Consider the following 57,671-nt stretch of genomic DNA (forward strand, 5'->3'; position numbering starts at 1 on the left):
GTGGAATACTCTGTGGTGCACTCACGATCCATCAGACTGGAAAGATCTTCCGGCGCCTGATACGAAGTTCTCGCACAGAATTCCAGCCAGCCTTCCCTGGAATCCGGGACACAGGGCGTCTCCGGATTGAAAAGATTCATCAGAACCTGTGTAGGCTGTGTGAAAGGATAAAGCACGCCTCTGTACACCCGTCCCATAGGCGCGATAACCGTTCCATGGAAGGTATGGAGCGCCAGCATCCGCAGAATCCGGTCCGCGGTCCGGGACGCCTTAGCAGCCAGTTCCCCGTCCCCAAAATCAACAATATTTAGAAGGTTCGCAAAGGTCACGCACATATAGCCCGAGCTTAAGAATTCCTCGAAACCGGACTGTTCCACGCAGTCAAACCACTGCTCCAGCTTCTCTCTTCCGCAGGCGGCAAGTTCCTCCCCCGTTCGGCCGGCGGCGGAAAAATATTCCTTTGGATACCGCTTTCCAGCCAGCAGCATACAGCTGTAAAAAGCCAGGGCATGGTTCTCACTCCAGAAGCACATACCATCTGATCCGTCCTGATCCATCCAGTACCTATAGGAAAGCAGCGTATCCTTTATTTCATTTTCCAGCGCCTCACTGACAGGGAAATACTCCAGATACCGGAGGAGCGCACTTACGATAAAGTCGGAACAGTCAAAATGATCTCTCACAGGTATCAGGCTCTTTCTGATATTCTCCTCATCCTCCGGCCATTCCATGGAAAGCAGTTTTCTCGCCAGGATGTTGGACATGGTAAACAGTCCCCCATTGCGAACTGCGCCTTTCTGTCCGGCGATATTTTCATAAATCAGCCGTCGGTTCTCTTCTGAACTGATTCCCTTTCGGTAAACCGGCCGGATCTGTTCCATAGCCTCAAAGTGGCGTTTTAATGCGTCGCCGCCGACCACACAGGAAATCATGCAGTGAGGGAGTCCGGAGGACAGCTCTGTCTCCTGAATGCCGCAGAGTTCCCGCTCTTTTACATCGCCGTCATTTCCTTCAAACAACTGTTCCTGCTCCATAAACCGTATGGACGTCCCCTCTGGAGCCGGAGCCGGAAATACCAGCTTTTGCCCTTCCTTTCGGATGCCGGACAGCCATCGGTCCGCATATTCGTACCGCTTTGCCGCCTCATTTCCAGGAAGCACAATTTCCACTTCTTCCAAATCCTCCAGCAGCTGAATTCCAAAGATGGTCCGGGTGTCCCGTACGCCTAAGTTCTGCAGCTTTACGTAAAGAAGATTTTCTCCTCTGTGAAGCGTCAAATCCATCTCCGTTCTCTGGATTGGCTTATAAACCGGAGTCTCAATTTTTCCTGATATTTCCCCATTGCACCATACGGTGACGGCCGCATAGGACCAAAGTGCAGCCCTCACCCTTCGTTCTTCCTTTACTTTTAAGCAGACAGCAGCGGACAGCTCTACCCTGGTGAGTGTGGAATAAAAGGTGCTGTAATCCACAAACCAGTCTCCATAGGAAAAATAGTATCTCCAGTCCAGCCCCTCTGGCCCCTGCCCGCCCAGGCAGATATTTAAGCAGGCCGGATCCGGCTCCCTCCGCGGCAGGATACTCCTCAAATACGCCTCGTACCTAAGCTGATTATCATCATGCATTCCCGTTGAATCGGTAAATTCTGTCTCTTTAGGGCCGCATACCAGATAATTCGTGATGAAACCGTCCCTGTTTGGCAATAATACGGTCTTCATAATATTTTCTCCTTTCCAGTACTATCCTTTCACAGCTCCCGCGGTCAGTCCCGCAATAAACTGACGGTTGGCAAACAAATACACAATCAGAATCGGAAGCAGGGCAATGGAGGCCCCGGCCGCCATAATATGCCACTCCGCCGCCGCGTTTGCGGAATAACGGAGGGACGCCACGGCTACACTCAGCGTCTTCAGATTCGGATTGGACATGGAAAACACCTGCACTGAGACGAATTCATTCCATGCGTGGCGGAAAGAAAACAGCGCCACGACTCCCAGTATCGGTTTGATGGCTGGTACGATAATCTGCCAGAATATCCGAAAGGTTCCCGCCCCGTCTATGGTGGCCGCCTCGTCCAGTTCCCGGGGCACACTCCTCACAAAGCCGGTGATCAGGAAGATATTAGCCGCCTGACCTCCTGTAAGCAGCAGGGCAAGCCCGACCATACTGCTGTTTAAGCCCACCGCCGAGAGCAGCTTATAGAGAGGGTACAGCGACACCGAACCGATTGACACAAACATGGAACAGAGATAGCACACATTAAGCACCTGTTTTCCCGGAAATGTCCTTCTCGCCATGACGTATGCCGCCATAGAAGCCGTTCCCACACTGAACAGGACGGTCAGAAGGGCCAGAGTCACGCTGTTGGCAATATACCTTCCAAAATCCAGCTTCTGAAACGCATACACATAGTTCTGAAACTGCCACTCGGCAGGAAGGAAACTGCCTCCCAGGGTGAGTTCCGCGTTTGTTTTAAAGGATCCGATCACCGCGTAAATAACCGGGTAAAGAGTAAAGATACACATTGTTCCCACAAACAGCCACTTTACCACAAAACCCGCCGTCCTGATCAGCCGGCTCATAAAAATATCGTGATTCATCTCATTCCCTCCTATTCCATGACCTTATCCAGCTTCCGGCCAAGGAAGAGATAAAGTCCCGTAAACAATCCAACGATACAGGCGGATACCAGACTGACCGCGGCGCCGTAGCCAAACTCCTGCGGCACGCTAGAGCCTACCGTAATCGGGAAAAATAACTGATAGAGATACAGGAACATGACATTCGTCCGCCCCATGGGCCCGCCTTCCGTCAATACCATAATACTCTGCATATCCATGAAGGAGACCACCAGCGCCAGCATCAGCACCATCTTGATGATGGGTGTCATCATGGGAAGCGTAATCCGGAACAGAATCTGTACGCTGCCCGCGCCGTCGATTTTCGCGCTCTCATACACGTCCTGGGGCACTCCTGTCAGCCCTGCGATAAAGTAAACCATGTAGTTTCCGATTCCGCCCCAGACCGCTATGATAACGACTGTTCCCATGGCCAGCTTCACGCCCAGCCAGTTGACATTTGTGTGGATAATTCCCAGACTCATGAGGAAGCGGTTGATATCACCGTTGTACGTGTTGAACAGCAAATAGAAAATAAGCGCCATGACCGCGCTGCTCATGATGGTCGGTGTAAATACGATGGACTGCGCCACAGTATTGGCTTTCGTCTGTTTGCTTAAAAGTACGGCCAGCAAAAATGCGATAGGCAGCGTCAGGAACAACTTTCCCGCCACATAGACGATGGTATTGACTACGGAATTCCAGAATTCCTTATCTCTTGTAAAAACACGGACGAAATTGTCCAGACCGGTAAATACTGCCTCGCCGTAGCCCTTATAATCAAAGCACATGTAGCGCAGCACCCAGCAGAGCGGGTAAATGGTAAATACCGCAAATAAAATGATGTTTGGAAGCAGCATCAGATACGATGTCTTCTCCCGTTTCAGGACCTTTTTCAGATTTGCATTCTTCTCTTTCATGGCATTCCCCTCCTTTAATCGTTACCTCTATTATAAGGAGGGGAACGCCGCTGCCGTGAGAAAGAATCGATCGATATGACGTTTAAAAAATTACGATTTCGCTTTTTCGAGCAGATCGCTGGGGGAAATCTGATACAGCTTTTTAAAACAGGAGGAAAAATACCGAGGCTCCCGGTATCCCACCTGCTCTGCCACGTCGGCCACGCGGACCTCACCTGTGTCCAGGAGCATTTTGGCCTGCTTCATCCTGGTGCGGGTCAAGTACTCCACAAATGTCATTCCCGTCTCCTGTTTAAAGAGCTGACGCAGATAGTTGGGACTGATGAAGAGAAGCCCAGCCACATCATCCAGGCTGAATTCCGGGTTGCTTATATTCTCCTGAATGATCCTGTCCACCTTCTGTGCTACGGACTGTTCCTGCCTCACACATCCAGCCTTCTTCTCCCCCATAAAACGCAGGAAATGCAGAAATTCCCTTTTCAGTTCCTCCAGGCTCTCGGCCTTCATAACGCTCTGCCGGAATTTTTCCGCCTCCAGATATGTAATGGCCGCCGTATTCGTCTCATATCCCAGAATGCGGTGGCTGGCCGCAAGTACGTTGCTTCGGATAAATGCGGCGTTTCCATTCTGCTCCTTCTGGAACCAGGTAAACAGGCGATCGGCGGCGGCCTCCAGCGACTGGCTGTTCCCGTAGCACGCCTCCATCACCAGCTTTTTGAGCAGTTCTTCTGGTGGACAGCTGCACGCGGCAAGCTGATTCGCCACCCCATCCTCATAATTAAACACCGGAGGCATATCACCGAAAAGACCGTAATCCGCGGCTGTCCTGGCCTGCATCCAGGAGCAGGCCAGACGGTTTAAGCCTTCCACCTCTCCCCCAAGAAAGAAACGGACGTCGCCTAAATCTTCCTGCTTCATATGGTTAACTACAGCGGTCAGTCCCAGGTTCATCTTGATAAACGCCTGAGCACTCTCCTCTTTCCTGTACTGAAAGACAACGGCATTTTTCTCCTCGGCCGTGGATATGCAGGTGACCTTCACAACTCCCTTGAACCGGTTTCGCAGCGCCGTCCGAAGCGCTTCCAGAGGGACATTCCCCTTCCATAAAGCCACTCGGCGCATGCTGAAATCATTCTCCTGGTGCTCCGTCTCTTCCATGGCCTGGTGAATCTTTTCTGCGAGAAGCGCCTGCTCCTTCTGGCTGTCCCGACTTCCTTCACCTTCGGATCCGTTCTCTTCCGAGTCACCTGCATATCCGCGTTCTCCCGCTGCTGTCCCTTCACCGGTGCCTCTGCCAGCACCAGCCTCTCCACCTTCTACCAGGTCTGCGCTTTCCTTCCGGTTCCACGCCGCCATCTCGGCATCCAGTTCTGTTTTGAATTCATCCAGAACTGCCAGCAGTTTTTTCGTATCGAGAGGCTTAACGAGATACTCCTTTACTCCCAGCCGCATGGCCTGCCTGGCATATTCAAAATTATCATAGCCGCTGAGTATGATGATCTTTGTATCCGGAAGTGTATGACGGATCTGTTCCAGAAAATCGAGTCCGTTCATCCTCGGCATGGCAATATCCGTAATAATCACCTCCGGCAGCAGTTCCTGCGCTTTTTTAAGCGCATCCGCCCCATTCTCCGCCGTAGCTGCCACCTCATACGTACTGCAGTGTTTTCTCAAATAACGCGCCACTCCCTCCCGGATGCTGGCCTCATCGTCTGCGATCAGAATACGGTACATAGCTTTCTACCTCCCACTCTTCTATCAACGGCAGCGTCACCACCGCCCTCGTCCATTCCCCGTTCCGGCTTTCCAGCCTAAGGCCAAAGGCCTCGCCAAAATACAGCCGGATTCTTTCATTTACATTGAATATTCCGTACCCCTCTTTGCTGACGGAAAGATTTCTCTTAAGGTCCTGATTCAGCCGCTCTAACTGTTCCACCGGAATTCCCATTCCGTTATCTTCTACCGTAAAGACCATCTGTGACAGTTCCCTTCTTCCGGTGATACGGATCATCCCCTGCTCCCCCTTTTCCTTGATTCCGTGATAGATGGAATTCTCCACCAGGGGCTGAAGGATCAGTTTTACGGTGTAGTATTCCATGAGCGCCTGATCCACATCAATCTCATACTTCAGGAGTGTCCCATAGCGCAGGCACTGGATTTCCAGATAACTGCCCACGTGCTCCAGCTCTTCCTCGACTGTGATCAGCTCCCTTCCCCTCGACAGGCCGATGCGGAACACCGTCGCCAGAGCCTGCGTCATCTGGCTGATGTCCTCCGCCTCGATGTCCTCGGCCTTCCAGCGGATTGAATCCAGGGTATTATAGAGAAAATGGGGATTGATCTGAGCCTGCAGCGCCTTTAACTCGGCTCTCCGCTTTAAGAGCTGCTCGATCCTCACCTTCTCCTTTTCCTCCTTCAGCTGCTCAATAGACTGATTCAGCTGCTCAAACAGCTCTCTCGTATAGCGTACCATATGGTTGAAGCTCACCGCCAGCATGCCGATCTCATCATTTTTCCGGTATGGAAAATCGATTTCGTACTTTTCCTCACCAGCCTTCTGCATCAGATCCGACAATTCCATCAATGGCATGGTCAGCCTCTTCACAATCGCCATGACCACAAGGAAGATGACGGCCAGGACCAGAAAACTCAGCGCCACGTAGCCGGCCGTCAGGGAGCCCAGCTTCTGGAAAACGCTTTTCTCCGAACGGACATAGATGAGATTCCAGGAAGCAAAATCCAGCCTTCCATTATTAATCCAGTACTTTTCCCTGTCATAACGAAGTGTATGAAACGCTTCCTCATCGAGGGCCATAGCCTTCAAATCTTCCGCCTTTAACTCCTCTTTAAAAAGTCCCTGATGTTCTTTTTTTATGCTGCTTGCAATCCGGTTCCCTTCGTCGTCATACAGAACCACACTTACGTCCTCAGACAGCAGTATTTTTTTGAGATATTCGTACAGGGCGTTCTGATCCAGATTGGCTAAAAGAGCCGCCTCTCCTCCATATCCTTCTACGGTGAACTTATAGATCACAGGAACTACATTTTTTCTCGTGATAAAGATCTCGTCCCTGCATGGGCTTCCGATAATGATGGGGCCTTTCTTTTCCATATACGGATAGAGCCCGGAGGTCTTAAAGTCAAAATCCCGGTTGATCAGTACGGTGTTGTCCGTATAGCTGGCAGCAGGCGTGTAAAGGTAGAGGGACGATATGAGCGGTTCCGTGATTTTATACAGCGCCAGCGTACTGGAAATGTCCCCCATCACTACGCTGTCAGCCGCCCCCTTATCGTCAAAGAGCACCTTTTTTACCGCATTATAAAAGGTCTGGTTGATTCCGATATAGTAAAGACGCTCGATGACGTTTTTCATTTTCATCTCCATATACGTCTCGATCTGCGCCACATTCGCCATCGCCTGCTCCTGTTCCTGCCTTCGCGTCTGCTGCTTCGTCAGCTCATACTGGGCGAACTGGCCGGTCAGCAGAATCAGGCTGACTGCTGCCAGCAGAAACAGGGACATTTTCCTCCGGAAACTCATATGGTCGATCGATTCATGCCACCTTCTGACTGCCATACACCTAATACCTCCCATGCCGAAAAGGGTATCCCGCATGGCAGGATGCCCTTTCGATTTTCTATTTCGATGTGTCTAAATTCTCTGTGGTAAAGTTGGGATATACGATTCGCGCCGTACCGGCTTCTACCATTTTGTCATACGCCTCGTTATACCGTTTGTTCAAATCTGCGATAGCCTTGTCCGCGTCTGTCATACCGAAAATCACTTCCACAAATACACTTGCGTAGTCCTTTCCTTCCACCTTTAAACCATTGGGAAGCGCTGGAAAATTTCTGTCGTTGTCTGTCAGCTCCAGAGCCGGTATCTTCTTTACGGATTCCGGCGTCTCCGCTTTTTCCACTGCCGTCGGAATCATAACGGTACCCAGACCTGCGGTATAATAACCGCTCATTACCTCATCGCTATGAAGGAATTCCATCACCTTCCAGGATTCCTCCGGATGAGCCGTGTTGACATTTACAGCGAAGCTGTAACCGCCTGTCCAGAGCTGCTGTTTTCCCTTGATGACGCCGCCTGCCGCCGGAATATAAGCACAGCTCCAGTTAATATCCGTCGGAAACTGGGAAGCGTATACTCCCGGTTCCGCGTGACTTAGGGACATGTACATGCCAATCTTTCCTGCCGCAAACTGTGTTCTCAGCGGATCGATATCCAGCGCTTCAGAACCCGGGAACGCGTATCCGCCCTCGTACATCTCGCGGAATGCCTCAAGAATTGGCTTGTAGCTGGTAAAATCATATTTTCCATTCTTATAATCGAACCCGCCTCTCGTTCCGCCGCTGACCATTACTACAGGATCAACGGTACGAAGAATGGCTGCGCTGCTCTTATAATTACCTGCGATACCATAGATGCCCTCGCCGGATAACTGCTCAGTAATCAGCTTTGCGTCTGCGACCAGTTCTTCTAAGGAAGCCGGCGGCGCCTCGATTCCCACCCGGTCGAAGATGTCCTGATTGTAGAAAAGCCTTACTGCAGAAGCGGTATAGGGCAGGGAATAAATCTTGCCGTCTATCATGTTGATGCCTTCTACAAAGGCGCCTTCCCCAAAGCGCTCCTTGTACTCGTCTGTCATAAACGGGGTGACGTCCAGGGCGTATCCCTTTTCCACGATCGTGGCCAGCCCGTCGTTGGATATCTGGAATACATCGGGAGCAGAATCTGTACTGAAGGACAGATCCAGCATCTGAGCGTAATTTTCTGCGTAAATCTGGTAGTCGATGTAAATGTTGTCCGTATTGGTGTTGTTGAACTCTTCAATCAGCGGCGCCATATACTCCTGATCGTGACGGTTGGTGTTCCAGTAGGTGATCGTAATCTTGTCCTCCTGGCCGGCTGCCGCCTTTTCCGTACTTTCCGCTGCGGTAGAACTCGCCTCCGTCTGTGTTTTCTGCTCCGTATCTGTGACAGCTGCAGTCCCTGCGTTATTTCCCCCGCCGCAGGCTGTAAGACCAGCCGCCATGGCCGCTGTCAAAAGAATCGCTGTCAAGTGTCCCCTTCTCTTCATGTCTTGTTCCTCCTTTTCTAACCTGTTTCTTATGAAACAATCATATCCCCATTTCCCTGTCTCCGAAAGGAAGAAAATACAGATTCCATGTAGAAAAAATACCGATGTATTCTGTCTATCGTGTAAAACGGTCCGGAATATCTGAAGCCAGTGCCGGACGGCACTGGTCCAATGCTGTGGGAGATTAGTCACTGAATCTGACATCCCTGATTGTTCCAGCCATTTCCAATGGTTCAAACCGGACATCCTGTCCATATTCTTCAAAATTCCACGCGGTCCTGCCGGTCTCTCTCACCTTCACCCCAAGAACACGTTTCAGCAGAATCAGCGTCAGTTCCTGTCTGATTCCGGCATATTCAGGATCATCGTAGAGATTGTGCAGTTCCCTGGGATCACTGTCAATCCGGTATAGTTCGCCCTGATCGTCATGGTAAATACTCAGTTTATAATTACCTTTCCGCACCATCGCTCCGGGACCAAACGAGGTCGGCGCATGAGGCGCCAAAAGCTTCAGCCCCTTCACCGGCTGTTTATACGTGGGCGCTCCGCCGCCTGCCTCACAGAGGATCGTCTCCCGCCATTCCTCATATTTCCCCTCTTTCAGTCTGCTGTAAAACGATTGACCGCACATGGTATCCGGTATATTCACCGACAGCAGCTCCAAAAGTGTCGGAACTAAGTCAATTTCCTCCACAAGCCCCTGGAACCGTACGCCCTTCTGGCATCCCGGATACTTGAGAATCACCGGAATACGGGTCAGGCAGTCGTAAAACACTGGTATTTTATGCATCATGTGATGGCTTCCCAGCAGTTCCCCGTGATCGGAAAAGAAAAGTACAACCGTAGTTTCCTCCAGACCGCGCTCCTTTAAATAAGTCAGAAGACGTTCCACACAGTCATCTACATAGGTGATCTGTCCCATATAGCGGGCGGCCGCATTCCGATAGTCTTCGTTTGTGCACAAATCCATTTCAGAGTGCGTTCTCCATACTTTACTGCGCACTGGCTCTCCTGTTCCGTCTTTACTCTCATCACAAAAATACCAGTCCTCCCCAGGCACAATATTATCCGGATCATACATGGTATCATACGGAGGCGGGCACGTAAATGCGGGATGGGGATCCTGATAATTGATCCAGGTAAAAAATGGTTTCTCCCTGTTTTCCTCGATAAAGGATATGGCTTCGTTGGTGAGGCGCCCTGTAATATTGAACCGGTGGTCCGGCTCCAGCCGAAAGGAAGACCAGGAGTGCGTATATTCCTCATGGCCGTCGTAATTACCCAGGCAGATTTCGTCCAGCCCATCCCAGATCCGTTCCAGGTCATCATAGAGGAAGAGATGATTTTTTCCGTACATTCCAGTCCGGTACCCCTTCTTTTTCAGCTGCGTGACGAGATTTAGAACGTCAGCGCTTATGGCAGACCAGTAATTTCTGTGGTTATGCTCTGAAAAATACGTGCTGGTGGCAAAACTGATACGGCTCGGCGCACAGAGCGGGGCGGCGCAGTAACAGTTTTCAAAGGTAATTCCCTCCGAGGAAAGCCCATCGATTCCGGGAGTCCTGATTTCCTTATTCCCGTAGCAGCCTAAGTAATCCCGGCGCATCTGGTCCGGTGTTACAATAATCAAATTATACATGGTATTCACTCCTTCTGCAATTCTGGCACAATGGATTCCGTGCTTGTATGAGTTTTATTTTATCCCATGAACAGAAGAATGCGTGAGAACGAAACTATCGGCTTGGGTTAAATATTTTCCGATTCTGCTTTTGGGCGGCCTTCGGATCCGTGGCGGCCGGATTCGATTGGTGTCGTGGCCATAAAAGCAGATGTGGAGAAAGCCGGACGGAAACAAGTAATCGTTTCCGGTCCGGCTTTCTTAATATCTGCTTTTTCTTGCCTTTTTCTTTATTCTTTTCCTTTTCTTTCCTTTTTTCCTTTTGATCCTGCAATTCAATAATCCTAAAATGTATTAATCCTTTTGCTCTATAACCCTATAATCCTATCACCCAAATCTCCAATATAACCGTTTAACATGAAATTGCGCATTGCAGTACCAGGCTGTATCCGAGAATTCCTCTCCGCGCCTACGTCGTCGTTGTCACCCGGTCCCAGTCTGCGATTCCATCGGCCTGCACCAGCCAGTTGAGCGCATAATGCCACTCGAAAACAATATCACTGCTCAGCATCGGAACCTCCTTGTGGTGGACTCTCGCATCGACGCAGGCCCAGTCATACCGCAGCACCAGATCCTGCATGTCGAGAATCTCCTCCCTGCTGCGAAGCACCGCAGCTTCCATCAGGCTGTCAAAGGTATGGTTCCAGATGACAGCCCCGAGCTCAGAGGCATTACAAATTTCTGTCGGTTCCTTCAACTCCATCATGGACAGTGCCCACAAAAGTACAGAGCAGCACTCATACCGCCAGCCAAACCGGTTATGGAGCGCCGGATCCTTGTCCGGATTTTCGAGATAGTCCCGCTCTTCCGGTGACAGCCAATCCGAAATCTGATAGCGTTCCTCCATCTGCGCGATCTCTTCCGCCGCCATTTCCTGGCAGTTTTCAAACTGGCCGCTGGTATAAATCTCAGACTGGACACAAGCGGTAAAAATACAGGCAAGGCGATGAATGATCACTTCCTTGTCCGGAATTTTACACTCTGATTCGAACACCGACGCCTTCAAATGCTCAAGAAAGGGAATCCCCTTCTCCTTTAAAATGGCGATGGAACGCATTTTCCGTTCTCTGTCTGCCTCTTCCTCATTTACCTCACGATCCAGAATCGTGGTGCTGGCCTGCGGATAAAACTCTTCAAAATCACTCTTTCCGTCAATCGACAGCAGCAGGCGGCCATCCCAGTGATACAGATACATATTGGGATACAGCACAAAAGCGCTGAGCTCTTTTGCCATGCCATAAATGGAGTGTATGATACAATTAGTCCTGTCGCTGTCCTCATCGATTTCGAACCGGATTCCTATGATACAATTAAACAGACGCATCTGGCAGAGGGCCGCTTCCTTCACCTCCTCATTTTCAAGAGGGGCCTGGGAAAAGAAATTGGCCATTCCATTGGACTGCACCTTCGTCTCCTCGGCGTCCGTTACCAGGTGGAAAACCGCTGCGGTGCCATCCTTAAAACGAATCTGAAATTCATCTTCGTCCATATAAAAGATCTTGTCCATCACTTCATCAAACAGGCGGCATGCAGTATCCGGCACGGCCTTCCCGTCTTTTCTGCAGGCATACAGTGTCAGGACTGCTTCCTGCATCTTTGGTTCTTCCTTTTTAGGCTGAGCCTTCTTTCCAAACAGTTTCATGGTATTATCCTTTTTCTTTTGGTTTCATTGGCAGTGCGTAAACGTATAATCCAGAGGGGAAATCATCGAAATGAAGGATCTCCTGTATCTGAAATCCGCATTTCTCCATCACCTTTCGTGAACCGTAATTCTCTTCCACCACATAGGCTTTCAGACCTCTGATTCCCTGCTCCCGTGCAAATGTCTTCAGCAGTTCCACCGCGGCGGTATTGTATCCCTTATTCCAGAATCTCTGAAAACTGAACAGAGACACCGAATACTCTCCCCAGTTCTCCTCATCCTGTTTCAGGGCGGCGACTCCTACCGGTTCTCCGCTGTCTGCAATTCGTATGAGAAAGCCGTAATTTCCTCCTTCCGTATAATGCCGGATGAGTTCTTCTGCCTCCTCCGGCTTCTCATGGGTATCAAAACGCATATATTTTACAATTTCCGGGTCGGAAGTCATGGAAAATACCGTATCCCTGTCTTCTGCCCTTAATTTGTCCAGCCAAATTTTCTTTTCCAAAGTCTTTCAAACCTCCAATTTCCATTCTCTATGGCTATTTTACCATAAAAAGTGAGAATTGGAATCCTATATCATTCAATTATTACTTCAGTTCTCCGCTGCCGTCAGCGCCGCGTTTCCCACGCATGCCGCCTCCCTGCTGAGGATTATCTGTTATGCCGTTTTCTCCGCCTTCCTCTGGAGTATTATCACCGGATCCATGATTCCGAGGGCCGTTGTTCTTAAAGTCGTCCATTCCGCCCCCCATTCCGGACCGTGTGCCGGACTGGGTAATGATTCCCGAGACAGTGATTTCCATAGATTCTTCTCCCGCAGCCACCTGATACGTCTCCCCGTCCTTTAATTCCGGGGAACCTATAATCAGAGAAGAATACTCCTTATCCGGATTCCCTGACAGAATTACCATTTCATCACCGCTCGTAAGCGTCCACTCCGTGCCGGCTGTTTTCGTACCAGCAAAATACACGACAATCACATTTTGAGTGGAGTCACTGGAAAATGACTGCAGCATCCCAAAACTGCCAGTTCCCATAAATGTTCCTCCGCTGATCGTTCCGGTTCCATCGTAATCCAGCGTCCCGTTTCCATTGTCTGTCGGGCCCTCTACGATCACGTTGCCGCCTTCCATATAGAAATCACCGTTCGAGTCAATGCCGTCTCCAGAGGCGCTGACCTTTAACTCACCCCCGGTAATTTTGATATAGGCGCCTTCCGTTGAACCAAAAGCGCCTCCTGGGCCTCCCGGCCTTCCTTCCATGCCGGACTCCAGATTACCGGAGCCGTTATTTCCAGAACCGTCATTTCCGGAACCGTCATTTCCGCCGGCCGCGTTTAAACCGTCGTCTTCCGAGGTAACGTCGATCACGCCGCCATTGATATCAATCGTCAGCCCTTCTATCCCCTCATAACTCTCTATAATAGTAATGGTTCCATCGTCGATCACCACCTGATTATCCGCGTGGATTCCATCGTCTCCGGTGGCAATCGTAAAAGTTCCTCCGGTAATGTTCACGTCACCGTTGCAGTGGACTGCGTCATCCTCCGAATCAATATCAATGGTACCTCCTGATACCTCCAGGAGCGTCTCCGCCTTAATTCCTTTGGCGGCCGCCGTAATGGAAAACGTACCATCGGAAATCTTCACATATCCCTTGTCCTCTTCTTCGTCATTGCTGGCCTGAATGCCGTCTTCTCCAGCGTTTAAGTTGAATGTACCTCCTTCTATTTCTACTGAATCTTTTCCCTTCATAGCGTCCTGAACCGCATCAATCACGTACGTTCCCGACTTCACTGTCAGATCGTCCTTGCTTCGGATCCCACAACCGTAATTTCCTGTAACCGTCAGCGTCCCGCTGCCCTCCAGAATGATATCGTCCTTGCTGAATACGGCTGCATCCGGTTCATCGGCGTCTTCTTCCTCATACTGGTACCCGGTTCCATCGGAAATATAATTATCTGTTCCCTCTTCCGTGGTAATTGTGATACTGCCGCTTTTTATTCCATAGACAGCGGACGAGCTGGTATTGGATATTGTAAAGCCATCCAGAATCAGGCGGATCTCGTCCTCCTTGCCTGCATTTACTGCAATCTGGCCATCTGTAATCTCTCCGCTGAGCCGGTACGTTCCCGCCGCCGTAATCGTCACGACACGCTGATCCACCGCGGCTCCCGTTCCGGTCACTGAGACAGAATCTCCCTTTCCGGTTATCACGGTTTCCGTTCCTACGGCGCTTCCATTGCCTTCTGCCTCAGTATCTTCGAAGGCCTGATCTCCGTTTTTGCTCTGGCAGCCGGTCATCATAATCGCTCCAGCCATAACGAGAAACAGACCGCGCCTCAATAATTGATTCATCCCATCTCTCCTTTCACTCTTGTAATATCAGTCCCTGTAAAAAATGGATCCTCCAATGTAAATTTCTCATTTACAACTCCTCTCTGTTCTCTGCTATCCGGCCGCACACAATCGTCAGATTTCCATTTCTGCACCGAATATCGTCGAGCATCGCCTTCTCCTCTTCTTCCTTTTTCAGTTCGATCCGGTAGCAGAGCTCATAGAGACTTCCCATATTTGTTGTTCGTACCTTCATGAGCACCGCACGCTTCGTATACTTTTCGAATAAATCATCGAATATTCCGGCATAATCCAGATTTTCCGGTATGGTGACTTTTAGTTCTTTCTGCGCTAATGACTGGCTGCCAAAAGGAACCGCCGCCAAAACAAGAATTGCCGCTCCGATTATGATAAGCAGGAGAACAGCAATTCCCAGATACCCCATTCCTGTCGCCAGGCCGATGGCCATGGCAAGAAACACGCTTCCAATTTCTCTGGCATTTCCCGGCGCAGACCGGAAACGCACCAGCCCGAACGCGCCCATTACCGCGACACCTGTTCCCAGATTTCCGTTGACCAGCATAATCACCGCCTGTACCACAGCCGGGAGAATCGCTAACGTCATCACAAAATTTCTTGAACTTGTATTTCTATATGTATGAAGGAATGCCAGAGCAAGTCCAAGTCCCAGTGAAGTCAAGGTACATATGACCAACTGTGGCATTGTAATCCCGGAGCTGACTGTTTCCGTCAAAATACTGTTAAGCACAGACACGCCCTCCTTTTACAGTGTTTTGTTTGTATTCGGGTTCCGCCCCTTCCTCTCTCAGCAGATACTCCCTGTAGTAACGCCCATACTTCGAGAATGACACAGGATAGATGGAAAGCTCCGAAAATGCCCGGCTCATCCAGACCGGCATTGCTCCCGGTATCTTTACTTCCATCAGGACACAGCCTGCATCAAGCAGGGAAGTCCCATATGCCGCGGCCCGCAGATCTAACGCTTCGTTTCTGCATCGTATATCCCAGTCAAAAGTAACCCGCAGTTCTTCATCGGTTTTACAGTAACACGCCACGCGGTCATAAGCCACGTATGCCGCCGGTTTCAGATGATACCTCTGTTTCATGTACTGTATTTCCCGGAAAATCTGGTTTTCCGACTCTGGAAGAATCCCGTTATTTAAATACAAAACGGCAGACACAAGTTCCATTGGTACACGTCTTTTATATACCACACCGCTGTATTTCTTCTTCATTTCCAGAAATACCGTACTCTTTTCATTCACCGCCCCATAAGCCCGCAGACGAAGTTTTTCTTTGTATACAGGCCCATCCAGGGACGTTCTGATCAGTTCAAAATCCTTTGTGTCAAAATAAATATTGGAAATGGTATGTACTCCATATGCATCGGCTGTCATCCTGTCCTCAAACACCCGTTTCAGACCGAGATACTGTACTTCTGTCAGCAGATATTTCTTTTCATAACGTTCAAAAATTTCCTGTGCCATATCGGTCCTGCCTCCTTTTCTCTGTGTAATTACCTGCTCTTTGTTTTTTAAGGTGTTTTTATCCTAGCATGAAAAGCTGAAAGAAAGCTGAAAGGACGGATGGGATTTGGTGATTTTTCTGTGAAAGAATGTCGGAGGTATACTTTTCCAGGATATTCAAAGACGCGCTTGGCCTCCCTTTTACGAAATATTTAAACACATACCGGGTCAGAATCGCCTCACGCCTCCTCCGGCAGTCCAATGATTCCCTTAAAAAGATAGCGGAAGAGTCCGGATTTCAGAGTTATAATTATTTTTTGACTGTTTTCAAGACATATATGGGGGTTACGCCGGTGCAGTATCGGGAAAAACCACCGGATACTTCCACTGATTGATACTTATGAAGCCACTGAACGGACGCTAATCAGGCAAACTGTTTAACGTCCGTTCTGCAGTACAGTATCCTTCTGATATAGGGCAGGTTCATGCCCTCTTCACAAAAAAGATGACAGCCGTCCCCATTAGAGTTATAATATCTCCTTAAAGGAGATGACTTCACCCATGAAAAACAAAACAAAATCAGTATTGGCAGCTTTCCACTCCAAATTCGCGGCAGCCCTGCCAATTATTCTTTTTTTCCTTTTTTTATTTTACTCTACGATCCTATTATTCGGCATTTCCTATTCAATCCTCGTATCGGTGGTTACAATCCTGTTCAAGGTCAATTATCGGAAATATCTAACAGTCCGGCAGCTGATCGTTCTTGTGGGGACGCAGTTTTTGATGGCTCTTCTCAGCTTTTTTGCCTCCCTCAACGTTGCGCTCTGCATTCTTCTCAATCTGACCGTTCCCTTTCTGCTGGTTTTTCTCCAGACCTCGCAGTTTAATCCGCTGGGATATTTTGCAAATGCCATGTGCTTTGTCTTTCTTCAGCTGCGGCCGGTCGGGTGGGAGGGACTGGCCATGCAGATGGGGGCGCTGGCCTACGGTCTGGCAGTTCTGACCATCATACTGTTCTTCTGTTCGTTTCAGAATAGAAAAAATGACCATTTTGCTGCTGCCAAAAAGGGGCTCCTGCTCCTGGCGGCCGCGCTGCACGCTCAGATTGAGCAGATGTCCCCCACCGCAGAACAAACAGCCCCCTCCGGCAGTCAGGCTTCCGGACAGATGGATACCATCTTTCCAATCCTCCAGGAACTTTACGGAGAAGCCTACAAAAGCAGGGGCCTCACCTATGTGGTAAGCCCCCAGGGGAAAATTCAGTATATGTTTGCGCTGCTGTTTCAGCGTGCCGTGTATTTTCTGACAAATCCGTACCAGGCAGCCACGCTCTCTGACCAGACCTGCCATGACTTGTTGGAACGCCTGGCCCGATATATGGAGGCCGCGGGAAACGGCGGTTTTGAACGGAAGGAACTGGTCAACACAGGAAATAAGCTTCTGGCCGAAGCGGAGGAACGCGATGAAATCCCCTGCATTTTTGTTCAGAATTTTCTCCGTCTCTTCCTGCTGATCCTGGAAAACATTCGACAGACAGATGAAAAAAAGAGTCCTCCCTGTTGGAGACTTCCCAGCTACCGCCGCCCCTTAAGGAAACTGTTTGGCCAAATAAAATCGGATGCATTTGAGACGCGTTTTGCGCTTCGTCTCAGCGTAGTTTTGACAGTTGGCTTTACTTACAGCATGGTCAGCCAGGCAAATCATGGTTACTGGCTCGTGCTGAACGCCTTCCTGCTGCTCCGCCCCATGTATGAGGAAAGCGCCACGCGCATCAAGACTCGCTTTATCGGCACACTGGCGGGCTGTCTTATCCTGCAGTTTCTTCTCCCGCTGTTCCATGGAACCGGCTGGCATTTTGTACTGGCGACCGTTATGGCGACAGGGCTTTATATGGAAACAGCCGGAACCTGGAAGCAGGCTCTGTTCTCCACCTGCTTTGCCCTGACCCTTACCACGCTGGCACTCCCACAGATGCTGGCTGCTGAGCTCCGTATCCTATATGTCGTCGCTGCGATGGTGCTGGTACTTCTCGTAAACCGTTTTGTATTTCCAACACACCAGAAGGGACAGTACCGCTACAACCTGTATCAGCTGTTCCACACACACCACGTTTACCTTCGCCTGCTGGAGCACAGCCTGACCGCGCCTCTGGATTATGGAGTCATCTGCGATGTCCAGATCCATTACCATCTGATTCACGACCAGATTATCCAGTATTTGAAAAAGGCGGGAAATGAGGATTCGGCCTTTATCAAAAAACTTCTATGGATTTCCTGGCACATGATATCCGAGGCGGAACAGATGCTTTTCTTAATCAACAACCGAAAAGCCAGTGCGGTTAATTCCGTACAAATGGAAGACTATCTGGCCTTTACCGCCTGTATTTTAAGCGAAATCCAGGAGATGCTTCATATGAAAGCTGACAGGAATCGCACCGTATCCCCGGAGATCATCTATAAACGGACGATGGAAGGGGAACCCCGTTTATCTGTGTTGATGGAACAGTATTCCAAACAATTGTCTGAGATGTATCGTTGTGTCTGCAGTCATAACGGGTGAGGCGATGAGGGGCGGTGATGATGCCTGCAGTGATGGTCTCGACAGCATGATATCGGCAGCGATGGAGTCTATCACCAAGCTAAAAATAATATCTCCGCCCCGAACGTCACCGTACGTCTATCTCCTCTGCGATCTGTTTAACCGCTTTATTTTATATCCTTTTAGAACTTCAGCCTGCACTCTACCCCATCGTAACGGTGTTTTCCTTCGTTGGCCTCATAGGGAATCTCTCTGCTGTACCGGAAACCCAGCTTTTCCATTACACGGCCCGACGCCGGATTCTCCTTTGCATACCTGCCCACCAGTTCCTTTACCTTCAGGACATTCTTTGCAAAATCCACAGTTACTTCCATAGTTTCTGTCGCATATCCATAGCCCCAGTATTCTTTGCCGAAATTATAACCTATTTCAAATAAATGGTATTCCTCTTCGTAATAAACAAGTCCGGTTCCGATCAGTTCCCCAGTCGCTTTAAGCACCACGGCCCAGCGGTACCACTGATCCGATGGTATCTGAGAGACTTCGAAGGCAGCCCACTGCCTGGTCTTCTCAACGTCATTATGACTGCTCCAGAACATATACCGCGCCACCTCCGAATCGCTTTCCCAGCAATCGAAGACCCGCTGTGCATCTGCTTCGCAAAATGGCCGCAAAAGCAGCCTTTCCGCCTCTAATACAGGTGTTTTCATCTTATTTTCCTTCCCTGGGCTTCCATATAAGGCCCTTTCATCGTTTCGCTCATTTTAACACACGCAGGCCCTTTTTACTATCTGTATCAGCGTATTGATTAGTCACCAGGTCTTTTAGCGATCATTTACGAGCTGCAGTAACGTTTCCACCGCATGCTCCATCGCTATTTTCTCTGAAAAGCTCTTATCCCTGGAAGCCACCTCCAGAATATTCTGTTTCAGATTCCTCGGGCTGACAATGACTCGCAGCGGAACTCCCAGCAGATCCGCATCGGAAAACATGATGCCGGCGCTTACCTGGCGGTCGTCATAGATCACCTCCACGCCCCTGCTCTGCAATTCCTCATACAGGCGGTCCGCATACTCTCTGACTTCTTCATGGTCCGGCCGGACAGCACATAAATGAATCTGCCACGGTGCAATTTCCTTTGGCCAAATCGGTCCAAATTCATCATGGTGCGCCTCACATACAGCGGCAGCAAGCCGGCCCACACCGATCCCGTAGCATCCCATCACCGGATACTGCATACTTCCGTCCTTTGCCACATACGTCATATCCATAGCTTTTGTATACTTTGTACCTAACTGGAAAATATTTCCGACCTCAATACCGCGTGAAATCTTAATTGCTGCCTTCCCGCAGTGAGGACAAATTCCTCCTTCGGTGATCTTCGCAAAGTCATGGTATTCTGCGCTGCCCGCATCCCGTTTCATATCCAGCCCGGTATAGTGGTATTCACAGATATTGGCGCCGCAGGATAAATTATTTGCCCCTTCCAGCGAACGGTCAAACAGAACCGTAAAATCCCCCTTTAAGTTGTACGGACCAATATATCCAGCCGTCAGGCCGCTTTCCTCAGTGATGACTGCCGGGTGAATCTCGTATCCCAGATAATTGGTCAGTTTTGTTTCATTTACTTCCAGATCGCCCCGAATAAACAGGACAATATACCTGTCGTCAGAATTTCGCTGGTAAACCACTGCCTTACAGGAGCGTTCCTTCCCGGTTTCAAGGAAATGACAGATATCCTCAATCGTGTGTATATCCGGCGTATGAACCAGCGACAGTTCATCCGAAATTTCATCCCTGGCACTGCGCACAATGGTTTCCGCCGCTTCCATATTGGCCCGGTATCCGCACTCCCCGCAGATCGCGATGGAGTCCTCTCCTATGGGTGTCAAAAGCATAAATTCATGGGAAATGCTGCCTCCCATCATGCCGGAATCCGATGCCACGGATATGACATCAGGAACTCCCACCCTCTTATAAATCCGCTCATAGGCCTTATAACACCTGTCATAATACGCTTCTAAATCCTCCTGGCTTGTGTGGAACGAGTAGGCGTCCTTCATTGTAAACTCGCGGACCCGGATCAGTCCCGCCCTCGTACGCGCCTCATCACGAAATTTTGTCTGAATCTGATAGATCATAAAAGGATATTTCAAATAGCTCTGTCCATATTCCCTCACAAGCTGAACCGCCGCCTCCTCGTGGGTCATACCGAGAACCAGAGGGCTGCCTCCCCGGTCGGCAAACCGGAGCAGTTCTTTTCCAATGCTCTCATACCGGCCAGACTCCTGCCATAAGGAGGCCGGCATCACAACAGGAAACTGTACCTCCTGCCCATCGATTGCATCCATTTCCTCCCGCATAATCACTTCAATCTTACGAGTAATCCTCTTTAAAGGCGTATACGACGAATAAATACCATTTGCCACATACTTCATATAACCGCCGCGGACCATCAGCGCATGGCTGTTCACGACACAGTCCGCGGGACGTTCTTTAAAACGATCCCCTACAAGTTTTTCCAGTTTCATATGATTTCCTCCCTTTTTCATTTTCCACAAACTAAAAAACGCCCCAAGCTGACACTCATCAGCTTAGGGCGAACTGTATAAAAGTCCGTGGTACCACCTAAATTCGGAATAAATCCGCGCTCGCGAGTACGGGGCAAACTGCCAGATACTCTTTCTCTGTGACGGGAGAACCCGGCGAAACCTACTGGGAAATCTACGTTCCGTTCAGCCCACAGCTCAAAGACCGGTTCGCTACTCCTTCAATGAAAGCTCGCACCAACCGCTTTCTCTCTGTAAAGTCCGGAATACCTACTATTTCTTATCATCGCTTTTTGTATTTGATTACATGCACAATAGCACAAATGAAGGGAGGTGTCAAGACCTGATGGTATTTTATGTTTTGTACGAAATGAAAGTATGCCGAATTGTTATTCAGAATATGTCATTGCTATCTAGAATCGTATGATTACTATTTTGAAAGCGGCACACTGTTAATTACTTCTTAAGTTTATAACAAATTCTCATTGACAAAGCGACACATATGTCGCATAATACAAAAAGAGACATGCGTGTCGCAAAGGAGAATACTGAAAATGGGAATTAAGGGAGATCAAACCAAGCAGCTCATCTGTATGGAGGCATTTAAACTTTTTACTGAAAAAGGCTACAAAGATGTGACTATGAAAGATATTTGCGAAAATACAGGACTTAGCCGCGGGGGACTGTATCGCCATTATGAAAGTACCGAACAAATTTTTCTCGAAATTGTAAATTTTCTTATGGGAAATCAGCAAAATGAATTTTCTGAAAAAATGCAGAAAGGTACACCAGCAGCAGAAATTCTTTGTGATGTTTTAATGAGATACGAAAAAGAAATGTTAGACCAATGTTCCTCTTTAAGCATTGCCATCTATGAATTCTTCAGCAATCCGAATATATCCAAAAGCGATAATTCCATTACTCAGCAATATCTCGATTCGAAAAATATGTGGGTTGACTTTATCCAGTACGGTATGAAACGAAAGGAATTTAAGACGGTAAACCCGGAGGCAATCTTTGATTTGATTGTATTTTCCTATCAGGGAGTAAGAATGTATGGTGTCATGATGGATATTGATACAAATATTCCAAAAAGAATTATTGAGCAAATAAAGCTTTTATTATTACCAGAAAGTGAGGAGATACCATATGAAAACAGTATTTTATAGTAATCGTACAATGGATCGTGCTATTTTAAATCCGACTGATACGGTAAAGCCGGTCGAAAATTTCCCGGAAGTCTGTATATCTACATTTTCAAAGCGAATTATAGATAAAGTTTCTACTCAGAGCAATGCTGAAGTAATTACCAATTTAATTACTGCAAATGGAGAAAATCCAGTCTATAAAATTACGTATGGAGGAAAAGAGTTTGCATTCTACCTTTCATTAGTCGGTGCCCCTGCCAGTGTGAGCTGTTTTGAAGAAGTAATTGCTTCCGGGGCAAAAAAATTTGTTTTCTTCGGCTGCTGCGGTGTATTGGATGACGATACCGTCCAGCACAATTTAATCGTCCCTACCGGGGCAGTACGAGATGAAGGAACGAGTTACCATTATTTAGCGCCGAGCGAAGAAATAGCCCCGGACCAGGAAATAACAAAACATTTAACAGAAAGTCTGAAGAGGTGTGGCTGTCCTTATACTACAGGAAAAATATGGACAACAGATGGTATCTACCGAGAAACCTTGAACACAATTACGGAGCGCAAAGAAGCTGGCTGTATCGCCGTTGATATGGAATACTCGGCTTTATTGGCCGCTGCGAAATACAGGCATATTCCGTTTGTTCAGTTTTTTTATAGTGCAGACAGCCTGGATCATGGGGAATGGGAACAAAGAGATTTGACCGACTATGGAGTAGATAATGCTGAGAAATATTTTATGCTGGCTTTAGAGTGCGGATTGGCTCTTTATCGGGATTGCGATATGGTAAAATGATGGTGTGAGGTTTAGGACATAGAAAATTTATTTTTATAATTTTTTATTTATCTGAAATGGGAAATAAGGTTGTGCCGATTCCGGTTAATCTTTGATATAGGGGAAGTTTATGATTTACTGATCTGGTGTCTGGATTATGCTGATGTCTGGATTATGCTGGCATATGGATCGCGTCGACATATTGAGACTTTAATGCCGGTATGCTATTTTCATAAACTCAGATTTATGAAGTTGTACGGTACAAAATAGTGATACACGTTTAAAAATATATTAGTTTTCAAATAATTAGAGCCAAAGCAGAGCCAGGCGATATAAATGGCCTCCGTAAATAGTCATTCTATTAACGTTTTCAGGAGCGCTCCACAAACTTAGATAGAGGCTGATGGGGGTAATGCGCGGCTGGGCATATTATATCGTCTTTTTTCTACTCTGCCTGACTTCTTTAAGACAGTATTAGTTTCCGGAATAATGCGTACCGTTTTCGTACCGGATGGGCAAAAAAATCTAGGGAACCCTTGATTTTACTGGGTTCCCGGGAATATGTCTACTATTCAAACTCGGCAAGTCCATAGGTGATTCTAAACACTTTTGTTTAGATTTTGTGATTTTTATGCCTACTTTTTACTTCATTTATACATATTATTTTGACTTGCTGATTTTTTGTTGCCAAAATGTTGCCATTCCTTTTACCAGATAGAAAGCAAAACTTCTACTCACCATTAGTTAAAGCAATAAGCGAATTTCCATATATTAAATATTCTTCCCCACTTTTAGTTTGACCTGCGCTATAATTCAAATTTAAAGATTCTTTTCTGTAATCCGAAAACAAATTATCTATAAAATCGCATTTATCATAGGTAACTATCCAATTATAATCCAATGTTTTAATTATATTTGATAGCTGTGCATGATCCTCATATTTGAACGCGTTTTCGTATAGTGAGGAACCCTTTTTTACATATGGAGGATCGATATTTAAAAAGATTTCATTTTTAGGATATTGGCAGACTATGTTTAGCAAAAAATCTGTTGCATCTAAATTAAAAAATTCAATATTATTTTTGTACTGACCAATTTTCTTTATTTTAACAATCAAATCTTTTTTATTATATCTTGCATCAAGACCGTAGTTACCAATCTGTTCTTTTCCTCCAATAGGTCCACCTTTAATAATACCAGATACATTACATCTATTTAAAAAAAATGTAGCAAATCCAATTTCTAAATCTGAATATAGATTTTTAGAATTATAAATATTCTTCTGTATATTCCAATTATCTATATCAACATTTGTTTGTTCAACCATGCTGCAAATCTCATCTGTTTTAGTCAAACATGAATTCCAAAAACAATACACTCCATAGTCAATGTCGTTGAGGACTAGGTAATCTACATCTCCTCTAAATAGTAACCTAAGCGCAAGACCTGATCCACCTGCAAATGGCTCAACATAAATACACCTGTCAGGGTTTCTATTCTTTTGAATTATTTCATTTATAACTTTATATAATTTCGTTTTCCCACCTGGGTATCTTAGCGGTGAATCTGTTATTGGCATTTTCTTACCCTCATTTCTAAGAAATCAAATAATTTATAACGGCTAATAGCCCTTTACGTGGCAATTCAATTAACTCTTTTGCTGGTAAAAGATATTCATCTGGTCTATGTACCACCCAATTTAATGGATTCACGCTTTTATCATAATCTCTAAATAAATCATTATAATATTCTCTAATATTACTATCTTGAATATAATTTGGCAAATTTATTGAGTAATTTTTTATAATTGCATTTAATTTATTTGCAACTCCATTCTTAGATATATTTTCCCAAATCAACTTATTTTGACCCTGTATTTTAGTTTTTTTAGAGTAGTAAATAAACGAATGCTCAATTACCGTTCTCATCAGAAATGTTGCTGCAATTGGAAATGTCTCAACCAATCTCCTATTAGAAAACAACTGAATTTCTTTGCATACTCTACTAATTCCGTGAGAATCTGCATCATTTGGATTTAACTTACTATAATCTATTCCTTGAAAAAAGTATGGCAGATTATTTGTTCCACCGGTACTGCTTGTTCCGCCCTTTGCACCTTTCCCTTTTCCAGTACCTCCTACTTGTTCACCATCTCCAGCTCCACCTTGTGTTCCAGTTCCAGTTTCAGTACTCGTTTCTCCTTGGTTTCCTTCTCCAGTTTTGGTACCTGAATTTCCCTGATCCCCCTTCCCAGTTTCAGTACCTGTCTCTTCTTGAGGCTCCTTTCCAGTTTCTGTGTTCGTTTCTCCTTGAGGGTTATCTGTGTTTTCTCCTTGAGTATCCTTTGGATCATTGGAATCCTTATCCGAAGAAGTTTCTTTTTTTACCTTATATGATTCTACTATGCTAACAATCTCATCGGCTATATCCATATACTTTGTTCTTGTATTTATAGAGTTTTCAATAAATGCTTTGTTTGTTAAAATATGTATAATTTTGTCTATACCTTCATCAGATATAAAAGATGATTTTAAATCATAATTATCATCAAAATAAAAGCCTAAATTCTGAGTTGTTTCAGACAAATGGAATAATCGTATTAATTTATCAGGTTTAATATCTAGTGGACTAAGAATAATACGTTCCTCATCAGTCCAATTCTCATGTTTTAAACCTCTAAGTAAGATTTTATAGTCGCAAATGTTTGACTTGATTTTGGTAACCGGCAAAGCTAAAATACTTGAAATTTCTTTAACAGGAACATTATCAATATAATATTCATATGATATACGCCATTTGGAAACTGATGACCATGTTTTTATACCTTCGATATGCCTTGCTGCAAGATAGGCCATTGCTTCTTTCCGAGTTTGTACTACATCAACTGATATGTTTTCAATTTCTTTCAAAAATCTTTCACTCGGTTTTGGAAAACTCCTAAGATATTTATTAGGTATAAGCTCTCTATTTAAAAATAGCTGATATGCACATGTTCTTCTATTACCCTCAAGTACAACATTTCTATTATTATCATCAAAAATTATTATTCGTTCCCCTGGTAAAACTGTATCCATTTCTACCATTTTAGTAGCCAGACGCAATACATCTTCATGTGATATCATATAATCTCTAATATCTTCTTGAGATGGATTCACATTAATTCTAAATCTAGGATTATCCTCGTCTAAATGTAATTCTAAAGGTGATATATGTCTTGTTGTATACAAAGTAACCTTCCTCCTAAGTTAATTTATTTAAATCCATTATATAGTTTTCCCACTATCCCTCAAAGTAAATATCCCATCATAATCACAATCCAACGCCTCCGCAATATCCCTCAATTCTTTCTCCGAAAAATTATCACGTGACAGCTTATTACTCAAATTATTTCCATTCGTTCCGATTTTCTCCGCCAGTTCCTTTATTGTCATATCTCTTTCTAAGAGTATCGTTCTGATTTTTTTAGCCATTCCCATTGTGTAATCCTCCATTCATATACCTCAAATTATACACTGAAACATATGAATTTACAACGAAAAATGATGTTTCCTACATTATAGTGACGAACCCTATTGACATTATCTACTCAAAGATGTATTATCATACTTATAAATGTTTTATACTATATTTAAGTGGATTTATAGGAGGTCACAATATGGAACAAGATTTAAACAAGTACATAGTCAACGAGTTTTGCAAGCTGCAAACCGATACAGAGCAAAGAAGTTTCATTGAAAACTTTCGTTTTCTTATGATGTCAAATGACTTAGATTTTGAGAATTACTATTCAAACAAGGCACTTAGAAGAACTGATTTTTATTCTATTGCAGATATGTTATATCAGCTCAACAATTTTTGGATGCTATCCACCTTCATTCATCAAAACAGACACTTTCTTTTTAACGAGGTCAACGACATTACAAGTGGAAGCAGAATGCCGGATTTTTCTGTTCCTTGTAAGCTCGGACAGGATACCATGCTTTCAAGAGTATTCAAAGTAATGAATAACCATTCTCTAAATGAGAATATCCTTTCTGAAAATTCTCCTGATTACCAAATCAACACCCACAAATTAAGAATCTATTCCACTACCCTCCGAAGCAATCAGCCTGTACCACAAATAATTATACAAGGTAAATGGGTAGAAAAGTGGGGCTTCTCCATTGGCTGTAGTGTCCGTATTGAATGCTATCAAAGCAAACTTGTAATCCTGTTAGACGAATGATACTAACGAATCCATTAATCTCTGGAAAACAAAAAATCTGGAAGCAGCTTTACGCTCTCCCAGATTTTTTTCTCTATTTAACTGTCATATCTGTAAAATTCTCTAATTAACGCTTCTGCTGTTGCCTCATTGTATCCTAAGTCCAGATATTGTTGCAATAACATATCGTGAGAGCTTTTAACCATATCATCTTCTATATCGCAATACTTCTGCATTTCCCCCGACAACGCCATAGAAACGTACTCTATTGGATTTTCATCAAGCAACTTCCATATCTTACTTTGAGAATGTTCCGTCAGCCGGAGCCGAGACTCCACTTCTTCACATTTTAACTTTAACATATTACCATCTTTAAAATATACTTCCACATAACCGTTATCCATATTGTACTCGCATTTTAAAATATTATCTTTCATTCCTGTGCTTCTCCTTTTTCTGTGTTGGCAAATATAACACCGCCAAATTTTTCTCCTTCGCTTCCTGCTCATATCGCCTTAACTTATCTCTGATACTTTCTGGTTTTGGCTGCTTTAATCCGTTATTCTCTTTCCATTCCTCTAATTCTTTTTGATACTGCTGTACTTCCTTTTCACACTGTCCATACACCTTTATAAAAGACTGTATATTTTTATATCCATATCGGGTGACTGCCTTGGCCAGATAAGATTTCAGATCGGACACTCTATTCTGTGCTATCTCAATCTGCCTTTCCACTTCCTTTCGTTCCTTAGATTTGAATATTCCTTTTAAATTTCCAGACTGCTGTAACAAGTCCGGCAGCTCCTTCTCTTCAATGTGCCTGATAATCCGCACCTGTTTATCCAAGTCTTGTTTAATCCCTTGCATTTTACGAAACTCTGTAATGTCAACAGTAATCTTCGGTTGAGGTGGCAGCTTCTGTTTAGAAAGCAAATTCATTAATATCACTTTGGCCCGCATAATAATCTGCAAAAACAATCCGGGATTTCTTCCATTCACAGCTATGGACTGCCCTACTTTTTTTGATATTTCCACCTTCTTTATTTCTTTAATGTCTGCTTCCGGCACGCCCTCCACCAGAGCCACATCTACCGCTTGGTTCCATTCTTTTCTGGCCTGGTTATCCGCTATTATATCAGCCGCTTTTGGATTGTTCTTTCCAATCTTTTTCATCGGAAGATAAACGCCAGATTTATCAAAAACCTTTAACTGCTCTAATGGATTCTTTATGTAAAGATTAATTAAATCTGTATACCTTTTCTTCTCATTTTCTAAAAATACATCACTTTTAAAATGAGATATTTTATTAGAAAACAATCTCTTTTCATAAACCTCTCCTTTGGCAATTATAGTACAACCACTTCTCATATTCCCTTGCTCATCTAATAACTCTTTCTTTGTCCTTACATGCTTTCCATGCTCATCATAAAACATATTTCGGCTTGCAATTTTTATATCAGGTTCCTCCAGCATTGTCCTTTCACTGAAAATCAAATGAATATGATAATTTGTTTTCTTTTTATTATGATGGAGAGCAGCCACACACTCAACTCCATGTGTTTCCTTGAAGCTGTCTGTAAAAGTTTTTAATACCCAATCCGGTTCAAAGTTTACATAGGATTCTGGAAGCGCAATAATTAATTCTCTAGCCTCTATGCACTTCCCTTCTGTACCGCTTTTCAGAAATTCCCGCTGACTTTCCTTTGCAAGCATATTCCAAAATTTCAGCGGAGCCGTATCATAAACTGCATACAAATTTTCCTGTCTGGCATGGCTTGATATATAGTCAATCCTACCTTTTACGTTCGTAATCTTTTGTATCTGCACAAAAGAATGTCTTGGCATATACCGCTTCCTTTCTCCTTGCAAATATGAATATACAATCTATGTTTTTTACTATGTCCGTTACCGGACTATATGGGCAGCTTTGCTGCCTGAAGCTCGATGCAATCGCGAAATTCCCGTTGCATAAACCGTAGGTTTGTGCAATGGGTGTATTTCGCTCTCAAACGCCGAGGGCTTAGGAGAGATACTTTGCCTTTGTCATTGCTCTGCTTTTTCTTTTTCATTATGGGCATATCCGCCCACTCCATACGCCCGTTTCCGGGCTGCCTTTTCAATTACAGATAAAATATGGTCTACGGTGCTTTCTTCCCACCCGGCAAGCCATATAAAGGTCTGTTCCTCTCCTTTCGTCAGTTCAATATTTCCAATGACTTTATTCATCTTTGCAATTCGCTTTCTTTCACTTTCGTAAAAATAATCATTCACATTCCGGCTTCCATATGCTGGCTGTTTTATCATTAACTTAGCCCTCCAATTCAGATTTTTCGTTGTCTGCTTATCACAGGAGCGTGCCACGCTCCTGTCTTAAATATTTAAAGAAAACTTACCATCGAAAACTATCCGGCACACCTCGCTTATCCAGATATTCCTTTCTTGCCTTCTCTTTTTCTTCCTCCGTTGGTGCGGTCTTATATTGGGAATACAATAATCGCATTGATATAGAATCCAACTTATCCATCAATCCCTTTTTTATTTCCGGCTGCACTTCTTCTATCTCCAACAAATGATATTTCATCAGTGCAATAAATAAATCTTCTGATATCTGTACATTCTTCATTTTGTATTCCTTTCTGCGTGTCGGTTGTGTCGATAGTGACGATATTATCTATACCACTTAGGTATGTAAAATACCGTCACCACCGTCACATATCGTCACGCCTTTGTTTGAATCAGTGATAACTTTATTTTTCTGCCGCTATGTTCCCGAACACTTTCATACTTAATGTTGTAATCTATCAGTAACCGTTCCAGACTGACATTCAACTTACGTGTGAAAGCATTTGGCTGCATATCTATTTCCGGCAAAAGCTGTAATAATTCTGATGCGGAACCGCTCCATTCCGGCGCTTCATTTGTCACTACTGTAGCAAGTGATTCCAGCACAGAATCTACAGGCTCCTTCCATAGCTCTGTTTCTGATTTGGTAAGTTCCCATACACATTGTTCTCGATTAAAATTAAGAAATAGTCTCTGGTCTTGCTGATCACGTCCGGCAACTTCCAATACCGCTTTATTCTCTGTCCGCTTTTCTTTCTGCATAATAAATGCTCCATCAGCGGCGCCCAACAAACCGTTGGTTCCTGAAATCATATCAAAGCTGTCGGAAGATTCCATTTTTCTTGTATGATGAACGACCAGCAGACAGATACCATACTGATCGCTGAACCTTTTCAGCTTAGTTACGATTTCATAATCATTTCCGTAGCTTAGTTTGTCGCCACTCGCTTCACGCACCTTTTGAAGCGTATCTATTATAATAAGTCTGGCATCCTCATGCTCCTTTACAAACTTATGTAACTGTTCCTCTAATCCCTTATTTAAGGCCTTAGATTGTGTTGCAAAGTGAAGATTGCTGCTCCCCTCCATGCCAAACATTTTTGATAACCGTCTTTGTAATCTGGCATAATCATCTTCCAACGCCAGATATAAAACAGTACCTTTTGTCACAGAAAATCCCCATAAAGGGATTCCCATGCTGACATGATAACCAAGCTGCGCCATGAAGAACGATTTACCTACCTTCGGTGCTCCGACGAAGAGATAAGTTCCATTAAAAATTAATCCCTCTACAATCGGAACCCGTGGCGGATAAGCTGTGTCGTACAATTCTGTCATAGAGATAGTTCGTAAGTCATTTTCTCCGGCTGTCGTCATGTTTACCGTTAAGTTATTTATGGCTTGTTGATTGAATTGCTCTTTTGAATCTGTTATAATTTCATTGTCTTTATAAGGAAGCGGCTGTTCCACATCTACGCCAATAGATAAATCTGGAACGGCTGCTTTTTTAATTACTGTCATTCCTCTTCCCCCTTTAATCCATTTAAGGTTTCTGCCACTACTTGCAGTGTATAAAGAAGTTCATCGCCAACCTCGCTGTATTGTTTCAATCTCATTAATTCCTCATAAATCTCTGCCATCTGATTTCTAAGAGCCTTATACACCCTCGGATTCCCTTGTACCACTACTTCCCGGTTCAGCAACTTCCGTATGATGTAATCCTGTTTCGTAAGTCCTGAAAGCCTCACACAATCATCAAGCAGCTTCCCTTCTTCCTTCGATACCCGAAAGGCTACCGTCTTGCTTCTCCAACGCCCCTGATAATCTAAATTTTTATCCATTTTATTTTTCTTCCTTTCCCATTCTTTCAATATCCAATCTGTCTGCCATCTCCGTCTGCTTCGTTGGAAACAAGTGTGCATATCGGTAAGTAATATCTATACTCTCGTGTCCTACCCTCTGTGCGATTGCAAGTGCCGAAAATCCCATCTCTATTAAAAGGGAAATATGTGAATGACGTAAATCATGCACTCTGATCCGTTTTACTCCGCTCTGCTTGGAACCTCTGTCCATCTCATGATGAAGATAAGATTTAGTGATCGGAAACAGCCTTTCGTTTTCTCCGATACTATAAAGCATATCAATATATTCCTGTATCTCTTCACAGAGAAACTTCGACATTTTAATAGTACGGTTACTCTTTGGTGTTTTGGGAGAAGTAATGACATCTCTCCCTTTTAACCGCTGATATGATTTGTTAATAGTTAAAGTACACTTTCCAAAATCAAAATCTTTGGGTGTTAGTGCCAGAAGCTCCCCCATACGGATACCACACCAATACAGTATTTCAAACGCATAATAAGATTGTGGTTTGTCCATCATGGCATCTGCAAATTTCAGATATTCTTCTTTTGTCCAGAACAACATTTCCTTATGTTCCTCTGAACCCATTGCTCCGGCTTTCTGCGCCGGATTTGAGGGTAAGTGATAAAATCTTACTGCGTGATTAAAAATAGCGCTTAATTGACTATGTATCGTTTTCAAATAAGTTGCGGAATAGGGCTGGCCGGATTCATCTTTATAAGATAACAACTCATTCTGCCACGCAATAATATCCTTTGGCTCTATTTCTTCCATCTTACGTGATTCAAAATAAGGAAGTATCTTTGTGCGTATCACATGGCTCTTGGATTCCCATGTATTTTCCTTTACCCGTTTTCTTTTGTCGGTTTCATAGATTTCAAAGAAACTACCAAAGGTCATATCAAGTTTTGCTTCCTGTTTCAGCATAGTTTCCCGCTCCCAGTTCAGAGCTTCCCGCTTGGTCGCAAAACCTCTCTTTTGTGTCTGCTTCCGTTCCCCCTTCCAATCAGTAAAGCGAAATACGGCGCGCCATTTTCCTGTGTTTCCATCTTTATAAACTGCCATCTTATGGCTCCTTTCTGCGGCACTTTAAACGTGCCGCTCGTTGTAACATATTTTTTTATGGAAATACTGGGCATTTACCCGGCCTGCTACTGTAAGATAACCCTGTTGCTTTAATTCTTCATTGAGCTGTTTGACAACTCTGTACGCATAGGATTTTGATACTCCTAATTCTTCTGCAACTTCCTGAACGCTGATGAAAGTTTTACTTTGCAAGTTTCCTTCTCCTTTCTTAAACATATTTATTTAAGTTTTGTAACATTATATTACTAAACATTTACCGTTAAGTCAAGTGGTTTGCAGAAAAATATTAACTTTTTTTGTTTAGTTTCTTATTGCTATTCATTTTCGCCTGTGTTATACTCTACACAAACATATATGTTTAGTTTCTCATCAATCAAAATTTGAATAGGAGCGAAATAAAATGGAAAATAAAGCCGATGTCTCCATATCGGAAACAAATATAGATAAGCTATATCTAAATACTGTGGATTTGATTCAGTATGCCCGTAGCCTTGCAGTAAAACAAGTGAATTTCATACAGTTAATGACCTATTATTCTATTGGAAGATGGATTGTAGAAGAACAGCAGGAAGGCAGCACCCGGGCAAAATATGGGCAACAGGTTATCAAGAATTTATCAGAAAAATTATTGAATGAATTTGGCCGGGGATTTTCTGGTGACACACTGAAAAATGCCAGAAAATTTTATCTGATTTACAAGGAGCGAATAAGTGAAACAGTGTTTAGCCTTTTTGCAATCGAAAAAAGCGAAACGGTGTTTAGCCTTTTGAATGAAGATATGCCATTCCAATTATCTTGGTCGCATTATTTACAATTAATGCGAATTGAGAATGCTGAAGAGCGTAATTTCTACGAAATTGAGGCAGCGAAATCAAATTGGAGTGTAAGAACACTACAACGGCAATATAATTCAAGTTTGTATGAGCGATTGGCATTAAGTAAAGATAGATCAGATATTTTGCGTCTTTCAACAGAAGGAAATGTAATTGCAAAACCACAGGATATAATAAAGCAACCGACAGTTCTGGAATTTCTCGGAATAGAAGAGAAGGCAAAATATGTGGAATCTGACTTAGAATCGGCAATTATTGATAAATTACAAAAATTTCTTTTGGAGATGGGGAAAGGCTATCTGTTTGAAGCAAGACAGAAGCGATTCACATTTAATGAAGATAATTTTTACGTCGATCTTGTTACTTATAATCGTTTGTTACACTGTTATGTTTTGATTGATTTAAAAGTTGACAAATTAACTCACCAGGATATTGGACAGATGCAAATGTATGTAAATTATTATGACAGATATGAAAAGTTAGATACAGAAAATCCAACGATAGGTATTTTGTTATGCAAAGAGAAAAATGATGCATTGGTCGAAATCACTCTGCCAAAAGATGCTAATATCTATGCTTCTGAATATAAACTGTACTTGCCAGATAAAAAAGTATTACAGGATAAGTTGAAGCAATGGATTGACGAAGAATACGACAATTAACGAAGGAGACTATTATTATGGCAATCGGACAACGTATCAAATTTTTCCGCAATAGAAAAGGAATGACACAAAAGCAGCTTGGGGAAATTCTCGGCTTTCTCGGTAAAACCTCTGATGTCCGTATGGCTCAGTATGAATCAGAAGCCAGAGTGCCTAAGATAGACCTTGTAAAAGAAATGGCTGGTATCTTTGATGTCAGCATTCATGCGCTCACTGTGCCCAACATAGACACCTACATCGGTCTTATGCACACCCTCTTTACATTGGAAGATGTGTACGGACTTAAAATAAGTGAAATAGACGGGGAACTCTGTCTGCGTCTGGACAAATCCAATCGTGACAACTATACTTCACTGTTCAACATGTTTCAGGCATGGCAACAGATGTCTGCCAAATTGGAACAAGGCGAGATCACCAAAGAGGAATACGACCAATGGCGCTACAAATATCCAGAACTTGACAACTCTCATCATTGGGCAAAAGCTCCCTCTCAAGCACTTAGTGATTTTCTGGTCAGCGAATTAAAAAAAGAAAAATAAGCACAAAAAAACCTTACCGACTTCCTTATCCATTCCTGGAACTGAAAATCAGTAAGGTTTTTCTATGCTATTTGAAGTAAAGTAACTTCGTTGTCGCGACATTCGCCAACTGAATATGCAAGCATATTCGCTTGGCTCATTGTACGCACACATTATATCAGTAGGTATCAAATGTTGCCAAATCGTTGCCACTCACTAAACAAATTTATTTGAATGCCTCATAAACTCTAGGTTTTTACATCCCACAAACTCACTCAAACTCAATCGTAGCCGGCGGCTTCCCCGTACAATCATACAGTACCCGGTTCACGCCCTTCACTTCATTGACAATTCTCCTGGTCACAGTTCCCAGGACCTCCCACGGAAGTTCTGCCGACTCCGCAGTCATAAAATCAGATGTAAGCACGGCTCTCAGTGCAACGGCATAATCGTACGTTCTCTCATCACCCATGCAGCCAACCGACCGCATATTCGTCAGCGCCGCGAAATACTGGCCGAGTCCCTTATCGACTCCGGCTTTTGCAATCTCCTCGCGGTAGATTGCATCGGCTTCCTGAACAATTTTTACCTTGTCCGGTGTGATCTCGCCGATGATGCGCACGCCCAGGCCCGGGCCCGGGAACGGCTGGCGGTAAACCAAATATTCCGGAATTCCAAGTTCCAGACCGGCCTTTCTTACCTCATCCTTAAACAGAAGGCGCAGCGGCTCGATGATCTCCTTAAAATCCACATGCTCCGGAAGTCCGCCCACGTTGTGGTGAGACTTGATCACGGCTGACTTTCCAAGTCCTGACTCAATCACGTCCGGATAAATGGTTCCCTGCACGAAATAATCCACCGTGCCGATCTTCTTTGCTTCATCTTCAAATACACGGATAAATTCTTCTCCGATGATCTTTCTCTTCTGCTCCGGCTCCTCCGCCCCTTTCAGTTTCTCATAGAAACGTTCCTGGGCGTTGACGCGGATAAAATTCAAATCATAAGGACCATTGGGGCCAAAGACAGCCTCCACCTCGTCGCCTTCATCCTTGCGCAGAAGACCATGGTCTACAAATACGCAGGTCAGCTGTTTTCCAACTGCTTTCGCCAGCATAACGGCTGCTACGGAAGAATCCACTCCGCCGGACAGAGCACAGAGCACCTTGCCGCTGCCGACTTTTTCGCGGATAGACTGTATGGAAGATTCAACGAAGGAATCCATCTTCCAGTCCCCGGAACATTTACAGACGTTGTATACGAAATTGGACAGCATCTTCATGCCTTCCTGTGTGTGCATAACCTCCGGATGGAACTGAACCGCATAGAGGCCGCGCTCCTCACATTCCATGCCTGCCACCGGGCACACTGGTGTGTGAGCGGTAACCTTGAAGCCTTCCGGGGCTTTTTCTATATAATCTGTATGGCTCATCCAGCAGACCGTCTTCGGACTCACGGAATCGAGGATCCTGCTGTCCGCCTCTGCATCCACTTCCGTCTTGCCATATTCGCTGACTGGAGCCGTCGCAACGCTTCCGCCCAGCATATGAGCCATCAACTGGGAACCATAACAGATTCCAAGGATCGGAATTCCCATCTCAAAGATTTCTTTTTCGCAATGTGGGGACTCCTCCTTGTATACACTATTAGGGCCTCCGGTGAAAATGATTCCCTTCGGATTCATTTCCCTGATCTTATCCAATCCCAGTGTGTATGGATGAACCTCACAGTAAACATTGCATTCTCTGACTCGTCTGGCAATCAGCTGGTTGTACTGACCACCGAAATCCAGAACAATAATCATTTCTCTTTCCACGGGTATTCCTCCTATAATAATCATGTACGGTATCACGAACGCCGGAAATGAAAAAAACCGGACATAAGCCGCTTTATCTTTAGCATTCCCGCATTCCTGCAATAAAAAACAAAAATTGTAAATGAAGATGAAAGGCTGTTGCATGCATCTTAACCGATTTCTGCAACAGCTCTTTCCATGATATTATATTCTATCGGAAAAGCCTTGACAAGTATTTTCTCGCATCCTCAGAAAAAGCTGTGAAAAATAAACGACTCCCACTCCTCAAAATCCCGTTTCTTTGACACAAAATCCAATCGTTTGACACGCTTTTCTCCGCCCATGGCGTACATTTTCCCGATTAGGTACGCATATGGCACCATACTATCAAATCACGTCCTGTCTGAAAATCCGCTTCATATTTTCTGCATTCAGGCCGCGGATCACTTCCACTGCCATGGATACGGCCGCCTCAATATCTGATTTCGCACAGAAATTATAATGGCTGTGCACGTATCGGGAAGGAATTCCCAGCACCAGAACCGGAACCGCCTGACCGGTCAGACTGATCTTCCCTGCGTTTGTGCTGCCGCCTCTCCGAACAGCATCCTGACAGGGAATTCCTAATTTCTCTCCGATCTCATGCGCGTACCGGATAAACGCCGGATTCGATACGTAGCTGTTATCCAGATGGCGGATCTGTACGCCGCCTCTCATCACTCCCTGCGCGATTCCCGCCTGGAAATAGGGATCATCAGCAGGTGAGCCCTCAAACACGATCGCCAGATCAGGCCTCACCTGCTGAGCAGTCACCACAGCCCCCCTGGTTCCCACCTCTTCCTGGGCCGCAAACGCACCCACGACTCTGGCCGCCAGGCGGTCTTCCTCCTCCATCAGAGCCTTCATAGTTTCTATGATACAGAAGCATCCCAGGCGGTTGTCAAATGCCTTTCCAAAGCAGATGCCGTTTTCCTCATGATATTCATACGCCACATCCGGAACAACGGGGTCGCCCGGACGGATTCCGTACACAGCAAGCACCTCTTCCCGACTGCACGCGCCCACATCAATCAGGATATCCTCGATCCTCAGGCTGTTGTCCGCCTTCTGCTCCGGTGTCAGAAAATGAACCGGTTTCGACGTAGTAATACCTCTGTGCATTTTCCCCTCTGCCGTTCTCACAATAACTGAGTGGGCCGGAAGGCTGGTAAGGTGAAAACCGCCGAGTGTTACGATGCTCATAAGACCATTTTCCATAATAGACTGAATCATGAATCCGCATTCATCGAGATGGGCATCCAGCATCAGCACCGGACGTCTGTCAGTTGAAAATGCAGGCTTCTCATGAATCTCATTGCTGTCCCCAGTCCCGGCCGTAAGAGCCGTTGGCTTCAGTTCTGTGTATACATTGTGCATTGCATCATTTCGAAAGGCCATTCCACTGCAATATTTTTTTATCACTTTGACCACGTCTTCCTCAAAACCGCTGGGACCGAACGCATTGGACAGTTCTTCCAGAATCTTTAAATCAATCATGCTGTTTCTCCTCTTTCCTCTATTACTCTATCTTTTTATTTCTCTATCTTTCTATTTTTCTATCTTTCCATCTGATTGGATCACTGCTACAGAACGCCCAGTTTCTTAAGCTCACCCATAAATTGCTCCATCTTCAGTTCCCGCAGGACAAGACTGGTATCCTGCGGCACCTTCATGCCAGGCTGAAGACCAGCAAAATGCTTCCTGCCCTGGTAGCAAAATTGTTCGATATTTTCCAGAATTGATACGGCCATGCCCCTCGCCTCCAACGCTAACCCCTTCAGATTAATGGGTGTTGCGTCGGTCTGGAATTCCAATCCCCAGTAAATAAGGCCTGTATAAACGCTCCCGATACGATTTGCGGTATTTACCAGCTTTGTTTCATCGCCAGGCTGTCCGGGCGGCCCCATTGCCTCCGGTAATTCAACCTTAAAAATGCGGTGGAGCGGATCTGTATACTCCTGAAGCTTCTCCATCTTGCCAATGATCCACTTCACATACCGCAGGATCTCCTCTTTTGCGGCCTCATCGGTAAGGAACAGAGGACGGAACATTTCCTGTTTGAGGCTGCCGGCCTTCTGCAGGCCAGAGTCCAGAACTGCATAAAGCAGTTTGTATTCCCATGCATATGGCTTCACTTCCATAATATAGCTGACTTCCCTGTCCAGATTCGTCCGTTTTTCGCCCGCGTCTTCCCTGTCTTTTATGATAGAACCACAGTATTCACAAATTCCGTACCCAAGCCCGTCGTCGTAAAACACCGGTGCACCGCAGTGTCCGCAGATAATCGTCTCCATAAAATTCCCTCTCTCCACAAAAAATCCGTCTGTATCTATGGAAAATTATAACATGAAACAAATAATTTTCCTATCTTGTGCGTAAAGTTGGATAGCGTCACTTTACTTTCGGAAACAAAGGATAGAATTCACCCATATGGCAGAATTAAGATTTGTTCCTTCTAGGTTATCATATTTTGTCCGTTTTTTCTACCGCCTCTTTTCTGCTTTCAGATTTTACGTTCAGCAAACACACAACTCAAGGGTTCCCTTCGGCTTTTTGCCCTTGACTTGTGTGTCCGCTTCACTGTTTAGTTGTTGTCAAGCAAAAAAAGCCGCTTTCTAGGCGCCCAGCTCCTGGTTGATCCATACGCGCATCCATTTCAGGCTATGCTGCTCAAGCCCTGGCACCCGGCCCTGCAGACGCTCCTGGTATCTCCAGCCGGCCTGTTTTTCACATACTTTCTTTTTTACCTCCAGTTCTTCCTCTGACAGCTGATTCTCTTTCCTACGCTCCTTTTGATATGCCAGGAGATCTATGATTTTACCACCATTCTTCGTATAAGCCCGCAGCCCCGACATCCGGTCACACCCCTGCTCGCTCCAGCCCATCGGACGGCTGCTCAGCCTCGCACTCAGCACATGACTCACCTGGCCTTCCGCACAGCATTCCCAGTTAGCCCCTGCCTCCTCTGTCCGGATCTGTATCCCGTCCCATTGGTTCAGAAAATAGCCAAGTGCCCCCTCTGCCTCCGTATACTTCCTGCCTTCCTCAGTTACCTTCAGGATTTCAGCGTAGACCTCCTGCAGCCGTTTTTTGTGTCGGCCATTCAGGCATTCCCAAATCTCGCCCTTTACTTCTTCCGCGCTGTCCAGTAGATGGGATACGGAGACATTCACATATTTCATCATATGGAACTTATCCAGCACAAACCTCCCCTTCCCCAGCACTTCACAGCCGGCGCGGATCCAGCCAGCACCATCTCCTGCTATGTAAACGCATTTCAGGTATTCGGTATCATAATGGGTATCTATATAGTCCCTTACCTCCTCCCATAGCCTTCTGTTTGCTTCCTGTCCCTTGTAGGTACCGCAGAAGTAGTGTTTCCCGGTTAGTTTGTGCCTCGGGCTCTTTGAGGTTTCCCCCGCCTCATCTATCACATCCTCATACAGGCAGATGAGTTTCGGCATGATGGTGTTGATCTTATTCCCGCGGCTATCCTTCCCCAGATCACCCTTTTGGCTCCAGAACTGGGCTGCCACATGGTCCTCGTCCGCTACGATATGCAGGTATTCCAGCCGCTTCTTTTCTGACGGTGGTGCGACAGGCAGCTGGGCCTCTGTGTCATGGACCAGACGTTTTACAGTCTGTTTGCTGACCTGCCCCATAAGGGATAGGGGCCGGCCTCCCTTAGCGTAGCTGGTCTGTACCGCCTCTTCCAGAATGCATGCGGCCGCCCCAAGCGTGATCCTCTGATGTCCTTCAATCCCAAGGATTTTATCCAGGAGGTAAACGAATTTCCCAGTTTCCTTATCCCTGTAGCCAGTCCTGCAGAACCGGATAGGCCCCAGGATATCCAGCAGTTCCTTCGGTTCATTGCGCTGTTCAATGTTCCATTTTTTCTTTCGTATCAGGCTTTCCCTGATCTCATCATCTATTTTTTCATACAGTTCAGCAATCAGCCTGGCCCCGAGCCCCAGCATCCGGTCATGGATATCCTGTGACAGGTCATGGGGCTCTTTTTCCCCTTTCAGCATGGCTGCTACGAGATTTTCAATTTCCTTGATGTCATTTTCGATAAAATGTAGTATACTATTAAGCATAGAGAGCACCTTCCTTTGTTGTGATCGTTTTTCGCAAATTCAATCATACCACAAAGCGGTGCTTTCTTTTTTTGTTTTTATTAGTTTACATAATTTACCATTAACTAATTACCCGAAAGTAATGTTACGCTAATGTAAAGTTGCTGCTCCGTATATGTAAATACAGAACAAATGCCACCCCAGACAGAGACGAACTCCTCCAAAGGCAGCATTTGAAATAACATTTATTCCATTTTAACATTCACCTGATCTATCTTCTGTCTAAATACTCCTTAATTGCATTTCCGATAAATTTTGAGGCGCCCACCCCGTATTTCCGGTCGTTCACCTCGATATATATGGGATTGGATTGATAGGATTCCGCCGTAAAAGGCCAGTAATTCTCTCCCATATCGATTCCTTTATTGGTTTCTTCGCAAAACTCAATTAAATTGCTTACCGCCTCCTGTACTTCCGGAGATGCGGTATCTCTGCTTAAGTCGGCCGTAAGGCGTTTCGTCAACAGCTCCGTTTGCTCCATAATTCCATTCACCTCTATCTCTGTGACAGCCGGTCCTTCAGACAAATATTTCTGAAAACCTTCCTTCATTGCCTTTGTATAATTCTCAATGCTGCCATACTGCCTGACTGCCTGGCTGGCAATCTCATCTTCATGCGACTGCAGCGCGCTTAGCATTTCGTCAAACTGCTCCATACTTCCAAGCTGTTTTATAATCTCATCCGTATGTGTTGCTTTAAACTCACTTAAAGCCTGAAAATATTCGCTCATATCAAACTCTTTAAAGTCCATACACATTTCTCCATGAATTAATTTATCGAGTAACTCCAGCATACCATTCAATCTGTCGCGTTTCAGCTGAATCAGCTCCCTCTGCTTTTTGAATGCGGCTGCTTTATTAAATTGCGGGTTTTCCATAATCGCTTTGATTTCCTTCAGCGTAAAGTCCAGTTCCTTAAAAAACAGGATCTGCTGCAGTACTTCCAATGCATGTTCATCATACAGCCTGTATCCGGCTTCCGTCATTTCCGTCGGCTGAAACAGGCCGATCTCGTCATAAAACTGGAGTGTCCGAACACTGACACCCGTCAATGTGGAAACTTGTTTAACAGTCATCATGGTTCTCACCTTCCTTTACCGCCCGGTTCGGTTCTCCTGCCCCTCCTGCCGGCGTTGGAAGGAACCGGGGACCTCATCTCTGACTCTCACTTTACACTATCACCATGCGTGATAGTCAATACTTTTTTCAAATTTTCTTATAAAATTGACGATACTCCCCTCTGTTTTATGCAAAAAAGATACAAACTTCATAATTCGTTAGAAACCCTTAATAAATTTCATAATCTTTTTACGTTGCGGCCAAATTTCTGTTACATTTTTCCAGTATGATAATATTATAAACATAGGAAATCGAATTAAGCAGTCAGAGCGCTTCCTACATATGTTTCCACTAAGTCGGCGGGGTTGACGTAATGTCACCTTGCCGGCTCAACCTAATTTATGGGGTATTTTTTACAGTCTAAAATTTTTTTCATATTTTTTTGAAATTTATCTGGACAAATTCAATTTCCTATGGTATTATAAGGAAGTTGTCGGAAACGACAGATACGGCCTATTGGTCAAGCGGCTAAGACGCCGCCCTCTCACGGCGGAAACCCGGGTTCGATTCCCGGATAGGTCATGAAAACCTTTCTGAATATCAGGAAGGTTTTTTTTTGTTTCTCAGAAAGGTTTATACTATGATAAAAAATATTTGCCGGACAGTTGCCGTCATTTCGTAATATATTGAATTGTTCAGTACCCTTCCTGCCTCACTCATGCTTTTCTTCGGTGCCCACGGCATACCCTTCGCATACCGTCTCTCCCCGGGCAATGGAAGCACACATAGACGTCCTGGCCCGTAAATAACTTACGGGGCACGAGATTGTACATGTAATCCGATAAACGTTACACACATCCCGATATGAAAAATAATTAATGGTTGAAATAGTGAAAATAAAATAACTACGGTGCAGCCGCATTTGTCGGATCCGCCTACACGCCATATAAAAGGCGGCTTTCGGGCAGTCTGTTTGTTAGTTAACACTGTTAGTTACCGGTTCGTTACGTGTTAGTTACCGGTAAATTTCCATACATTTTTATGCTGTTTTATTGCTTTTTCACTGATCCGTTATAGAGTATAAAATTAGAACTTCCCTGCCTTTGCTGCTTCCTTAATAGAAACGGTGAGGGCTGGATTTTAGGGGGGAGAGGTGTTTGTGCGCTATAAGGGTGCTACACTTCCCGACTGACCGCTACTCACTGCTGCTCAATGAATATGTTGAAAATGTAATAGGCAGGCCCTTGCTTTAAAGATATAATTAATATGCTGTTGACTCTTTCCAGCAGGAAGGAGGTGTACTTTTGGAATACATAATCGCTTTTCTTATCTCTATTGTGGCAGGTATAGTCTGCTACTATATTTGCAAATGGCTGGATAGAGATAAGTAATCAACGGCCAGCCTAAGTTATTCCTCTTTAAAAGGAAAATAGAACCCCCAGAGAGCTGCAACTCTCTGGGGGTTCGTCTGTGCACCAATGGAACACAATCGCTTTTCTTTGCTGATATTATATTAATGCAAAAAGAAGAAAATGTCAACACTTCTCGCGGCAATCCAATCCTATTCCAACCACGAATTTTTTTTTAAACCTCAAAAAACTTTATTCTAAGCAGTTTTTATTAGAATTTCCCAGCCTTCGCCGCTTCCTCAATCGAAACAGCAACAGCAACAGTCATACCAACCATCGGGTTATTTCCTGCACCGATCAGACCCATCATCTCAACGTGAGCCGGAACGGAGGAAGAACCTGCGAACTGTGCGTCAGAGTGCATACGTCCCATAGTATCTGTCATACCGTAGGAAGCAGGACCTGCTGCCATGTTGTCCGGGTGAAGTGTACGTCCTGTACCACCGCCGGAAGCAACAGAGAAGTACTTTTTGCCCTTCTCATTACATTCTTTCTTGTAGGTACCTGCAACCGGATGCTGGAATCTGGTTGGGTTGGTAGAGTTACCAGTGATGGAAACGTCAACGCCTTCCTTCCACATGATTGCAACGCCTTCTGTTACGTCGTTGGAGCCGTAGCAGTTAACTTTTGCTCTTAAGCCTTCAGAGTAGGACTTTCTCCACAGTTCTTTTACTTCGCCTGTGTAGTAATCCATCTCGGTCTCTACGTAGGTAAATCCGTTGATTCTGGAGATAACCTGAGCGGCATCTTTTCCTAAACCATTTAAGATAACTCTTAATGGTTTCTCACGAACCTTGTTTGCCTTCTCTGCGATACCGATTGCGCCTTCTGCTGCTGCGAAGGACTCATGACCTGCCAGGAAGCAGAAGCAGTCTGTGGTCTCTTCCAGTAACATCTTTCCTAAGTTACCATGGCCTAAACCAACTTTACGCTGATCAGCAACGGAACCCGGGATACAGAAAGACTGAAGGCCTTCGCCGATAGCTGCAGCCGCGTCAGCAGCTTTCCTGCAGCCTTTTTTGATTGCAATGGCCGCGCCTACCGTGTAAGCCCATTTTGCATTCTCAAAACAGATCGGCTGAATTGCCTCTACCTGCTTGTATACATCTAAACCAGCATCTTTAGTGATCTTCTCAGCTTCTTCGATCGAAGCGATGCCATAGCTGTTTAAAACGGAATTGATTTTGTCAATTCTTCTCTCATATGATTCAAATAAAGCCATTATCTTGTCCTCCTTGTTATTAGGCTATGTCAAATTCTGCATATGGAAATCCGATATTTCTATGTAGACTTATCGTCCTGTCCCATTATTCATGTCTTGGGTCGATGATCTTAACAGCGTCAGCAACACGGCCGTACTGTCCTTTTGCTTTCTCCCATGCAGTATTCGGATCGTCGCCCTTCTTGATGAAATCTGTCATCTTTCCAAGGCTTACGAACTGATAGCCGATGATCTGATCGTCAGCATCCAGTGCAATACCGGTTACATAACCTTCAGCCATTTCAAGGTAACGAGGACCTTTCTTTAAGGTTCCGTACATGGTACCAACCTGAGAACGAAGTCCCTTTCCTAAGTCTTCCAGTCCCGCACCGACAGGAAGTCCATCCTCTGAGAACGCACTCTGGGTTCTGCCGTATGCGATCTGTAAGAATAATTCTCTCATTGCTGTATTGATTGCGTCACAAACAAGGTCTGTGTTCAATGCTTCTAAAACGGTTAAACCTGGCAGAATCTCTGCAGCCATGGCAGCGGAGTGAGTCATACCGGAACATCCGATGGTCTCTACCAGTGCTTCCTGAATGATGCCTTCTTTGACATTTAAAGTCAGCTTACATGCGCCCTGCTGAGGAGCACACCAGCCAACGCCATGTGTTAAACCGGAGATATCTTTAACTTCTTTAGATTTTACCCATTTTGCTTCTTCTGGGATTGGAGCAGCGCCGTGATGAACGCCCTGTGCCACTGTGCACATCTCTTCTACTTCCTGTGAATAAATCATGTTAAAACTCCTTTCGAATAAGTAATAATTGTGAAAAGTACTTTGTTAAATATATCACATCATACTTAGCTATATTCTCTCACAGAATGTCGAATTCCGCAAGTATTTTTTGGATTTCCCTGTAAAATCAAGGGAGTTGGGAAATCTCCTTATTTATCATTTTTCCTTCCCTCTTACGCATATAATTACTAACCACCTGTCAAAGGAGCATCTATGAAATCGAAAAATATCAGCGCTCTGCTCATTTCAATCATGATCCCTTTGGCTGTCGGCTCTATTTCCGCGCTTATCAGCGGTAATACGATGGCCTACCAGACATTGATCCGGCCGCCCTTATCACCGCCGGCCTTTCTGTTTCCGGTTGTCTGGACAATTCTGTACCTGTTAATGGGGATCTCCTCCTGCATGATCTATGTCTCGGGGGATCCAAACACAGGAAAAGCGCTTAAATACTATGCATTACAGCTTCTTTTCAATTTTGGATGGAGCATCCTGTTTTTTGGTCTCTCCCAATATCTGCTGTCATTTATCTGGCTTATTGCACTGATCCTGCTTATAGCCGTGATGATTTACCAGTTTTATAAAATCTCCCCTCTGGCAGCCTGCTTACAGATTCCATACCTGTTATGGTGTATGTTTGCCGCATATCTGAATCTGTCTATTTACCTTCTGAATCGATGATCCGTGTTTTGCCGGTTACGAAAACAGGAGAAAAGGGGAACTGCCCCGCCAGTGATGGTAAATCACAGGTATGACAGTTCCCCTTTCTTCCTGCAGCATTTCCTTCGAAACTTCCGCATCTCCAGTCAGGTCCACGTTCCGGCCCATGTTCAGACCCACATTCTCGTTCACGTTCCGGCCCACAGTCAAGCCGCTCCCTCTTTCAATTTTCTGTCCAGCAGCTTTAAAAATGGGAGCATCACCAGCACATAGGTCACAGAGAAAATAATACTTGCAGCGATTGACGCTTTGTTCCGGTGCCGTTTTGGGATTCCCATTCCAAACAGAAACCCGGCGGCGCAGACGCAAAGCTTTAACAACGCCACATCACGGATTTTCCAGGACTTTATATATTCGTCCGCAGTATCCAGCCATTGTTTCATCAGCGTGTCCTCCTTCATGTATTTCATATATTTCAATTATACCATCAGGGACAGCCATAATCCAATGTTTTTTCCTGGATTAACCGATCCGCACCGCAGTCTCCACCGCCTGCCTCACCGCTTCCAGCGCCTGTGCGGGCTGCAGCGCGTCTCCAATCAGAACCGCCTCCGGATAAGCCTCTTTCAGCTCCTCATAAAGACCTCTGACCGGGCGTGCCCCGCAGGCATAGATGATATGGGTAAAGCCGCTTAAAACTTCCTGTGTACCGTGCCTTTCCACTGTCACCTCTCCGCCGTTTACGGATACCAGCTTTGTGCCTGTCATCATGGTTATCTCCGGCCGGTTCAGCCGTATCATGGCCGGCACTTTGTTGTTCACTACCATTCCTGCACCGATCTCATCTGCCATCTCGATCATGGTAATATGACAGGATCCGCGCTTCTGATGCATCAGATACTCACAGACCTCACAGCCGACCATACCGCCGCCGACTACCAGGACATTTCCGCCCGGAATTGCCGTCTCTCCTCTCAATACCTTCCATGCGGTTATCGCCTGCTCCGGATCGATTCCCTGTACCGGCGGGAGCATCTCTCCCGCTCCGGTAGCGATAACCAGGGCCTCAGGAGAAAGACTGTCAATGACGTCCCTGTCCGCAGCCGTGTTCCGCCGTACGTCTACAGACAGCCGTTCCAGTTCATGCTCCAGATAGACAATCCATTTGCTCAGTTCCTGCTTATGGGGTGGAATACAGGCAAGACGCATCTGGCCTCCCAGTTCATTTTCCCGCTCCAGGAGAACGACTTCGTGGCCGCATACCGCACAGGCCCTGGCACAGGCCATGCCGCCGATTCCGCCGCCCACGATCACCACACGTTTCGGCCTTTCCGTTTTCGTAAGCTCCAGCTCTTTCTCCCTGCCTGCCGCCGGATTGATCACGCAGGAAGCCGGATGGCGTTTCGTCTGTTCTCCCACACATCCGATGGCGCAGGCCGCGCACGGTGCGATTCCGTCGTAATCTCCGGCTTCCATCTTTTTTACGAAGTCGGGATCCGCAATCAGGGCGCGGCCCAGCACGACGCCATCCACCTTTCCTGAATCGACCAGATATTCCGCATATCTCGGCTCGCCTATTTTCCCGACCACAAGTACCGGAACTGTTGCAACCTGCTTCAGCGCTTCCGCTTCCGGAACATTGACGCCCTGCACCTCCCCGTGGCACGGGATAATCTTATTGCATCGCTCATACTGGGTACCGCCGCTGATTTCAAATGCATCCACGCCGTGACGTTCCAGGATCGGAACGAGGTACTTCATATCTTCCAGCGTATTGCCCTGTTCGTCACGTTCACTTCCCGACATGCGGAGAATAATCGGGAAATCGGGGCCGCAGGAATCCCGAATCGCATCCAGGACTTCACACAGCAGGCGTGCCCGGTTGTCGAGACTGCCGCCGTAACGGTCCGTCCGTTTGTTCCTCATGGGTGATAAAAATGATCCCAGCAGCATATACGCGTGGGCGCAGTGCAGTTCGATTCCGTCAAAGCCGGCGCGCTTGGCATCGTATGCGCCTTTTGCGTATTTCTGTATGATCCCTGGAATTTCCTCCAGTGTGACAGCCCTGGTCTTCTGAGCCATGGAATTTAAGTACACGCTGCTGGCCATGGGCGGAATGCCGCGGAACGCGCTGACACTCTCCGGTCCCGGATGGGTGATCTGCGGGATCACCCTGGCGCCGCACTCGTGGATTTTGTCCGTGAAACGGCGGTAGGACGCAATACTCTCTTCATTTCTGAAACACAGCGTGTTGCCCAGATACGGCACATCGGGATCTACCGAGAGCGCGTCGGTGATGATACAGCCCACGCCGCCTCTCGCCCTTGCCAGCCAGTATTCCTGCATGGTCTCATTCACCGTTCCGTCCGGGCTCTCATATCCCAGGGACATGGGCGCCATGAAAATGCCGTTTTTTACGGTCATGGAACCGATCTTTAACGCTTCTGATAATCTGGATTTCATTGATAACTCCTCCTTCTTCCCCTATACCTGCCTTGCAGTCTCAAATCCTTCCGCAATCGCATCAATCGCACGCCTTGCCCGCTTTGCATCTCCGATAACAAAGAAATCCGCCCCAGCCTTCTCACTGGCTTCTTTCAGCGCACTGCTATCTCTCGAAGCAGACCCCACAGCCAGAACCACGCTGTCACAGGCCACGGTCTCCTTCCCTTCCGGTGTCTCAACCACCACACCGGTCTCAATGATTTCGAGACATCGGGCACTTGTGATGATCCCGACCGACTCACCGCCAAGCTTCTGCATCACGGCGATTTTTCGGAGCATTCCCAGATCTTCTCCTGCCGTATCCTTCATTTCCAGCACCTTCACCGGATGCCCGGCCGCCGCCAGCGCATCCGCGGCCTCGAGACCGACCAGCCCGCCTCCGATCACACAGACGCTACCCTCCGGCTCCACTTCATGCTCCAGCACGGCGTGGGCCTGACAGACCATTTTCTTCTCACTTCCCGGAAGCTTCAGCTCGATCGGCGCGGAGCCTACGGCCGCGATCACCGCGTCCGGTTTCTCCTCCGTGATAATCTCCGGTGTAAGCGGCGTATGGAAGCGCACCTCCGCCCCCGACCGCTCCACCAGCCGTCCAAAGGAAATGGCCGCCTGTTTCATCTCTTCCTTGCCCGGAGCCTGGCCCGCCGTGATAAACTGGCCGCCCAGACGGTCTCCCGCCTCAAAGATCACCGGATGATGGCCCCTCATGAGCAGCACCCTGGCCGCCTCCAGGCCGGCCATTCCGCCGCCTGCGATATAGACCCGTTTCGGAGTCTCCGCCTTTGTAAGCTTCCACTCCTCCTCGTGACCCAGACACGGATTTCTCAGACATGTGATAAACGGTCTGTTCCTTAAATCGCAGAATCCGTCGTAGCAGCCCTGGTTGCAGCCGACACAGTGGATGATGTCCTCTGTCCTGCCCTCCCTCGCCTTATTGCAGAACTCCGGATCAGCCAGCTGGGCTCTTCCCATGACGACCATATCGGCCTTATCCTCTTCGAGGATGGCTTCCGCCTGCTCCGCGGTGTTGATCCTTCCCACGGCGATCGTCGCCATCTTCGTCTCTCTTCTGATCCGTGCGGCGTTCTCCACATTAAAACCTCTCGGAATATCGATGGGCGGAACCTCATAAACGGATCCGGCCGTGATGATATTTCCCCTGGATACATCCAGTACATCCACTCCATTTTCCCCGGCTATGCGGCAGAATTCGATGATTTCTTCGATAGTAAGTCCGCCCGGAAGATAATCATCGTGAGCGTCAATACGCATGAACAGCGGCATTTCCTCCGGTATGGCGTTCCGAATCGCCCGGATACATTCAAGCGGGAACCTCGACCGGTTCTCAAAGCTTCCTCCGTACTCATCCGTCCTGTGGTTTAAGCCTCCGCTTAAGAAGGAATGGGGCAGATAATTGTGCGCGCAGTGGAATTCCAGACAGTCGTATCCAGCCTCGGCACAGCGCGCCGCGGCCTTTCCGTAACACTCCACAATCTCCTGTATCCTGTCTGTTGTAATAGCCTTAAGCTTCTTACCCGCAAACTCCATATCATTAACCACCAGCATTTCTGCCCTGGGGTCAAACGTCGTGGCGATAGAGCCCTGCCACAGCTGAATCGCCGCCTTTCCGCCGCTCTGGTGGATGGCATCCGTCAGCTTCTTATGCCCCCCGATCAGGCTGTCGTCACTGATGGATACAAAGTGTGCTGGAGCGCTGGGCGTATGTACCGCGGCCACCTCCACGATGTTTAAGCCGCAGCCGCCGGCCGCTCTGGCCGCGTGATAGGCGACAAGCCTCGGAGTGATCTCCCCCTTTTCCCCCGCCATACGGGTTCCCATTGCAGGCAGGACCACCCTGTTTTTCAGCTCCAGACCCCTGATCTGAATCGGAGAAAATAATCTGTCATACATAGAAAAAACCTCCTTCGCATATTGAACATGATACTTTCATTATAGCAAAGAAGGGCTTCTCCTTATATTCACATTATGAAGTTTTATTATCATTTTTTGTCAGGCTTTTCTCTCATCACTTCCCGGTACTCCTCCGGCGTCTGGTTCATCCACCGTTTAAAATGCCGCTGAAAGGTAGACTGTGAGTTAAAGCCGCACAGAGAGGCGATTTCCAGAACCGTCCTGTCCCCCGTCCGCAGAAATGAGCAGGCATAGGAGATGCGGACCTGGGCCAGCAGCTCTTCAAAGGGATTTCCAAACACCTGTTTAAAGATCTGCTTCACTGTATACGGCTTCATACAGAACTTCTCACATAAATCCTCCAGCCGTATATCCTCGGAAAAATGGATATGGATATACTGAAGAAACTGCATTGCCGAACCGGCACCGCTTCCCGGAACCATGGTTCCTATATACTCCGTCTGATACTCCCGCGGAGTCACCCCGCAGTACTGTTTGAACACCTTGTAAAATGCCGCGGCAGAAGAGAAATTCAGCTGATCGCCGATATACTCCATGGACAATTCCGGAAAATGCAGCAGCGCGCAGGCATTGATCACCTTTCCAAACTGCTTGAGCTGGAAAAATGTGAATCCGCAGGCTTCCTTGATCCTCCGGTTCATCGTCTCAGGACTTATCCCCTCCTCAGTCATGTCCTCCAGCGTGATATCCTCTCCCGTTGCCAGGATCACCTTCTCGATGATGCTCCATACCGTCCGTTCCTTCCGGGACGCCTTACCGATTTCCTCATAGGCATACCGGCAGTAATAGGCGTGCAGCTCGAGCGTCTTGTACTCGATCATGTTAAGCCGCTCAAAACGCGCTTCCTTCGCCTCACGAAGAAGGCTGCGCACCAGCGCCTCCACCTCTTCCTTCTCTTCCCCGGAAAGTCTCACCATTGGCTTCGTATCGTACACCAGTCTGGCATTGGCATGCTTCGGATGCTTCTCCCAGCTCATATACATAAAAAGCCCGATGTGGAACCGGATCACCGCCACATCGAGCTTTTCCTCCACTGCTTCCACATGGTGGAAGTGGTGGGAATACATGCAGAACAGACTGCCCGGCACCGCGTCGTAGGCATATCCGTTTACCGATATGGCGCCCTTTCCGGACAACACATAGAATATCTCCACACGCTCATGGAGATACGGATCGGTGGGCCCGTCGATGATTCTGCGCTCGATCCCGATCTCCTTCTCCACATAGTTGTCGTAATGGTTGATCCCCGTGTACCAGTCGTTCTGCTGTTTCATAATTTTTTTAATCTCACCTTATACGATTCTTCTGACCGATAAAATCGTCCTGTATGTAGCCGTACCTACCTTGATGCCAGTCGTAGGCGTGCTGGCGTGAACAATCTGTCCGTTTCCGATATAGATCGCAACATGGCCGGCGTAGCAGATTAAATCACCGGGCTGTGCCTCCGAATAAGAGACTTCACGACCCGCGGAACGCTGCTCCGAAGAGCTTCTCGGCAGTGAGTAGCCGAAATGCTTGTATACCTGCTGCACGAAACCGGAACAGTCGGCTCCGTTCGTCAAGCTTGTCCCTCCGTAAACGTAGGGATTCCCCACAAACTGAAGGCCATAATCCGCCACCGCGCGTCCCTCCGCCGATCCGCCGCTGCTCTTTACCGCAGCCGGACCGGTGTACTTGTCGTTGGCCGATGTCTTCTTCGAAGTAGTCGTAGCCGAACTCTTTTTCTTTGCGGCTTCCGCTTCCGCTTTCTTTCTTGCTTCCTCGGCCTCCCTCTTCTTTCTGGCCTCTTCCTCTTTCGCCTTCTGAATCTCCTGGTTCTTCTTCTCTACGGTCTTGGCATAGGCCGCTGCGTCATTCTTTGCCTGGGCTAACTGGGAGTCAAAATTGCTGACTTCCTTCTTCTTTTTGGCAATCGTCGTCTCCAACTGGGATTTCTGGCCCTGAAGCTCCAGCTCCATTACCTCCATCTCGGCCTTGTCATTCTCCAACTGCGCCTTGTTGTCAGCCACCTGCTGCTTTGTCTCCTGATACGTATCCAGCATCTTCCGGTCATAGGAATAGATACTCTCCACATACTCCGCTTTGTTTAACAGGTCCGCCATACTCTTTACCTGAAGAAAGATATCAAGATACTCCGTATCGCCCTTCTCATACATATACTGAATCCGCTTTTTCATAGCAGCATACTGCTTTTCTTCTTCTTTTTTAGCAGCCTCGTAATCGATTTCCGCCTGCTTAATGTCGGCTTCCTTGCTGGCGATATCCGTCTCAAGGAACTGAATATCGGTAAGAAGCGCCGTTAAGTCCGAGGTCAGCTTTGACACCTGGGCGTTGGCGGCGTTCTTGTTGGCTTCTGCCGCTTCCGCCTTCTTCTTGGCGTCATCCAGCTTCTGCTGAGCCTCTTTCTTCTCTTTTTCCGCCTTGGATGTGGCCCACGCGGGAACTGTCTGTGTACATATCATACTTCCGATTAACAGGCTGCAGCCGAGTCTCCTCAGCCACTTCCGAAAATGATTGCTTCTTAACTGTATTTTTATATTCATCGCTGGTCCTTCGCTCTATTTTCATCTGGAATTTTTAGGTAGAAATACTCTATCTCTTATGTTAACCGAAACCATAGGTAAAATTCAACCCTTTTTTATATTTTTTATGATTTTTTTATTTTCTGCCCCTCCCGCATGGTTTTCAATTCCTCCAGCACTCTCACCACGATAAAGGTCGCCAGCGCAAAGGTAAAGACATCGGCCACCGGCTGGGCCAGCTGTACGCCCAAAATGCCGCAGATGTTCGGCAGAATGAGGAGCGAGGGAATCAGGAACAGGCCCTGGCGTCCCATGGCTACCAGCGAAGCGCGGAACCCGTATCCGATGGACTGGGTCAGCATGTTGACCATGATTACCCACGCCTGAAGCGGCAGCGTCAGGATCTGCAGCCGCAGCGCCAGCGTACCGATCCGGATCACCTCTAAATCTTCCCGGCGGAATGCGGTAATGATCGGACGGCTGATCACAAATGCGATGATGCCGAAACAGGTCAGCATCGTAATCGCCACCTTTACACAGAACCAGAACGCCTCCAGCACACGGTCGTACCGCTTCGCCCCGAAATTAAAACCGCATACCGGCTGGAAGCCCTGGCCGAAGCCGATCAGCGCCGAGTTAATAAACATCATAAACCTGGAGACAATCGACATGGCCGCAATAGCGGAATCGCCGAATGGTCCGGCCGCAAAGTTCAGGATTACCGTCGCCACGCTGGCCAGTCCCTGGCGGCAGAAGGAGGGAAGCCCTGCGTGCAGAATCTCTCCGTACATTTTCCCGGTAGGCGTAAATTTGGACAGCCTCATCCGAATGCTTCCTTCTCTGAAATTACACTGGTAAAACAGGATTCCGAAGCTGATGATCTGGCTCATCATCGTCGCAATAGCCGCTCCTGCAATCCCCATATCAAAACCGAAGATTAGAATAGGATCGAGAATCATATTCAGGACACCGCCCGTGGTAATACCGATCATGGAATACATGGCATTTCCCTGGGCGCGCAGAATATTGTTCATGACAAAGGAAGACATCATGAAGGGGGCTGCGATCAGAATATATTTGCCATAGTCCATGGCGTATGGAGCGATGGTTTCCGTAGCCCCTAAAAGAAAGACGAGCGGCCGCAGGCAGATGAGCCCGAAAACCGAGATCAGGGCACCGATGATCAGGGCCGTGAAAAAGGCGGTTGCCGCCGATTTTTCCGCTTCCCCGCCGTTTCTGTCCCCCAGCGAACGAGAGATGTAATTCCCGCTCCCCATTCCCAGCGTAAAGCCGATAGCCTGTATCATGGCCATGGCGGAGAACATGACGCCCACCGCGCCGGATGCGCTGGTTCCAATCTGGCTGACGAAAAAGGTATCCGCCATATTATAGATGGCGGTTACCAGCATGCTGATAATCGTTGGAACCGCCAGCTGCGGAATCAGTGTGGAAACCGGCGTTTCGATCATCTGCACAAAACGTTCTTCCTGTGTCATCGGTTTCTTCATTTGCAAACTCCCCCTTCTAAACTTACCATGACGCCTGCGCGCCATCCTCCGGAAGCTTCCCGGATACATACAGAAAACAGATAAAGAACAGGATTCCCTTGATCACACTGGAAATCGTAAATGCCCACCAGATGCCGTCAAGCGCCAGCGGTGTGCTGCTTAAAATCATGGCGAGCGGTATTCTTGCCGAGGTAAACACGACACTTATAACGGAACAGAGCAGTGTCTTCCCGAGACCGGACAGCGCGCCGACCGTCGTCAGCTCCACACACATAAACATCTGTGAGAAACCGAGGACGACGAGATAGCTGATGCCCATGGGAATAATATCTGCCTCATGGATAAACAGTCCGAATATCTGCCTCGGAAATCCGATCAGCACGCCCGAACAGAAAAGCCCCCATACGAACATGACGCCGATGGCCGTCATATAGCCTTTCTTCACCCGTCGGTACCGGCGTCCTCCATAGTTCTGGCCGATAAAGGAATTGATGGCCGCCGCGAACCCATCCGCCGTCATCCAGGAGATGGATTCGATCTGGCTTCCCACTCTCTGCACCGCCACGGCCGCGTCGCCGAAGCCTGCCACGAATCTGGTCAGAACCATGGAAATGCTGGTATAGATCAGATTCTGGACCGCAGCCGGAAGGCCGATGCGGACCATCACCCGGAAATAATCTTTGGGGATCCGTTCCAGGAAACGGACCTTATCAAACACCAGTCTGTCCTTTTTCACTACCACAAGAAATACAATCGTTACAATCATCTGTGCCGTGACCGTGGCCACCGCCGCACCGGCGACACCCATTACGGGAAACGGTCCGACGCCGAATATTAAAACCGGATCGAGTATCATGTTCATGATAAGCCCAATGACATTGGCAATAAACGGTGTTTTGCTGTCCCCCATCGCCGTCAGAATTCCGGTAATTATCGCATTTAAAAAGGAAAACAAGATCAGGCCGCAGGTAATCTTCAAATACACCTGGGCATTGTGAATAATGGCGCCGTCACTCAAGCCGAAAAATCCGATGAGCGGACGGGCTCCAAACACCGTAACAGCGGCAAATACCAGGGCAAACAGAACGCCCATCTGGATCGCTCCCGCCGCATACTTGGCGGCCTCCTCCGGTCTCCCGCTGCCGAGAGAATGGGCCACCTTTACCTGGCCTCCCATCTTGGCCAGCGCCACAACTCCCTGGGAAAGCCATGTATACATGCTGGCCGCGCCCACTGCCGCCACTGCAGGAGACCCCACCAGGCCGATCCACGCCATATCCGTCAGGCTGTATGCCGTCTGGACCAGCGCCGTCGCCATAATCGGCAGAGCCAGTCCCGTCAGAGACGTAAAAATATGGCCATGCAGCAAATCTATCTTCTTACTCATATACACCTCAAACGAAATGATATATCATCAGGAAGGGCTGCCTTGCTGGCAGCCCCTCTGCATCCTGTTATGATACTTCTATCTACATTCCTTATTGTAATACTTCTTATTCACCCTGTCCGGATAAGTATTCGTGGATTCCTCTCGCTCCGGCGCGTCCCGCCTCCATGGCGAGAATTACTGTGGCAGCACCCGTAACGGCGTCGCCGCCTGCGTATACGCCTTCCTTTGTGGTCTTACCGTTTGACTCTTCCGCTACAATACATTTTCTGCGGTTAGTTTCGAGACCCTTGGTAGTGGCGGAGATCAGCGGGTTCGGTGAAGTTCCGAGAGACATGATAACCGTGTCCACTTCGATGACAAATTCGGAACCTTCAATGGCAACCGGTCTTCTTCTGCCGGAAGCATCCGGTTCACCCAGTTCCATCTTGATACACTTCATACCATTCACCCATCCGTTGTCATCGGTGAGAATCTCAATCGGATTTGTCAGGAGATTAAAGATGATTCCCTCTTCCTTCGCGTGGTGTACTTCCTCCGCTCTGGCCGGAAGCTCTGCCTCGCTTCTTCTGTATACAATATGTACGTCTGCGCCGAGACGAAGAGCCGTTCTCGCGGCATCCATCGCCACGTTTCCGCCGCCGACAACCGCTACCTTCTTACCTGCAACGATCGGCGTATCGTAATCATCACGGAACGCTTTCATTAAATTGCTTCTCGTTAAATACTCATTGGCTGAGAATACGCCGTTGGCGTTCTCACCAGGGATTCCCATGAACATCGGAAGTCCAGCGCCGGAACCGATGAATACGGCCTCGAAGCCTTCTTCATCCAGCAGCTCGTCGATGGTCACCGATTTGCCTATGATGACGTCTGTCTCGATCTTAACGCCTAACTTTCTCACGTTATCGATCTCCGGCTGTACAACGCCTTCCTTCGGGAGACGGAATTCCGGAATACCGTATGTCAGTACGCCGCCCGGCTCGTGGAGGGCTTCAAAAATCGTCACCTCGTAACCCATCTTCGCCAAATCGCCTGCACATGTCACACCGGAGGGGCCGGAACCGATCACGGCTACCTTCCTGCCGTTGGTCTTCTCCGGAGCCGCCGGAACGAATCCATTCTCTCTGGACCAGTCTGCAACGAAACGCTCCAGCTTACCGATGGAGATCGGCTCGCCCTTGATTCCGCGGATACACTGGCCTTCACACTGGCTCTCCTGCGGGCACACACGGCCGCAGACCGCCGGAAGTGCAGAGGATTTTGCGATTACCTTTGCGGCTTCCTCGTAGTTGCCTTCCTGAACCTCTTTGATAAAGCCCGGAATGTCGATGGAAACGGGACATCCGCCCACGCACTTCGGATTCTTGCACTTTAAGCAGCGGCTGGCTTCCGCTCTCGCCTCTTCTTCATTATATCCAAGACAAACCTCTTCGAAATTTGTCGCTCTGATCTTCGGATCCTGCTCTCTGACAGGCACTTTCTTCATCATATCCATTACTCGTCACCTCCACAATGGCCGCATCCGCCATGATGGGTCGCACCCTCATGAAGTCTTAACAGCGCACGGCCTTCTTCCGTCTTATACATCTGCTGTCTCTTCATCGCCTCGTCGAAATTCACGAGATGGCCGTCAAATTCAGGTCCATCCACACAGGCGAACTTCACTTCTCCGCCCACGGATACACGGCAGGCACCGCACATGCCTGTTCCATCCACCATGACCGGATTTAAGCTTACGATTGTCGGAATACCCAGTTCCTTTGTCATCAGGCAGGTGAATTTCATCATGATCATCGGTCCGATGGCTACGCAGACATCGTACTTCTTGCCCTGGTTTACGACCAGATCCTTAATCACTTCTGTAACCATGCCTTTTCTCTCATAGGAACCATCGTCTGTGGTGACGTATAAATTGCCGGCTACCGTGCGCATCTCGTCTTCCAGAATCAGTAAATCCTTTGTTTTGGAACCCATAATGACATCAACGGAAACGCCGTGTTCTTTTAACCATTTTACCTGTGGATATACCGGAGCAGTTCCAACGCCGCCGGCTACGAATAAATACTTTCTGTTTTTCACTTCTTCCAAGTCGTCATGAACGAACTCCGACGGATTCCCCAGAGGTCCCACGACATCGATGAAGGAATCTCCCGTCTTTAAACCAGCCATTCTCTCTGTGCTGGCTCCGACGATCTGGAACACGATGGTGACGGTTCCCTTTTCTCTATCATAGTCACAGATTGTGAGAGGAATACGCTCTCCCCTCTCGTCCATCCTGACAATTACAAATTCTCCCGGCTGGCAGGCTTTAGCAATCCTGGGCGCTTCTACGTCCATCAGATAGATCTTGTCAGCTAATTTCTCTGCTTTTAAAATCTTATACATCTTCATCCTCCTAATTCTTTTGGTGAATTATACCTGTACGCCTTTCCTGATAGC

50 protein-coding genes, 1 tRNA gene and 1 other annotated feature (1 of these 52 cut by a window edge) are annotated in these 57,671 nt (G+C 46.8%); of the genes, 9 read left to right on the top strand and 42 right to left on the bottom strand.

All coding sequences use genetic code 11. The features are described 5' to 3' along the window. The 12 genes from DFR60_RS07465 to DFR60_RS07520 form a co-directional block, all read right to left on the bottom strand. Positions 1-1,718 carry the 5' portion of a hypothetical protein gene (locus tag DFR60_RS07465; RefSeq protein WP_110322330.1) on the bottom strand. The gene continues 730 nt to the left of window position 1, outside the view, so only the first 1,718 of its 2,448 coding nucleotides appear in the window; it begins with the start codon at positions 1,716-1,718; its stop codon lies off the left edge, out of view. A gap of 21 nt (positions 1,719-1,739) precedes the next feature. Beyond that, on the bottom strand, positions 1,740-2,600 hold the full coding sequence (locus tag DFR60_RS07470; RefSeq protein ID WP_110322331.1) for a carbohydrate ABC transporter permease: 861 nt from the start codon (positions 2,598-2,600) through the stop codon (positions 1,740-1,742). 11 nt (positions 2,601-2,611) lie between these two features. Further along, positions 2,612-3,538 (bottom strand): carbohydrate ABC transporter permease, encoded by a 927-nt coding sequence (locus tag DFR60_RS07475; RefSeq protein ID WP_110322332.1) that lies wholly within the window; start codon positions 3,536-3,538, stop codon positions 2,612-2,614. A gap of 90 nt (positions 3,539-3,628) precedes the next feature. Then, positions 3,629-5,272 (bottom strand): response regulator transcription factor, encoded by a 1,644-nt coding sequence (locus DFR60_RS07480; protein ID WP_110322333.1) that lies wholly within the window; start codon positions 5,270-5,272, stop codon positions 3,629-3,631. Then, positions 5,244-7,115 carry a cache domain-containing sensor histidine kinase gene (locus tag DFR60_RS07485; protein WP_167437542.1) on the bottom strand — a complete coding sequence of 624 codons (1,872 nt, stop codon included), beginning with the start codon at positions 7,113-7,115 and terminating at the stop codon, positions 5,244-5,246. Before DFR60_RS07485 ends, DFR60_RS07480 begins: the two co-directional genes overlap by 29 nt. 61 nt (positions 7,116-7,176) lie before the next feature. After that, complete coding sequence (locus DFR60_RS07490) at positions 7,177-8,625, bottom strand: ABC transporter substrate-binding protein (protein ID WP_110322335.1); 1,449 nt, start codon at positions 8,623-8,625, stop codon at positions 7,177-7,179. 184 nt (positions 8,626-8,809) lie between these two features. Continuing rightward, the gene (locus DFR60_RS07495; protein WP_110322336.1) at positions 8,810-10,264 is read right to left on the bottom strand and encodes a sulfatase family protein; all 1,455 of its coding nucleotides are present in this window, start codon (positions 10,262-10,264) and stop codon (positions 8,810-8,812) included. Between the two features lie 448 nt (positions 10,265-10,712). Continuing rightward, positions 10,713-11,945: a DUF4272 domain-containing protein gene (locus DFR60_RS07500; protein WP_110322337.1), complete on the bottom strand. Its 1,233-nt coding sequence runs from the start codon at positions 11,943-11,945 to the stop codon at positions 10,713-10,715. Positions 11,946-11,949: 4 nt separating this feature from the next. Beyond that, the gene (locus tag DFR60_RS07505) at positions 11,950-12,450 is read right to left on the bottom strand and encodes a GNAT family N-acetyltransferase (protein ID WP_110322338.1); all 501 of its coding nucleotides are present in this window, start codon (positions 12,448-12,450) and stop codon (positions 11,950-11,952) included. An 82-nt stretch (positions 12,451-12,532) separates the two neighbouring features. After that, a complete protein-coding gene (locus DFR60_RS07510; protein ID WP_243005001.1) occupies positions 12,533-14,302 on the bottom strand; it encodes a carbohydrate-binding domain-containing protein in 1,770 nt (589 codons plus the stop codon). Positions 14,303-14,372: 70 nt separating this feature from the next. Continuing rightward, positions 14,373-15,050, bottom strand: a complete 678-nt coding sequence (locus DFR60_RS07515; protein WP_110322339.1) for a DUF4956 domain-containing protein — start codon at positions 15,048-15,050, stop codon at positions 14,373-14,375. After that, the gene (locus DFR60_RS07520) at positions 15,043-15,789 is read right to left on the bottom strand and encodes a polyphosphate polymerase domain-containing protein (protein ID WP_110322340.1); all 747 of its coding nucleotides are present in this window, start codon (positions 15,787-15,789) and stop codon (positions 15,043-15,045) included. The genes DFR60_RS07515 and DFR60_RS07520 overlap by 8 nt, the downstream gene beginning before the upstream one ends. 128 nt (positions 15,790-15,917) lie before the next feature. Between DFR60_RS07520 and DFR60_RS31395 the strand changes: the two genes are divergently transcribed. After that, entirely contained in the window at positions 15,918-16,163 is a 246-nt protein-coding gene (locus DFR60_RS31395; protein ID WP_110322341.1) for a helix-turn-helix domain-containing protein, read from the top strand. A 166-nt stretch (positions 16,164-16,329) separates the two neighbouring features. Further along, a complete protein-coding gene (locus DFR60_RS07530; RefSeq protein WP_110322342.1) occupies positions 16,330-18,327 on the top strand; it encodes an FUSC family protein in 1,998 nt (665 codons plus the stop codon). Between the two features lie 161 nt (positions 18,328-18,488). Here the strand turns inward: DFR60_RS07530 and DFR60_RS07535 are convergent, their stop codons facing one another. Both DFR60_RS07535 and DFR60_RS07540 read right to left on the bottom strand, forming a co-directional pair. After that, entirely contained in the window at positions 18,489-19,016 is a 528-nt protein-coding gene (locus DFR60_RS07535; RefSeq protein ID WP_110322343.1) for a GNAT family N-acetyltransferase, read from the bottom strand. Positions 19,017-19,130: 114 nt separating this feature from the next. Beyond that, positions 19,131-20,837, bottom strand: coding sequence for a proline--tRNA ligase (locus DFR60_RS07540; RefSeq protein WP_110322344.1), 1,707 nt, complete (start codon positions 20,835-20,837; stop codon positions 19,131-19,133). A 61-nt stretch (positions 20,838-20,898) separates the two neighbouring features. Next, positions 20,899-21,151, bottom strand: a binding site (T-box leader). A 258-nt stretch (positions 21,152-21,409) separates the two neighbouring features. Between DFR60_RS07540 and DFR60_RS07545 the strand changes: the two genes are divergently transcribed. Together DFR60_RS07545 and DFR60_RS07550 are read left to right on the top strand one after the other, a co-directional pair. Beyond that, positions 21,410-22,024: a TetR/AcrR family transcriptional regulator gene (locus DFR60_RS07545; protein WP_110322345.1), complete on the top strand. Its 615-nt coding sequence runs from the start codon at positions 21,410-21,412 to the stop codon at positions 22,022-22,024. After that, positions 22,005-22,793, top strand: a complete 789-nt coding sequence (locus DFR60_RS07550) for a nucleoside phosphorylase (protein WP_110322346.1) — start codon at positions 22,005-22,007, stop codon at positions 22,791-22,793. The genes DFR60_RS07545 and DFR60_RS07550 overlap by 20 nt, the downstream gene beginning before the upstream one ends. A gap of 709 nt (positions 22,794-23,502) precedes the next feature. Here the strand turns inward: DFR60_RS07550 and DFR60_RS07555 are convergent. The 3 genes from DFR60_RS07555 to DFR60_RS07565 are packed head-to-tail and all read right to left on the bottom strand — an operon-like array spanning position 23,503 to position 26,248. Then, on the bottom strand, positions 23,503-24,351 hold the full coding sequence (locus DFR60_RS07555; RefSeq protein WP_110322347.1) for a DNA adenine methylase: 849 nt from the start codon (positions 24,349-24,351) through the stop codon (positions 23,503-23,505). Between the two features lie 16 nt (positions 24,352-24,367). Further along, positions 24,368-25,999 carry a hypothetical protein gene (locus tag DFR60_RS07560; protein WP_110322348.1) on the bottom strand — a complete coding sequence of 544 codons (1,632 nt, stop codon included), beginning with the start codon at positions 25,997-25,999 and terminating at the stop codon, positions 24,368-24,370. Positions 26,000-26,035: 36 nt separating this feature from the next. Further along, positions 26,036-26,248 carry a helix-turn-helix transcriptional regulator gene (locus DFR60_RS07565; protein ID WP_110322349.1) on the bottom strand — a complete coding sequence of 71 codons (213 nt, stop codon included), beginning with the start codon at positions 26,246-26,248 and terminating at the stop codon, positions 26,036-26,038. Positions 26,249-26,427: 179 nt separating this feature from the next. Between DFR60_RS07565 and DFR60_RS07570 the strand changes: the two genes are divergently transcribed. Beyond that, positions 26,428-26,997 carry a SymE family type I addiction module toxin gene (locus DFR60_RS07570; RefSeq protein WP_110322350.1) on the top strand — a complete coding sequence of 190 codons (570 nt, stop codon included), beginning with the start codon at positions 26,428-26,430 and terminating at the stop codon, positions 26,995-26,997. Positions 26,998-27,074: 77 nt separating this feature from the next. On the opposite strand, the gene DFR60_RS07575 is transcribed toward DFR60_RS07570, so the two are convergent. From DFR60_RS07575 to DFR60_RS07610, 8 genes are all read right to left on the bottom strand, one after another. Continuing rightward, complete coding sequence (locus DFR60_RS07575) at positions 27,075-27,413, bottom strand: DUF6061 family protein (protein WP_110322351.1); 339 nt, start codon at positions 27,411-27,413, stop codon at positions 27,075-27,077. Continuing rightward, a complete protein-coding gene (locus tag DFR60_RS07580; RefSeq protein WP_110322352.1) occupies positions 27,403-28,821 on the bottom strand; it encodes a MobA/MobL family protein in 1,419 nt (472 codons plus the stop codon). Before DFR60_RS07580 ends, DFR60_RS07575 begins: the two co-directional genes overlap by 11 nt. Positions 28,822-29,019: 198 nt before the next feature. Then, a complete protein-coding gene (locus DFR60_RS07585) occupies positions 29,020-29,280 on the bottom strand; it encodes a hypothetical protein (RefSeq protein WP_110322353.1) in 261 nt (86 codons plus the stop codon). A gap of 85 nt (positions 29,281-29,365) precedes the next feature. Continuing rightward, entirely contained in the window at positions 29,366-29,599 is a 234-nt protein-coding gene (locus tag DFR60_RS07590) for a complexin-2 (RefSeq protein WP_110322354.1), read from the bottom strand. A 95-nt stretch (positions 29,600-29,694) separates the two neighbouring features. After that, positions 29,695-30,840: an AAA family ATPase gene (locus DFR60_RS07595; RefSeq protein ID WP_110322355.1), complete on the bottom strand. Its 1,146-nt coding sequence runs from the start codon at positions 30,838-30,840 to the stop codon at positions 29,695-29,697. Continuing rightward, positions 30,837-31,160: a plasmid mobilization protein gene (locus tag DFR60_RS07600; protein ID WP_110322356.1), complete on the bottom strand. Its 324-nt coding sequence runs from the start codon at positions 31,158-31,160 to the stop codon at positions 30,837-30,839. Before DFR60_RS07600 ends, DFR60_RS07595 begins: the two co-directional genes overlap by 4 nt. Before the next feature lies 1 nt (position 31,161). After that, the gene (locus tag DFR60_RS07605) at positions 31,162-32,247 is read right to left on the bottom strand and encodes a site-specific integrase (RefSeq protein ID WP_110322357.1); all 1,086 of its coding nucleotides are present in this window, start codon (positions 32,245-32,247) and stop codon (positions 31,162-31,164) included. A 24-nt stretch (positions 32,248-32,271) separates the two neighbouring features. After that, complete coding sequence (locus tag DFR60_RS07610) at positions 32,272-32,460, bottom strand: HTH domain-containing protein (RefSeq protein WP_007862765.1); 189 nt, start codon at positions 32,458-32,460, stop codon at positions 32,272-32,274. 208 nt (positions 32,461-32,668) lie between these two features. Here DFR60_RS07610 and DFR60_RS07615 point away from each other — a divergent pair, with 208 nt between their 5' ends. Both DFR60_RS07615 and DFR60_RS07620 read left to right on the top strand, forming a co-directional pair. Beyond that, complete coding sequence (locus DFR60_RS07615) at positions 32,669-33,763, top strand: PDDEXK nuclease domain-containing protein (RefSeq protein WP_110322358.1); 1,095 nt, start codon at positions 32,669-32,671, stop codon at positions 33,761-33,763. Positions 33,764-33,780: 17 nt separating this feature from the next. Continuing rightward, positions 33,781-34,302 (top strand): helix-turn-helix domain-containing protein, encoded by a 522-nt coding sequence (locus DFR60_RS07620; RefSeq protein WP_110322359.1) that lies wholly within the window; start codon positions 33,781-33,783, stop codon positions 34,300-34,302. Between the two features lie 250 nt (positions 34,303-34,552). On the opposite strand, the gene guaA is transcribed toward DFR60_RS07620, so the two are convergent. From guaA to DFR60_RS07645, 5 genes are all read right to left on the bottom strand, one after another. Next, positions 34,553-36,094, bottom strand: coding sequence for a glutamine-hydrolyzing GMP synthase (gene guaA / locus DFR60_RS07625; RefSeq protein ID WP_110322534.1), 1,542 nt, complete (start codon positions 36,092-36,094; stop codon positions 34,553-34,555). A gap of 366 nt (positions 36,095-36,460) precedes the next feature. Next, positions 36,461-37,609 (bottom strand): M42 family metallopeptidase, encoded by a 1,149-nt coding sequence (locus DFR60_RS07630; RefSeq protein WP_110322360.1) that lies wholly within the window; start codon positions 37,607-37,609, stop codon positions 36,461-36,463. Between the two features lie 86 nt (positions 37,610-37,695). Beyond that, positions 37,696-38,406: a TFIIB-type zinc ribbon-containing protein gene (locus DFR60_RS07635; RefSeq protein WP_110322361.1), complete on the bottom strand. Its 711-nt coding sequence runs from the start codon at positions 38,404-38,406 to the stop codon at positions 37,696-37,698. 321 nt (positions 38,407-38,727) lie between these two features. Beyond that, complete coding sequence (locus DFR60_RS07640; RefSeq protein WP_110322362.1) at positions 38,728-40,209, bottom strand: ISLre2 family transposase; 1,482 nt, start codon at positions 40,207-40,209, stop codon at positions 38,728-38,730. A 250-nt stretch (positions 40,210-40,459) separates the two neighbouring features. Next, positions 40,460-41,326: a MerR family transcriptional regulator gene (locus DFR60_RS07645; RefSeq protein ID WP_110322363.1), complete on the bottom strand. Its 867-nt coding sequence runs from the start codon at positions 41,324-41,326 to the stop codon at positions 40,460-40,462. Between the two features lie 490 nt (positions 41,327-41,816). Here DFR60_RS07645 and DFR60_RS07650 point away from each other — a divergent pair. Beyond that, a tRNA-Glu gene (locus DFR60_RS07650) sits at positions 41,817-41,888 on the top strand. Positions 41,889-42,926: 1,038 nt separating this feature from the next. On the opposite strand, the gene DFR60_RS07655 is transcribed toward DFR60_RS07650, so the two are convergent. Then, positions 42,927-43,937: a GGGtGRT protein gene (locus tag DFR60_RS07655; RefSeq protein WP_110322364.1), complete on the bottom strand. Its 1,011-nt coding sequence runs from the start codon at positions 43,935-43,937 to the stop codon at positions 42,927-42,929. Positions 43,938-44,022: 85 nt separating this feature from the next. After that, a complete protein-coding gene (locus tag DFR60_RS07660) occupies positions 44,023-44,715 on the bottom strand; it encodes an iron-sulfur cluster assembly scaffold protein (RefSeq protein WP_002602846.1) in 693 nt (230 codons plus the stop codon). Positions 44,716-44,928: 213 nt separating this feature from the next. Here DFR60_RS07660 and DFR60_RS07665 point away from each other — a divergent pair, with 213 nt between their 5' ends. Next, positions 44,929-45,396 (top strand): TspO/MBR family protein, encoded by a 468-nt coding sequence (locus DFR60_RS07665; RefSeq protein WP_110322365.1) that lies wholly within the window; start codon positions 44,929-44,931, stop codon positions 45,394-45,396. Positions 45,397-45,411: 15 nt separating this feature from the next. On the opposite strand, the gene DFR60_RS30300 is transcribed toward DFR60_RS07665, so the two are convergent. The 10 genes from DFR60_RS30300 to DFR60_RS07710 form a co-directional block, all read right to left on the bottom strand. Next, on the bottom strand, positions 45,412-45,579 hold the full coding sequence (locus DFR60_RS30300; RefSeq protein ID WP_207659510.1) for a hypothetical protein: 168 nt from the start codon (positions 45,577-45,579) through the stop codon (positions 45,412-45,414). Between the two features lie 2 nt (positions 45,580-45,581). Beyond that, positions 45,582-45,818, bottom strand: coding sequence for a hypothetical protein (locus tag DFR60_RS07670; RefSeq protein WP_110322366.1), 237 nt, complete (start codon positions 45,816-45,818; stop codon positions 45,582-45,584). Between the two features lie 79 nt (positions 45,819-45,897). After that, a complete protein-coding gene (locus tag DFR60_RS07675) occupies positions 45,898-47,838 on the bottom strand; it encodes an oxidoreductase (RefSeq protein ID WP_110322367.1) in 1,941 nt (646 codons plus the stop codon). A 21-nt stretch (positions 47,839-47,859) separates the two neighbouring features. Further along, positions 47,860-49,791 carry a bile acid Fe-S flavoenzyme BaiCD gene (gene baiCD, locus DFR60_RS07680; protein ID WP_110322368.1) on the bottom strand — a complete coding sequence of 644 codons (1,932 nt, stop codon included), beginning with the start codon at positions 49,789-49,791 and terminating at the stop codon, positions 47,860-47,862. A gap of 89 nt (positions 49,792-49,880) precedes the next feature. Further along, a complete protein-coding gene (locus tag DFR60_RS07685; protein WP_025530909.1) occupies positions 49,881-51,086 on the bottom strand; it encodes a helix-turn-helix transcriptional regulator in 1,206 nt (401 codons plus the stop codon). An 18-nt stretch (positions 51,087-51,104) separates the two neighbouring features. Beyond that, positions 51,105-52,355, bottom strand: a complete 1,251-nt coding sequence (locus tag DFR60_RS07690; RefSeq protein ID WP_110322369.1) for a C40 family peptidase — start codon at positions 52,353-52,355, stop codon at positions 51,105-51,107. A 104-nt stretch (positions 52,356-52,459) separates the two neighbouring features. Further along, on the bottom strand, positions 52,460-53,842 hold the full coding sequence (locus DFR60_RS07695; RefSeq protein ID WP_167437544.1) for an MATE family efflux transporter: 1,383 nt from the start codon (positions 53,840-53,842) through the stop codon (positions 52,460-52,462). Positions 53,843-53,864: 22 nt separating this feature from the next. Beyond that, positions 53,865-55,229 carry an MATE family efflux transporter gene (locus DFR60_RS07700; RefSeq protein WP_110322370.1) on the bottom strand — a complete coding sequence of 455 codons (1,365 nt, stop codon included), beginning with the start codon at positions 55,227-55,229 and terminating at the stop codon, positions 53,865-53,867. Between the two features lie 106 nt (positions 55,230-55,335). After that, positions 55,336-56,727 (bottom strand): NADPH-dependent glutamate synthase, encoded by a 1,392-nt coding sequence (gene gltA / locus DFR60_RS07705; protein WP_110322371.1) that lies wholly within the window; start codon positions 56,725-56,727, stop codon positions 55,336-55,338. Next, entirely contained in the window at positions 56,727-57,617 is an 891-nt protein-coding gene (locus DFR60_RS07710) for a sulfide/dihydroorotate dehydrogenase-like FAD/NAD-binding protein (RefSeq protein ID WP_002602835.1), read from the bottom strand. Before DFR60_RS07710 ends, gltA begins: the two co-directional genes overlap by 1 nt. Positions 57,618-57,671: the final 54 nt, after the last annotated feature.

It is taken from the genome of Hungatella effluvii, assembly GCF_003201875.1.
GTDB classification, from domain to species: domain Bacteria; phylum Bacillota; class Clostridia; order Lachnospirales; family Lachnospiraceae; genus Hungatella; species Hungatella effluvii.

What these genes read in the sequence shown, in the direction of transcription:
- DFR60_RS07470 (WP_110322331.1), bottom strand. Translation starts at nt 2,600, where the DNA reads ATGAATCACGATATTTTTATGAGCCGGCTGATCAGGACGGCGGGTTTT.
- DFR60_RS07475 (WP_110322332.1), bottom strand. Translation starts at nt 3,538, where the DNA reads ATGAAAGAGAAGAATGCAAATCTGAAAAAGGTCCTGAAACGGGAGAAG.
- DFR60_RS07480 (WP_110322333.1), bottom strand. Translation starts at nt 5,272, where the DNA reads ATGTACCGTATTCTGATCGCAGACGATGAGGCCAGCATCCGGGAGGGA.
- DFR60_RS07485 (WP_167437542.1), bottom strand. Translation starts at nt 7,115, where the DNA reads ATGGCAGTCAGAAGGTGGCATGAATCGATCGACCATATGAGTTTCCGG.
- DFR60_RS07490 (WP_110322335.1), bottom strand. Translation starts at nt 8,625, where the DNA reads ATGAAGAGAAGGGGACACTTGACAGCGATTCTTTTGACAGCGGCCATG.
- DFR60_RS07495 (WP_110322336.1), bottom strand. Translation starts at nt 10,264, where the DNA reads ATGTATAATTTGATTATTGTAACACCGGACCAGATGCGCCGGGATTAC.
- DFR60_RS07500 (WP_110322337.1), bottom strand. Translation starts at nt 11,945, where the DNA reads ATGAAACTGTTTGGAAAGAAGGCTCAGCCTAAAAAGGAAGAACCAAAG.
- DFR60_RS07510 (WP_243005001.1), bottom strand. Translation starts at nt 14,302, where the DNA reads ATGAATCAATTATTGAGGCGCGGTCTGTTTCTCGTTATGGCTGGAGCG.
- DFR60_RS07520 (WP_110322340.1), bottom strand. Translation starts at nt 15,789, where the DNA reads ATGGCACAGGAAATTTTTGAACGTTATGAAAAGAAATATCTGCTGACA.
- DFR60_RS31395 (WP_110322341.1), top strand. Translation starts at nt 15,918, where the DNA reads ATGTCGGAGGTATACTTTTCCAGGATATTCAAAGACGCGCTTGGCCTC.
- DFR60_RS07530 (WP_110322342.1), top strand. Translation starts at nt 16,330, where the DNA reads ATGAAAAACAAAACAAAATCAGTATTGGCAGCTTTCCACTCCAAATTC.
- DFR60_RS07535 (WP_110322343.1), bottom strand. Translation starts at nt 19,016, where the DNA reads ATGAAAACACCTGTATTAGAGGCGGAAAGGCTGCTTTTGCGGCCATTT.
- DFR60_RS07540 (WP_110322344.1), bottom strand. Translation starts at nt 20,837, where the DNA reads ATGAAACTGGAAAAACTTGTAGGGGATCGTTTTAAAGAACGTCCCGCG.
- DFR60_RS07545 (WP_110322345.1), top strand. Translation starts at nt 21,410, where the DNA reads ATGGGAATTAAGGGAGATCAAACCAAGCAGCTCATCTGTATGGAGGCA.
- DFR60_RS07550 (WP_110322346.1), top strand. Translation starts at nt 22,005, where the DNA reads ATGAAAACAGTATTTTATAGTAATCGTACAATGGATCGTGCTATTTTA.
- DFR60_RS07555 (WP_110322347.1), bottom strand. Translation starts at nt 24,351, where the DNA reads ATGCCAATAACAGATTCACCGCTAAGATACCCAGGTGGGAAAACGAAA.
- DFR60_RS07565 (WP_110322349.1), bottom strand. Translation starts at nt 26,248, where the DNA reads ATGGGAATGGCTAAAAAAATCAGAACGATACTCTTAGAAAGAGATATG.
- DFR60_RS07570 (WP_110322350.1), top strand. Translation starts at nt 26,428, where the DNA reads ATGGAACAAGATTTAAACAAGTACATAGTCAACGAGTTTTGCAAGCTG.
- DFR60_RS07575 (WP_110322351.1), bottom strand. Translation starts at nt 27,413, where the DNA reads ATGAAAGATAATATTTTAAAATGCGAGTACAATATGGATAACGGTTAT.
- DFR60_RS07580 (WP_110322352.1), bottom strand. Translation starts at nt 28,821, where the DNA reads ATGCCAAGACATTCTTTTGTGCAGATACAAAAGATTACGAACGTAAAA.
- DFR60_RS07585 (WP_110322353.1), bottom strand. Translation starts at nt 29,280, where the DNA reads ATGATAAAACAGCCAGCATATGGAAGCCGGAATGTGAATGATTATTTT.
- DFR60_RS07590 (WP_110322354.1), bottom strand. Translation starts at nt 29,599, where the DNA reads ATGAAGAATGTACAGATATCAGAAGATTTATTTATTGCACTGATGAAA.
- DFR60_RS07595 (WP_110322355.1), bottom strand. Translation starts at nt 30,840, where the DNA reads ATGACAGTAATTAAAAAAGCAGCCGTTCCAGATTTATCTATTGGCGTA.
- DFR60_RS07600 (WP_110322356.1), bottom strand. Translation starts at nt 31,160, where the DNA reads ATGGATAAAAATTTAGATTATCAGGGGCGTTGGAGAAGCAAGACGGTA.
- DFR60_RS07605 (WP_110322357.1), bottom strand. Translation starts at nt 32,247, where the DNA reads ATGGCAGTTTATAAAGATGGAAACACAGGAAAATGGCGCGCCGTATTT.
- DFR60_RS07615 (WP_110322358.1), top strand. Translation starts at nt 32,669, where the DNA reads ATGGAAAATAAAGCCGATGTCTCCATATCGGAAACAAATATAGATAAG.
- DFR60_RS07620 (WP_110322359.1), top strand. Translation starts at nt 33,781, where the DNA reads ATGGCAATCGGACAACGTATCAAATTTTTCCGCAATAGAAAAGGAATG.
- DFR60_RS07630 (WP_110322360.1), bottom strand. Translation starts at nt 37,609, where the DNA reads ATGATTGATTTAAAGATTCTGGAAGAACTGTCCAATGCGTTCGGTCCC.
- DFR60_RS07635 (WP_110322361.1), bottom strand. Translation starts at nt 38,406, where the DNA reads ATGGAGACGATTATCTGCGGACACTGCGGTGCACCGGTGTTTTACGAC.
- DFR60_RS07640 (WP_110322362.1), bottom strand. Translation starts at nt 40,209, where the DNA reads ATGCTTAATAGTATACTACATTTTATCGAAAATGACATCAAGGAAATT.
- DFR60_RS07645 (WP_110322363.1), bottom strand. Translation starts at nt 41,326, where the DNA reads ATGATGACTGTTAAACAAGTTTCCACATTGACGGGTGTCAGTGTTCGG.
- DFR60_RS07655 (WP_110322364.1), bottom strand. Translation starts at nt 43,937, where the DNA reads ATGGCTTTATTTGAATCATATGAGAGAAGAATTGACAAAATCAATTCC.
- DFR60_RS07660 (WP_002602846.1), bottom strand. Translation starts at nt 44,715, where the DNA reads ATGATTTATTCACAGGAAGTAGAAGAGATGTGCACAGTGGCACAGGGC.
- DFR60_RS07665 (WP_110322365.1), top strand. Translation starts at nt 44,929, where the DNA reads ATGAAATCGAAAAATATCAGCGCTCTGCTCATTTCAATCATGATCCCT.
- DFR60_RS07670 (WP_110322366.1), bottom strand. Translation starts at nt 45,818, where the DNA reads ATGAAACAATGGCTGGATACTGCGGACGAATATATAAAGTCCTGGAAA.
- DFR60_RS07675 (WP_110322367.1), bottom strand. Translation starts at nt 47,838, where the DNA reads ATGAAATCCAGATTATCAGAAGCGTTAAAGATCGGTTCCATGACCGTA.
- baiCD (WP_110322368.1), bottom strand. Translation starts at nt 49,791, where the DNA reads ATGTATGACAGATTATTTTCTCCGATTCAGATCAGGGGTCTGGAGCTG.
- DFR60_RS07685 (WP_025530909.1), bottom strand. Translation starts at nt 51,086, where the DNA reads ATGAAACAGCAGAACGACTGGTACACGGGGATCAACCATTACGACAAC.
- DFR60_RS07690 (WP_110322369.1), bottom strand. Translation starts at nt 52,355, where the DNA reads ATGAATATAAAAATACAGTTAAGAAGCAATCATTTTCGGAAGTGGCTG.
- DFR60_RS07695 (WP_167437544.1), bottom strand. Translation starts at nt 53,842, where the DNA reads ATGAAGAAACCGATGACACAGGAAGAACGTTTTGTGCAGATGATCGAA.
- DFR60_RS07700 (WP_110322370.1), bottom strand. Translation starts at nt 55,229, where the DNA reads ATGAGTAAGAAGATAGATTTGCTGCATGGCCATATTTTTACGTCTCTG.
- gltA (WP_110322371.1), bottom strand. Translation starts at nt 56,727, where the DNA reads ATGGATATGATGAAGAAAGTGCCTGTCAGAGAGCAGGATCCGAAGATC.
- DFR60_RS07710 (WP_002602835.1), bottom strand. Translation starts at nt 57,617, where the DNA reads ATGTATAAGATTTTAAAAGCAGAGAAATTAGCTGACAAGATCTATCTG.